Origin of the sequence: Micromonospora sonneratiae (genome assembly GCF_042679305.1) — a bacterium.
Classification (GTDB): Bacteria; Actinomycetota; Actinomycetes; order Mycobacteriales; family Micromonosporaceae; genus Micromonospora_H; species Micromonospora_H sonneratiae.
Genome location: NZ_JBHTMP010000053.1, coordinates 1 through 45098 on the forward strand (window position 1 = coordinate 1; position 45098 = coordinate 45098).

Below are 45098 nucleotides of genomic sequence, written 5' to 3' on the forward strand. Positions count from 1 at the left end.
CTGGCGCGGCGGCTGCGGGCTGCGGCCTGCCTTCCCGGGCCGTCCGCGGCACCGACCGCCTGGCCACCCGACGCGGCGCTAGTGGCCTGGCTGCGCCGGATGACCTACCCGGGGCTGTACACCTGGGCGGCCGAGGAGAACCTGGCGCGCCGCTGGATCGGTGGTGACATCTTCGGCTCCCGTCGGCTGCCGCAGGCACCGGACTTCCTCGCCGGTACCGACGTACGCCGTCTCGCGCCGCACCTGGTCGCGCCGCTGCTGCGGCGGGTGAGCATGACCCGTCCGGCCCCGAGCGCCGCCGAACTGTCGCCGGCGGCCCTTGCCGCGGACGCCGGCCGGGTCAGCACGTTCCGGCGCGACGGTGCCGCCCGGTGCTGGGGCCAACCGGAGCACACGCCACCGCTGCCGGGCACCATCACCATCCCGCACGTCGTGCACGGAATCTGGCTCGGCCGGCCGCTGCCGGAGACGAACGGCTTCTGGGTCAACTACGCTGCTGCGGCCGACAGCTACGCCGGCCAGGTCGACTTCGTACTTTGGACGGACATTCCGCGCGCCTGTTTCGACTCGGCCCGCACCACCCCGCCCACGCCCGACGGCCGGCCCGATCCGCTGACCCCGGTACGCGCTCTGCTGGCCTGGGCCACCGCCCACGGCATCCATCTGGTGAGTGTGGCCGAACTGTTCCACGCGAACGCACCGATGACCCTGCACACCCCGTACGCCCTGGAACTGAACCGTGGGCTGCCGCAGGGTTTCGCCGCAGCCAGCGACCACCTGCGGGTCGAGGTGGTGCACCGGTTCGGTGGCCTGTACGCCGACGGCGACCTGCACCTCTCCCCGGACGCCACGCCCCCACCCGGCGAGCGGGCCGCCGCACCATCCGGGGACCTGGCCGGCGATGGGTACCGGCTGTTCCGGGGCCGGTGGCACGGGCGGCCGGAGGCTGGCGGGCCGGCCCGGTTGCCGGAACTCCTCGACCGGGTCGCGGCGTCGACGTACGGGTTCACGCTGCATGCGCTCACCGACGAGATCGTCCTCAACGACGTGATCGCGGCACCTGCGGGGCATCCCGCGCTGGCCCTGTGGTTGGAGGGTGCACGGTACAACTACCTGCGCGACCCGCGCGACCTGTACGCCGTCCGCGCCCCTCAGGCGGATGGGTCCGGGTGGCAGGGGGAGCCGGTCGCCTGGACCTGGGCGGTCACCGCCATGCGTACCGGACGGGTGCACCAGTGGCTGCTGGCCCGGCTGGGCATCGGCGCGGCCGATCTGGTCAAGCCGGCGCCGGCGGTGTGCGGGTACAGCGAGCTGAGTTGGCTGCCGCCGGTCGACGGCCAGCCACCGGTTGCCTGCCCGGACCCGGACCCGCTGCCGACCCTGGTCGCCTGCGTGAACCTGCTGCGCTGGCAGCACCTGTCGCGCTCCGGGGACCTGTGTCTCACCGCGGTCGCCCCGCTGGTACGCGGGCTGTCCGACCCGGACACCGCGTGGACCGCACTGCTACTGGCATTCAGGGACCTGTCCGCCGACCTCGGCCCGGTCACGTCGGTCACGGACCGGCGACGTAACCAGGACCGGACCCTCGACGTGGTGGTACTGCCGCCCGACGCGGAGGCGCTGCTGGACCGTACCGCGACACCGACCACCTGGTTCGGTTCCGGCAGCACACCGGGGGCCACCGCCGTTCGGGAGTACTGGTTCCTGGGCGAGCGCACCGTGCCGGCCCGGCTGCTGCCCGCCCCCGCGCACGGGCCGCTGAACGGCAGGCGACAGTACGGCGGACAACAAGCCGTGAACTCCGGCGACACTGAAGGCGTGCTCGGAGTATGAGCACCGAGCGCGGGGAACTCTGCCGGCTGCTGGTTGTCGGGCCGACCAGCCAGGTCGACGTGAGCCTGCCCACCCACATCCCGTTGGCCGACATGATGCCGGCCCTGCTCAGCGCGCTCGGGCCGGACCTCGCGGACCGCGGTCTGGAGCACAGCGGCTGGATCGTGCAACGGCTGGGCGGGCCCGCACTCGACGAGTCGAGCACCGTCGACGACCTCGACCTGCTCGACGGCGAGGTCGTGCACGTACGACCCCGTACCGACCAGATTCCACCACTGGCCTACGACGACCTTGTCGACGGTATCTCGGCCGGCATCCGCAAGCGGTCCGGGCTGTGGCACCCGCAGACCACCCGGGTCACCGCCCTGCTGCTGTTCGCCGCCTGGCTGGCCGCCGGGCTGGCCGTCACGTGGACGTGGCCGGACGTGCTCCGGCGCCCGATGCTGCTTGCGGCGATGGCGCTCCTGTGTTTCGTCGCGGGCTTCGCGGTGGTACGCAAGCTGGCCGACCGGGTGACGGCCGGCATCCTGGGTGCCGCCTGCGTGGCCGCGACGGTGCTCGCCTTCCTGGCCGGCGCGGTCGGTACCCATCCCGCGCCCCGGCTGGTCTTCGCGGGTGCCACCGCCGGTACCGTCGCCGCGCTGCTGGTGGCCGTGTTCGTCTTCCCGCGCACCGGCTGGCGGCAGATCACCGTCGGCCTGCTGACGGCGTGGCTGCTGGTCGCCACCGCACTCGGGCTGCGCGTCCAGACCACGCTGGACTGGACCGCGATCGCCGCGATCGTGGTCACCGTCACCACGGCCCTGCGCCCGGCGGTGCCGGCGCTCGCCTTCAAACTCGCCGGATTCGCCCTACCGGAGATGCCCGCCGAACCTGCGGACCTGCAGAAGAACATCGACCCGGAACCGGCCGCCGAGGTGCTCACCCGGGCCGCCACGGCGGACCAGTTCATGACCGCCATGTATGCGGCACTCGGGCTGGTCTCCGGGGCTGCGGTCGTGTGGCTGGCGGCGGCACCCGGCTGGGCCGCACCACTGGCCGCCTGGCTGGCCGCTGTCGCCCAGATCCTGGTCACCCGCGCGATGACGAGCACCTGGCACCGGTTGGCGCTGGCCGGCCCGGGACTTCTCGCCATTGCGACCTGGTGCCTGACCGCGACCACGGTCCGGGGGCCGCTCGCCGCCCAACTGGCCGTCGGCTGCTGCCTGACCCTGGTGGTGGTGTGCGGGCTCGCCGCGCGGATCCCGGTCGGCCGGCGGTTCAGCCCGATCTGGGGCCGGCTGGGCGACTGGGTGCACACCGGGGCGGTGGCCGCGTTGGTGCCGATCGTGGTGGTCATCACCAACCTGATCGACGTGATCCGGGCGCGGGTGGGTTGACATGTCCTCACGTCGTGACCAGGTGGACGCCCAGCGGTACATGATGGCCCGGGTGACCGGTGCGCTGGTGCGGGCCGAGCCGGAGACCGCCGAACTGCCGACCCGCCGGGACCGTACCGGCACCGTCGTCGGCGTCGTGCTCGGGATCGTGCTGCTGGGCGTGGTCGCGGTCTGGGCGCTGATGCCGGGATCGGGCTCCACCCGTTGGCAGCAGCCACGGATGCTGGTGGTGGATTCCTCGACCGGGGCTCGGTACGTGCTGGTCAACGGTCGGCTGAGCCCGGTCGACGACGTGGCAACGGCCACCCTGCTGGCCGGTGGCCGGCTCACCCCGATCACCGTGTCCTCGTCCCAACTCGCCAAGGTGCCGCGGGGTGCCGCGGTGGGTACCCCGGCGGGACCACAGGTGCTGCCCGCGGCCAACCGGATCAACCGGGGCGTCTGGCGCGCCTGTGACCTGGGTGCCGGGCGGATCGTCCTGGACGTCAACGTGCCGGCGGCCCCCGAATCGCTCGGCGCCGGGCAGGCGTTGCCGGTCACCGCGGACGGCCGGACCTACCTGCTGTGGGGCGGGCGGCGCCTGCTGCTGACCCAGTCCTGGGTGGCCGACGTGCTGGGGTTGGGGCTGCTGGCTCCGGTGCCGGTGTCGGCCGCCTGGCTGGACCTGATCCCGTTGGACGGTACCGCCGGCCCACCGAGCGTGGCCGGGGCCGGCGGCGCCGGGCCGACGGTGGCCGGCCGGCCGACGTCGATCGGCCAGATGTTCGCCGTGGACATGGGCAACGGCACCGTCGGCCACTACCTGATGACCACCGGCGGACTGGCCCCGCTGACCGAGACCGAGTACCTGCTGAAGCGGGCCACGCCGGGCTCGGTCAGGGAGACCTCGATCACCGCGGCGGATCTGGCCGCCGCCGGCCAGCGCAGCCCGGTACGACCGCTGACCACGCTGCCGGCCACTCCGCCCGAGCCACCGCCCACACCGGAGGGTTTCGTCGTCTGCGTGGAGTACGCGGGGCGGGCCGATGAGAAACCCACGGTAGTCCTGGGAGCCGCCACCGGTACGCCGACCGGCCAAGGTGCTGGGAAGCCAGTAGCGACGGTGCGGGTGACGCCGGGTGGGGGAGCGCTGCTGATGCCCCCGGCGAGCGCGGGGGCCGACCCGTACCGGCAGCGGGGTCTGCTGGTCGACGAGCGGGGGATCGCGTACCCGATCAGTGGCAGCGACATCCCCACCCTGGGGTACTCCCTCGACCAGGCCGTGGTGGTGCCCACCGGGCTGGTCGCCATGTTGCCCCTCGGGCCGGTACTGGCCCGGCCGGGAGGGGGGTGAGACCGCCGGGGCACCGAACCGATTCGCCGCCGCAGCCAGGCCGACTGCGTGGACACGGCAGGCACGAGTACATCGCACACCTTCCGGCGACAGTGCGTCGGATGAGAGACAGGGAGTGTCATGTCAACCATCAACAACGGCGGGATCGTCGCCGACGAGGCGACCATCACCGCCATGGTCATGGCGTTCGGCGAGTGCCAGAGCGAGGCCAGGACCAGCGAGCAAACCGTGGTGAACGCCCGCAGCAGCCTGGCCACCCAGTGGCAGAGCGACTCGGCCGCGCCGCGGTTCCTCCAGGCCGTCGACCAGTGGCTGACCGGCTTCCAGCGGGTCCGGCAGGGCCTGGACATGCTCAACGGCAACATGCAGACCTACGCGCGACTGACCACCACGACCGAGGACGACACCGCCCTTCGGGCCGGTGGCTGGGCCACACCCTGACCGTCCAGCGTCCCACCCACCAAGACCCGGGTCGAGGAGATCCGGACCGACGAACGTGAAGGAGGCCGACAATGGCCAACTACAGCATCAATCCCGCTGCGGCACAGGAGGTTGCCGGCGAGATGGCCAGGGTGACCCGCCAGCTCGAACAATCGCTGGCAGCCCTCCAGGTCTCAGTGCAGCGGTTCATCGTGGCCAACAACGGTCAGGCACCGGACACCTACGCCGCCGCCCAGCGGTTGTGGGAGCAGGGACAGCTTGAGATGCGGCAAGCCCTGGCCATGGGGCAGCAGCGCCTCCAGGAAATCACCCAGACCTACATCCACGGCGACAACAGGGGCGCGGCCGTCTTCGGTGGCTAGGGGCGACGGCGTCCCCGCCGACGCCGTCCCCGTCGAGAGGAAGACCTGATGCAGAACATCGTCATCAACGAGAGCTACCTGCGGAAGCTGCAGGCCACCTACGCCGAGCTGGTCGACGACATCGACCGGATCTACGGGAAGATCTATCCGTACGGCGCGCTGCCGGAATCGAAGGTCGACTTCACGAAGCCGTTCACGCTGCACCTTGGCGGGGCGGGCTTCAGCGAGGCGGTGGCGCTGGTGGAGAGGATCGACAGCACCCGGGCGGGGCTGGCCGAGCGGTTCAAGAGCGCGCGGGGCGAACTCAACACGTTGGAGTTCGGCATCAAGTTCCTGCTGGCCGACTCCGAGGCCACCGAGGAGTTGGGCACGTTGAGTGCCGAGCAGTTCGAGTACTTCATGCCCCAGTCCGGGGGATCGTGATGACGAACACTGCGACGATCGAGGACATCCTGGCGAGCATCCTGGGGCTGGTTCTCGGCGGCACACCCGGACAGCACACGCTGGCCACCTCCGCATCCGGGGGTGGCCAGTCCGGGGACAAGACCTCGATCAACGACGGCTTCCGCCCGCGGACCATCAAGGGCCCGGGCTACTGGCTGATAGCCCAGTCGAGCACGCTCAGTCACACCGGCGGTTGGGCACCCGAGTACAACAAGGACGCGGTCACCTTCTACAAGTGGAGCCAGGACGGGGCGATCAAGCGGATCACCCGGCTGACGGTGTGGGTGGGGCTGACCAACCGGAACAACGATCAGGGGCAGGAGCGGAACACCAGCGATCCGACGAAGACGGTCAATCCAACGGCGAACCCGGTCATCGCACTCGGCTCCGCGTGGGAAACGATCCGCAACGAGATCCCGCTGGTGGCCGGGGTGGGTACGTCGTTCGACCCGAACTCGATCGCGGCGGTACGCCAGATTCTGGGCGTCCTGACCTCCCACGCGATGAAAATCTCGGGTCGCCTGACGGACCAGATGAACCTGGTGAACATCAAGAGCGACGACTTCAAGGGCTCCGCTGAATCGGCCTGGTACCGCCGGGTGCAGAGCGCAAACCGGTACGTCAGCGACATCCACGACCAGTTCAAGCGCTGGGACGGTGTGCTGTACCAGGCCGAGGAGGCAATGAAGAAGTTTGTCAAGGCGCTGCTGGACGCCAACAACAAGTGGTCCGAGATCACCCCGGCCGGTACCTGGCAGCACCCTTACCGGGTCATCGCCGCCATGTTCAACCAGAGCACGCTCCAGTACGGTGACCTGCACGATGGCCGGTCGAACGCCTGGGACCTGGGCAGCCAGTATGCCAACACCGGGAACAAGACAGGAAACAAGAACGGCCGAACCCCGATTCCAGGGAAAGACGTAGGGGCCGTCCTGTGGACACCGCCGAGTTGGCTGAAATACCACTCGTTCGATGCTTTCAATATTGGTGAATGGAACAAGCTGGACCAGCATCTGCGCCAGATGTGGGCCAACAACGTCATCAACACCTTTGCGCCGGTGCTGACCGCCGCGACGAGCCTGGTGACGGCGTTCGCGGACGCGCGCAACCCGATGTATCTTGCCGCCCCCGACCCGGTGCCGCCCCTGCCGATGCCCAACAACCTTGGGGCACCCAACTGGGACAACGCGTTTCCCAACTGGGACAATGCTTTCCCGAACTGGGATAACGCGTTTCCCAACTGGGACAATGCTTTCCCGAACTGGGACAACGCATTTCCGAACTGGGATAACGCGTTCCCGAACTGGGACAACGCATTTCCCAACTGGGACAACGCATTCCCCAACGGGGGCAGCATGTTCGCGTACGGCGGGGGTGTGGACGATCCGTTCGCGAACGGTGGTGGCGTGTTCGCAAACGGCGGCGGAATCGACAGCCCGTTCCCAAACGGCGGGGGCGTGGTCGCATACGGTGGCGGCCTGGGCAATCCGTTCGCCAACGGCCTGGACAACGGCTCCGTGTTCAGCAGCTCGGCCAATCCGTTCGCCAACGGCCCGACGCCCGGTCAGACGTACAACAACCTGACCGGGCCGCAGACGTTGGGTGACCTGACGCCGGACCAGTTGCAACAGTTGGACTCGGCCGGGTTGTTGGACGATGTGCCGCTTACTGCTGAGCAGGCCGCCTACCTGCGGGAGAATGGCCTGGCGGTGCCGAATGGCACGACGATGCTCGGTCAGCTCACTCCGAAGCAACTCGCGGCTCTGCAACAGGGCGGGCTACTGGACGAGACCCCGCTCACCGACGACCAGCGGGCAAAGCTCGGGCTGATCGAGCCGCAGACGTTGGGTGACCTGACGCCGGACCAGTTGCGGCAGTTGGACTCGGCCGGGTTGTTGGACGATGTGCCGCTTACTGCTGAGCAGGCCGCCTACCTGCGGGAGAATGGCCTGGCGGTGCCGAATGGCACGACGACGCTCGGTCAGCTCACTCCGAAGCAACTCACGGCTCTGCAACAGGGCGGGCTGCTGGACGAGGTTCCGCTCGACCCGGAAGGACGGGCGAACCTCGGGCTGACCAAACCGTCGGGGCAGTCCGGCGGGGTCACGTCCGTACCGGGCCTGATAGATCCGAGCAAGCTGCCGTGGTACCCCACCAGCCCCACGTCGCCGGTGGTCATCAACCCGTTCCCGACCACTGTCGACGGCCTGGAAGTGTCGCCCAATCCGGATAAGGACGACACCGTCAAACCCCCACCGTTCGGCGACATCTCCAAGCCCGGTGCTGCCACGTACCCGAACGTTCCCGGGGTGCAGGTCGGTACCGGCGGCCTGTCCTCGGTGCCCGGCGTGTCCGGCTCGGCCGGGGCGCTGAGCCAGGACAGGTTGGGTCTGCCCATCGGCGGCCCAGGTGGGGCCGGGTCGACTACCGGTGCCACGCAGACGAGCGGAGACAGTTCGTCGTTCGGCGGGATGCCGTACATGCCGGGGATGTTCGGGGGGATGCCGGGCATGCACGGCGGCGGACACCAACCCAGACAGGAGCCTGACCGTCAGCGCACCACCTGGCTGAAGGAGGACGAGAAGGTCTGGGGTACCGACCCCGACTGCGCACCCGCGGTGGTCGGCCGACGTGGCAGCAAGACCCGGGTGGGGGACGACGACTACGACGAGTACGACAAGTCTGTCGACGAGCGCACCGGCACGCAGGACGACCACCGCCCGTACTGGAGACGGTGAACCACCGTGGCGCCGGGATGAACCCGGCGCCACGCTTCAGCCGTGCGGTAGCACAGAGGAGGTAACGGCGATGACCATGTTGGGCGACGAGGAACTGCTGGCCGAGATGCGGTCGGCTCTGGACGGCGTACAGGCCACGGCCGACCGGGTACGCCGGCGCGTCAACCAGGCCAAGACCACCGTGGAGGACAAGAAGAAGCTGCTGTCGGTGACAGTGGGTGGGCACGGTGAGCTGACCCAGATCACCTTCAACGGGGACGCCTACCGGCAACTCGCGCCGGCCGAACTGGCCGACCTGATCGTGGCCACGGCGCGTACCGCCCGCGAAGGCGCCCAGCGCAAGGTGATGGCCGGTACGGCCGAGTTGACCGGTGACCTTTTCCGGCTCGGTGACACCGCACGGACGGCCGCGAGCATGGAGCAACTCATCGAGGGCATCGTCGGCTTGGCCTCCGCCGGCGACGACCGGCAGCGTGGACGGTCGGCGACATGAGTACGTCACGGATCGAGTTCTCCGGAGATGGCCTGGCCCGGCGGGTGCCGCTGCTGGGCCAGTTCCAGGGCCACCTGATGGATACGGTGAGCCTCCTGGTCGACATCGCCGCCTGTCGGTGGGCGGACGACGTTCCCGAGGACGACAAAGTCACCCTGCAGGCCCGCGAGGCCGTGCACGGCATGCTCATGAAGTACGTGCTCCCGGCGTACGGCGCACTCGGTGAGGTGGTCGGAATCCAGGGCGAGAAGCTGGGCATTGTCCATCGTATCGGGGAGAACACCGAGGCCAGCAACGCCGAGGCCGCCGGCGGCTGGGGTGGCGGACACCGCGGCTGACCGATCCGCACCGAGTACCCCTGATTCAGGGCGGGGAAGAAGCGTAGCGCGATGGCTTTCACCACCATTAGGACCCTTCAGACCAGCGAAAGCACGAAGCGGGCGCTGGAGGTGTTCACCGCCATGAAGCTACCCCGGGCGAAGCTGTCGCTGTTACTGCGCGACGCGAACATGCTCGACTCGCTGGCCGACCGGGTGCGTAATCTGCTCGGGCCGGAACTGGCCCAGACGATCAAGGCGGTTGGCAACTCGGTGGACGGCCAGACCGCCGCCCGGTTCGTGGCCCAGACCGCCCCGTTCGTCGCGATCCTGGCCGAGGTGGCCACTCTGCAGAACGAGGTGGCCGAGGCGATGCGCGGCTATCTCGTCGAAATGGACTACCTCGAACGCCAGGCCCTCATCATGTTCATCTTCATGATGATCGAGTTGGCCATCGCCGCCGCGGAGGCGTTCTTCGCCCCCGTGGACGCGGCGCAACGCGTCGCCACCACGCGGACCATCATCCAGACGGTCCTGCGCTCCTCGATCACCAAGGCGGCGGTGCGTAGTACGGCGATCCAGATGCTCTTCATGCCGGGCTCCTCGCTGCTGGCCCAGCTCTGGCAGATGGCCGACGGCCTCATCTCCGAGGTCAACTGGGCAGTGGTCGGCAAGCAGGCGTTGTACGGACTGGCGGTGGCGGCCATCAGCACGGTGGCCGGGCCGGCGCTGAATCGGGCTGTCCCTGTCGTGGCCACCGGCCTGGGCAAGATCGGCGTCAGGGAGTCCAGGCGTGACCCACTGGCCGGCATGGTGATGCGGCCCGGCATCGAGATCGTCATGGAGGTGGGCGGCGGCATCGGCGCCAGTTACATCGTCGATCATCACTACGACACCGGTAGCGCCGGCCCGGACGCCATCTCCGGGGCGGTGTCGGGAGGCACCGGCGTGGCCGCCACCGGAGCCGGGCTTGGCGGGCGTCGAGGTGCCATCGGGCTCGGGTACACCCCGCCTGCCCTGCCCCGGCTGCGGCTGCCCGGTGGCACCGGCTTCTCCGCGACGGGCAAGCCGGTGGTGGACCCGACGCCGGCACCGGTCGATCTGAAGACCTCGACGACGTACCAGCCGGGGGTCGACGATCTGGTGACCGATGCCGCCGGAAGGCAGGTCCCCCCGCCCCCGGTCGCGGTGTCCGGCCCGGACGGCCCGTCGCTGCCCGCACCGTCACTGTCGGTACCGCTGGTGCCGGTGCCCAACTGGGTTGCAACCACGGGCGTACTGATCGAGCAGTGGCAGCGGTTCCAGCGGGATCTCGTGGACCGCTACGGCGGGCTGCTGGCCGGGGTGGTGCAGGCGCGGCAGAGCCTGGCCGCACTCCCCGTGTCGGTCGAGCGCACCTTTGCCGGGTGGGTCGACGCCCGACTCGGTGACGCGGCCGTCACCACCCTCCTGTCCAGGTTCGGTCTGCCCGGCACCGCGCTGAGCGAGCAGTATCTGGCCGGTGTCCGGGACCGGGCCGTGGCGCGGATGACCGACGCGCTGACGCAGTCGGACACCACCCCCGAGCAGATCATGGCCGCCCTGCCGGCCGAGTTCGACCGGCAGGCACTGCGCTCCGTCGCTCACCTGGCCGCCGAGCACCACATCGACCAGTACTTCGCCGCCAGCCGCTCAGCAGCTGTCAGCGCGCCGGGGATCGTAGGTGCGCCAGGCGTTACCGGCACGCCGGGGGTTTCCGGGGCCCCGGCGCCGTCCGTCGCCGTGCGCGAGGCGGTGGAGCGCGAGGTACGGCTCCAGATCGACCGGGGCGTTGACGCGATCCTCGGTACCACCGCGCTGCCTACCGTGCCGGCCCGGCCGGGCGACGCGCAGGTGACGGCCGTAACGAACGTGGTCCGGCAGGCGACCAGCGACCTTCCCGCCCGCTTCGCGGCCGCCTCCACTCCGGTCGCCTCCGCTCCGGCTGTTTCTGCTCCGGCTGCCGCCGCTCCTGTCGACACCGCCTCCGCCCCGGTCGGCCTGGCAGACGCCCAGTTCACCGCGCTGGCCGAGCGGTACGGGACCGACCCGGCTGGCCACGAGGCACTGGCCACGTCGTTCCAGCAGGAGTGGCTGGCCGGGTACCACGAGATGTTCGGCGGGGCCGCGACCCCGCCGATGCCGTCCCCGGCCGTCGCACCGGGCACCGTCGAGATCGACGCGGAGCGGTGGCGGCGCACCGGAGAGGCCTTCGACTTCAGCGGCGACAGGGTGACCCGGCCGGCCGGTGGTGGCGAGCGGATCGCCGTGCGGTACGCGTTGACCCCGCGCCCGGACGCCTGGGTGTTCCAGGTCCGGCTGCACCTGACCGGCCAGCCGGGTGTCGACCTGGATGCGGTCAGGCAGGCCGCCCAGGAGGGGGTGACGCGGTACCTGAACGAGCCCGGATACCGGTTGCCGCAGGTGGATGTCCCGATGCGGGTCGAGGTCCAGTTCGTCGACGATCCCGGGCAGGCGCACGCCACGATCGCCGTCGGGTCTCCGGACAGCGCGACCGACCAGGTGCACTGGGCGTTCGGGCAACCACCGGCCACGTACGCGCACGAGATCCTGCACTTCCTCGGCGCAACCGACGCGATTCCGCCGCGACGACAGCCGCGGACCACTGACACCGGCCCGTCGCTGATGGGACACCACCACCCGGCCGGGGAACTGCCGGTGACCGACAGCGACCTGCGGCAGATCGTGGACACGCTGGCCCCGCACTACGCCGGGGTGGCCGGCAGTCCCGGCCCGGTACAGCGGCCGACCGGGGCCGCCAGCGCTGCCGAGGGGCAGACCAGCGTGGCCGCCTTCTGGGCCAGTGGTCAGGACACGCCACCCCGGATGGCCGATCAGCAGCCGCCCGGGCCGGACCCGATGTTCACCGTGCGGGGCGACGGCTACTGCATGCTGTACGCCTTCATCGCCACCAACCCGGACCTGGTCCGTACGGCGCTGGGGGAGCGGCTGTCTGCGGACCTGCAACTGTTCCTGTCCGATCCCGCGCGGGTACGGGACACCGTGGCCCGGACGGCTGACATGAGGGTGCCACGGGATCCCGAACTGACCCGGGTGAGCGAGGCGTTGCGGGACCACGTTCGGGACTACCTGGACCGTAACGCCGACCGGCTGCCGGCTGATGTGGTGAGGCAGCGGCCGGATCTGGGGCAGGGGGGCCAGTGGATACAGACGCTCAGTGACGAGGAGGTACTGGGGAAACTGGTGGAGCGTACCGGTGGCCATGTCACCGACGCTGGTTTCCTGGATCGGGCGGCACTTGAGTCGCGGTACTCCGAGGTGCATACCAACCTGATGGAGTCGGGGCGGGATCCCGGTCCGCTGACGACGGTGCCGCAGCAGCAGTTGGAGTTCGTCAACCAGCACGGGGGTTTCCCAGTGGCGGCGTTGGCGCCGCAGCAGGCCCGCGAGTATCTGGTCGACCTGGTGAACAGGTCCGATGGGCCACTCGAGTCCGCCGAGCTGACCGAGGTCCGCGCCACCGTGGAGGGCTGGGACAACAGGTGGTCCTCCACCCGGACCGGCCCGTTCCTGCTGCCGTTGCTGGCCCATGCCACCGGTAGCCGGATCACCGTCCTGCAGACCACCACCGGGCACGGAGTCCGCCCAGTCGAGCAGCAGTACGGGCCGCCCGCCGGCCAGCCGGTGACGCTGTACCACGTGGCCCTCGACCCGGCACAGCCCGACCACTACAACCACTACAACGCCGCTGTGCCGGAGGTCAGCGTCAAGACGTCGACCGGGGGGTCTGTGGTTCCGCCCAAGCCGCCTGCGCCCGAGCCGGAGACGATTGTGGCTGAGACGCCTGGGCCCAGGGCGCTCGAGGAGGTGTTCTCCGAGCTTGTTGATTTGAAGTCGGAACTGGAGGACCTCGAATTTCGGATTCGCCGCGACGAGTCCGCGGGGCGGGTGTCGGCTGAGGCTGACGAGGCCAGCGGAAGCGAGTCGGGGATCGAGCTGTCCGAGCGTGGTAAGGGGCCCGACCCCCTGAAGACGGCTCGTGACCAGGCACAGGCGAGGTTCGACGCGAATCTGAACCTGTTGGTTGGTGATGCCGTGTGGGGGCCGTTGGTTCATCACTGGCGGGACGGGGCATTCGATCCGGCGGTGAAGACGAGGGTGGATCAGCTTCGCGGAGCTCTTCGAGCATCTGGACGTGGTTCACTGGTTTCCTTGCTGGACGATTCTTGGCTTGCCACAGTGGTGGCGATGGAAGCCCGAGCGAAACGGAAGCTGAGTTTCGAGGTTCCGCCGGTCAGCGCCTATTTGCCGTTGGTTCGCGAGTACGTCGACGGTGGGGCCGAGACGGTTACGGCCGATCACGTCGCGGTGCTCGACAGCCATGTGAGTCGGCTGGGAGCCGCGAAGTGGACGGTGGATCGTGACGGGCTGTTGTGGGCGGCCGGCTTCCGTACTCTCAGGAAGGTTCTGGGGCCTGTGACGTCGGTGGACGGGAAGGTGGCCGGTCCGGCCACCGGAAAGGTGGAAAAGTCCGCTCCGACCGTGAAGACTCCCGACCAGTTGATTGACGAGCACGTTTCGAGTTTGCGTAATCCGAAGTCGGACACGGTGGTGAAGTCGTCGTACGTGCCGTGGGCGGAGCGGGCGTTGGAGGTGCGTTGGCTGGCACGGCAGGCGGGGTTGACGGTTTCGGATCCTGGTGATGCGAGTGTCCTGGACACGGTCGTTCAGATGGCCCATCGGCAGTATCGGAAGGACCACCGGGGGGCGCGGCCGTTGGGTCCGTTGAGTGTGCCTGTTCTGCGGCGTGTGGTGGAGGTCAAGTTAGGGGTCGATGACTCTGCGCCGTTGTCGATGGACATGTTGAAGCTGGTTGCGGACAAGTCGGTGGCGCGGCAGAAATGGGAACAGTCGCACGCGTTTCAGGCGTGGGCGCGTCGTCAGCTTCAGCGTACGTTTGGAAATTCGCAGTTCGACGGTGGTGGCGCACGTTGGCATGTGCTTGATGGTGGTTACCGTCGGGTGGTGACCCGGTTCCAGCATCGTGCCGAGAAGTGGGACGGCATGCCTGACGCGCCGGCAGCCCGGCGAACGGAGGAAGCGCAGGTCCGGAAGCTGGTCGACACCACCGATACTGGTCGGAGTGTTTCTGACGCCCAGATCAAGAAACTGGTGAGTGTGCGCCGCAAGTACTACGCGCACCAGCGGAACAGATCGTTCGCCGAAAATGCTGGCTTCGCCGACTACCGGTGGATGACACAGCAGTTCCTGAACGACAGCCAGACCAATGCTGCGAACATCGAAAAGTTGGCGACGATATTGTCCGAGGCGGCTACCCCGTCGCTTCCTCCGCCGCCGTCGCCAGAAGCGGACGGGTCGCGGCCCGACTCGGGCCAACCGGACCCAGCGGCCGGCTCGTCCCGCCCGACGGCTCGGGCCAGGATGGACGCCGTCATCAAGACGGTCGGGGCCAGGGCCGATGCTGTTTACAAGGCCGGCCGTGCCAAGGTGGACTACGGGCGGAAGTTGATTCAGTTGGCGACGGCGGACTGGAAATCGCCCGATGATCATCAGGGGGCGGAGTCGTACCGACCGTCCTTGCCCGGTCACACCGCTGAGGAGATCGCGGAACGCGGGAAGCTCATCACGTCGTTCCACAACGTGCTCGACATTTCGTCGTTCGTGCCGGACGTGGCTGGTTGGTTGAACCGGATCACGCCGGGTTCGAAGGGGTCTGTCAGTGCTGCCGCGCTGGAGCAGAAGCTGAAGTCGTCGCTGGGCAAGGCGGTCGACGATGGGGTCGCTTTCGAGACGGCAGACCGCTCCTTCGATATCCGGTTGTGGGCTGTGCCGGTTGCCAAGCCGGTCAGCGGTGAGGGGAACTGGATCAGTCGGGGTAGCGATGGGAGCATTCTTCAGGCGGGCAAGGCGGAGTTGCGCTGGTTCTCGTATCGTGAGGCCGCTGGCTCTCGGTTCGACGGGAGTCTGTGGGGTGGCGAGCTCATGGGGACCTATCAGGGTGGCATCTGGCTGAAGGGCGAGATCGGCGGGCTCGTCCAGCATTCGCGTCAGTTCGGCTCCCGGGCGTTGGTCTCCAACAATCCGGCCCAGTACCAGTTCCTGCGGATGAAGGAGGACGGCGGCCGGGTCGAGGTGGAGCTTGCGTGGGTGGCCCGGGTGCAGGACCGTGAGACCGGCAAGTGGCAGGACTTCACCTTGACCACCGATGACGGGAGTATCCGTCACGACAGGTTGCCGTATCTGGTCGCGAAGTCGTTGCTGCCGCACGACGAGAAGATGCGGAACAACGGAAAGCCGTCAGACCTGACGGTCGCCAAACCGGGCTTCCGCGCTGACATGTACCGGATCGACCCGGACTACCTGGTGACCAAGCAGATCAACGACCCTTCGGAGTTTCCGCTCTCGGATCTCGACTTCGGGATAACCAGGCTGGACTTCGTCGCGCGGGTAATGACCATGTTACGGCAGCGGTTGTCTGTGGACGATTTCACGTTCTGGCAGCGATCCTTGGAGGGCGACCTCAGTAACAGCGATCTCTCCATAGATTTTCGCAAACTGCTGTACTCGGGTGACGACATCCAGGAGATGTTCCGCATCAACAAGGTGCGGGGCGAACGCACCCTGAATCTCACGTTGACCGCTGCCGAGATAATGTCGGTGATCAAGCGTAGCGAGGTTGACATAAGCAACGAGCTGCGGTTTGACGATATCCGGGGAAACGTGGCGCGGAGCATGAACGGCCGGGATCGGCAGCGGCGGGGCGGTGGCGGGTTCATCGGTCAGATCAAGCTAGGTGGTGGTCCCCGCTTCGGTGGTCGGGCACGTGTCCGGTTCGTACGAGGCAGTGAGATCGGCCGTAATCACCGTGCCCTGATCACCCGCTCGAAACGGCTCGGCGGTCTGCTGCAGAACATCGGTTTCGACTTCACCTTGAAGCTCAACGTCGTGGCGACCAACAAAGGTGAGGTCACCTCCAACATCGAAGACGCGTCGGTGGAGGGCGGCTCCGCCGACGCGCTGATGGCCGCCGTGGACGTGTATACACTCCGTCGCGTCGATGGGGAGCGACTGTTCGTTCCGAACCCGAAACTGATCGAGTACATGCAAGGGGAGGTGGCAAAGGCTGACGCAGGTAGCGAGAAGAAGGTGATCCTCAGTCGACGGATGGCCTTGCTGCTGGACGCCATGGGCGAGTCCGCACCCAACATCGCGGATGGGGTCGTGGAACCGCCGAAGGATCGTAGCAACCAGAAATGGTGGCGTCCCGGTTCCGGTCTCGGTATCGATTTCGTCGAGAAGATCAGGGGTAATGGGACGGTCTACAACACGGTAGTTCCAGGCCTGGTGGAAATGGGCTATATCCCGGCTGCCGCGACTGGAGCCGACGGACAGACCCCGTTGCAGGCACTGGCGGCGGCAGCCGGCCCGACCGGGGCCGGCATCAACAAACCGGATCAGGCTCATCAGAACTGGTTGAAGTTGGTCAACGAGCTGTCCACCTCCAATCTGGGCAAGCGTAGCGATGACCTGTTCGGCGCGGGCAGAAGCCGGCCCGGCCTGACTGCCGAACTGCCGCACCCGGACGCGCCGACAGACCCCGACCGGGTCCTGACCATCGGGTTGTCTGCCACCGTGAGGTCGAGCCGGTTCAAGGGGATGACGCCGTACGAGATCCAGGTCGGCGTGACGGACATGGACATCATCTTTGCGAGGAAGGTCACCGGTTACCTGGCGGACGTCGAAGGCTCCGGGCGAGATCCAGCGATTCCCAACGATCCGATCACCGGCGATGTGCGTCTGGTGAGGACCAGGTTCCCGTTGTCGAAGCAGGGCCGCAACCTTTCCAGCTACCTGACGGCCGACACCGACGGGCAGAAGTTGCCGGCGGCGCGATACGGGGTGGGCATCGACTTCCACCTGCACGCGGTCGTCGGGAACGGCGCGCCCAACCGGTTGGGGAGCGTCAGGGGCTCGATCGACGTGCTGCAACCGGACGTGCTGGGGGTCGACCCGGCGGTGATCTGGCCACCCATCGTTCCGCTGGGCGGTACGGCTCCGAGTGTCCGTACGCCCTCCGTCCTTACTGCCGCGGGCATTCAGATCTATGCCCTTGTCGACGCTACGGGGCTGGACAGCCTGTCGACTGGCCTGATCGAGACGAACCAGGTACGGCGGGCTGACGTGTGGCGTGCCTTTACTCCAACGCCGTTCAAGTCAGTGCTGCTGCGCTCCCTGTTCGGGGCCGGCACGCTGCCTGTCGGTCCGGTGACGACGGGGTTCGGGACGGTGTTGTTTGGCAGGCCGCGTGTCGAGCGTGTCTGGTTCCCGTACAACCAGCAGGTCCAGGAAGGCCAGGACGGTATCGAGCAGGGCAGTACCGTCCTCACCTACAACGACCGCATCGTCAGAGGCGGCGTCAGTCTCGACAGTACGGCCAGTTGGCTCCCGGACCACGACGGGTGGAGCGCCGGTGGTAGCGGCGCCGGCCGGTGGACCAAGGGTTCCGGACAGGAGTCGGCCCGTATCGACACGCTCGGTAAGTATCGAGGGGGATACCAGGACACGCAGTTCGCGATCGTCCGCTCCGAGGCGCAGTATGCCGTCACCGTGCCGGGCGCGGCACCGGTCGTCCGGAAGGGTGCGGTCTGGGTCAACGTGCTGCTCAGTGACGTGCAGCAGCACCGGGCTGAGTTCGATGACCCACAGGGTCTGGTTCCTGCCGGGAAGCCAGTGGCGCGGTCGGCGCCGCTGTGGGCCAAGGATCCGCTTCCGCCGGCCAGCCTCACGGACAACCACAGCTTCTCCGTGATGTGGATGGGGCTCTACACCAGGGAAGGCAGCACATTCGGCCACGGCCCGCTCATTGCCGACCTGACCGCGAAGGCGACCCAGTTCGGCGGTGCAGACCTGGCCAACAAGGTGGCCTCCCTGCCCACCTGGTCCGAAGCCAGCGTCGCGCAGCTTGGCGATGGCGGTAAGGGCTGGCCGTTCGAAAGCGGCAGCCGTCGCTTCTTCCTGGTTCTCGAGGCCCAGCAGATCGGGAAGGCTACCGACCCGCGGGCGGGTGCCACGGGCGTGAAGGCATACGAACGCTACAACACGACGATCCAGAAGTTTGACCGGGAGCTGGACGGGGCCGGCTGGACCGTCACCTTCAACGGGGGCGGCCGCGGTGAGGTGCCTGACGACGTGTTCCTTCGCGGGGAACTGTCGAAGGGTAAGTACCGGCGGACCGACACCATCGAGGGAAAGGGCGAGAACCAGCTCAGGATGGCCGGAGCCCGACTCAACACGCTGGCCGAATACGACAAGAAGGTCATCTACCGCTACAGCTTGCGGGAGGTCAAGTCCGACCGGGGAGGCACCTTCGGGCTGATCCGCGGCTCCGACGAGGTCACCGGTGAAGTCGTCCAGACCAAGACGGTGGACATGCCACTCGAGGGGCTGCGACTACGGGACCAGGCGCCGATCGGCCTCAACACCCCGCTGACCACCCGTCCCCTGGACAACTTCGACCGGGTGCCCGGCGCTAAAGGCGTAAAAGCAATCTTCGACGCTGTGGACTCATCCGGCCTGCTGAGCAAACAGGACGCCTACTACGTCCAGCCGGCCGACGGCCAGCTCACCGTCGACAACATAGCGAGCCAACTCGGCGGGATGATGAACGAGCACGGGGCGCAGTTCACCTCCCTGGTGGTGGGACACTATGCCTACCAGGACGCCGACATCACCGTCCGTGCCGAACTCAACCCGAGCCGGCAGATCTCCACCGTGTCAAAGGCCGAGTTGGAGAAGTACGACCACGAGACCGCTCTCATGCAGCAGTCAAGCCAGGTGGCCGAACGAAAGACCCACTCCGCCACCTTCGGCGCGAAAATTCCCGCCGATCCCACCCTGCTCACCAGCGGCAACATCCAGGGAACCGGGATCCATCAAAACGTCCAGATCACCCGCGCCGACGCCGTCCCCTCCGGTGAGATCCGCAACTGGAACCGAGGTGACGCGCGTGTCTACAAAATCTACGCGCCTGTCACCTACCACATCACCATCCGCAAGGGTGGACAAGTACAGACCGTCGTCGCACGCGGTGCAGCCGAAATCATCACCGTAAAGGACAATGCCCTCAAGTTCGGCATTCCTGAAACAGTCCTTGACGCCGCCGAGAAGCACGGTGAACTCCTCCTCAAACTCGCCAAGCCGGCACCCAAGGAGGAGTCGAAAGAAATCGAAGACAAGAAAAAGTCTCCCGAAGACAAGAAAGAGTCTTCCGAAGATAATAAAGAGTCTCCCGAAGATAAGGCGAAAGTAACCGAAGGGCAGGCAAAGAAAACCGAGGGTGAGAGCAGCGGGCCCGACGACACGAAGGGCAATCGCGACGACGAGTCCTCGCCCGCCAAGGAGCAGAAGTCGGCCGCCGACCATGCACTCGACGGGAACCCCAAGAACGACAAAGACCCGAACCTGACCGAACAACACCCACCAGAAATCAACCCGCTGGACGAGAAACCGGAAGACAAGAAATCCGACGCAGAAAAGAGGATTTCGGATCGGGCGGAATCCGGCGGGCAGGTCGAACAGGCCGAGGGCGACCCACCCGGCCCGGGGGACAGCTTGTGGGGCGCGCCGAAGGGTAAGTTGTCCAAGGCCATTTTCTCGGACAGCAGCCAGGACACCCCGACACAGATGTCCGACCACCAGCCGACCGTCCCGGACCCGATGCTCACCGTGCCGCCCGAGAGCACGCCCCAGAGTGAGGCACCCGCACAGCTCGGCCCGGAGTTGGCGGAGCACGCCCGGCAGGCGCGCGACAGCGCCGACGACCGCGCGCGGGAGTGGATCGCCCAGGGCCTGCCCGGCGGACCCGCGAACCCGGCCACAGCCCACGCCGCCCGGCACGACACCGATCCCCCGGGGGCGCGGGCCGGTCGTGCGCGGCGACTGTTGGCCCCTGCCCTGCCCCCCGGATGGACCAGCACCGGACCGCTGACCCAGGCCCCGGACACACTACGGCCGGGTACCCGACTGTGGATCGCCCGCCCCCAGGGCGCCGCCGCAGCGCGACTCGACATCGACGGCACGTACCGGCTCCTCGACCCGCTTACCCCCGGGACAGCAGAGCGGACCCTCGACGCCGACCAGTTCCACGACGTACTCGCCGGGGCTCAGGCTGTCACGCTGGTCGAGCCCGACGTGCTGACCAGTTGGCTGCTACACGACGGCAACTGGACGGCGTCACGGCAGTTCGCGCAGGACAACCTCGCGACGCTGCAGGCCGACCCGACCGCAGCGCGGCTGGCGCAGGTTCAGCAGCAGGCCCGGCAGACGCCGCCCCCGGGCCAGCAGGCCGAGCTCGACACGACTTCGGCACTACCCGACGCCGGCGACCCGGCGCTCAACCTGCACCACGCCCTGCTCGACGCGATCCGTGCCGGGCAACTGATGGCGGCCTTCGCGTACCTCGACGCCATCGATGCGACGGCCCGGCACGGCGTACTCGCCGCAGTGGTGGCGGCGGTGACGCCGACCGACCCGAGCGCTCCGGCCGGCCTGCGGGCGCTGGCGGATCTGATCGACGCCGACCTGCGGGGGACGGGACCCAGACCGGAGCGGGAGGCCATCTCCGATGCGGGCATCCTGCGGGCCGTGGCGGACATTCTCGACCCGGCGGTCGGACCGCTGGCCACCTTCCGGGCCATCGCCTCAGCCGCCTGGACCGTCGACCCCCGTCAGGGCTGGCCGGAGACCCTGCAAGCCCTGGCCGCCCGGCTGCCCACGGCGCCGAGCCAAGACGTGGCTACGCTGAGCGCCACACTCGACATCAACGAGCGGATCCTCAGCCACGGCACCGACAATCTGCTTGCCACCCTGACTCTGGCCGACGCCGACCGGCTCGGCGCCGCAGTGACCGCCTCCCAGGCGACTGCGACCGACCTTGCCCGCGTCTGGCGGGACGTCCCCGCCGCCGCCGGCCTGATTCCGGCGCTACCCCGACCGCCCGCCACCTGGGCCGGGACGGCCACCCCACCGCCGGCCACCTCACCGCCGCCGGCCCAGGTCGTACACCATCCGCTGCCGCCAGCCCCCGACGCCCTCGACCGGTGGCTCGCCATCGACAACTGGGACACGTCCCGTACCTTCCTCGACACCCACCGGGCCGATCTACTCTCCGACCGGGTACACAGTGAACTCCAACTCCGGCGGGCGGGGCTGCCACACGACCCCGACCTCGCTGCCCGCGACGCACTGCTCACCCTGGCCCGGTACGGCCGGGTCGAGGACGGGTACCGGTACCTTCATGGCCCCACCCCACCGGCACCCGCAGCGGCCGGGGCACCGGCCCCGGCGTCGGGTCCGCTGACCGGGCGGCAGGAGATCCTGATGGATCTGCTGGCCCGGCCGGATCTGGCAGAACCGGCCGCCGTGTCGGCCCTCGCGTATCTGGCTGCCTCCCTGCCTGGCCCGGTCGACGCCGTGGACGCGGCGATCCTTCACCTGACCGCCGACACGCTCGCCGGCCGGAACGTTTCCGATGCCGTCGTTACGACGCTGGTACAGGACGCGGGCCAGACCCTCTCGACGCAGCAGCGGCAACGGTGGGCCGAGGCGATCCGCAACCTTGGTGACAACGCCACCGTTGCCCACAGGCCGGCACTGCGCCACCTCGCCGACCGCCTGCACACCACGACGCCCGCTCCCGCCCCGGCCCCGGACGCCATGGTGCGGCAGGGCACGCGACAGAGCCCTCAGCCGGCCACACCGGAACTCCAGCGCACCGTCGACGCCTCCGGGCAGGAGCAACGGGAGCCGAGTATGGCCCAGGCGGCGGTTGTGCCGGCGGGGAACGATCTTCGGGACGCCGGGCAGGACCCCGGCCGGGTCGGCTCGGACCTGCGGGACCGGGACCGCCACTTCGAGGACGTGGGGGAGGGCTACCACATCCGCGAACTCTCGTCGCAGGCACACACCAGCACGTTCCGGGTGCTCGACGCGGCCACGACGGCCGGTGAGGCGGGACAACTCCAGGTCGACCGTACGGTGTCCCCGGTCTCCTTCGATGTTCCGATCCTGGACGTGGACGCTGCACTGACCGACATTGCCGGCTCCGGCCACGGTCGGTCCGTCGTCCAGGAACTGGACCGCCGGGTGCGCGCGAGCAACGGTGGTACGCCCCCGGCACGGGTGGTGCTGCGCACCGACGCGACCGGGCAGGTGGGCAACGCCACGGTCGCACTGACGGACGAGACGGCCGTACCCACCCTGGACCGGGTACAGCTCGCCCGGGACCTCGCCGCGAGCCTGGGCACCCCGGTCGAACTGCGGGTCGGCAGCGGCACCACCGTGCAGCCGCCGTTCCTTGCCTACCCCAGTGGGGAGGTGGTGCGGCTGGACGTCACCGGCCGCCCGGAAACCCTGGACGGCGCCGTACGACGGCTGCCACCGCGTGTCCAGGAGGATCTGGCCCCGCACCGGGGCCGGCCCGAGGTGGAGTCGCAGCTGAAGATCCTGCACGAGGCGGAGATCGAGTCGCTGCACGACTTCGGCACGGGCGTGGTCGCCCTGGTGGAGAACCTGAACCGGCACCAGGGGTACCTGGCCTACCAGTGGGTCGTCCAGGCCACTCCGCCGGTGGACGCCACCGGCCTCCAGGGGGTGACCGCCGGCCTGAACACCGAAGCCCGGCCGGCACCCGCCGGCACCCCGCCGGCCGGCCCGGTAGACGCCGGTCGCCCCGACGGGATGGCCGCCGCCTGGTTGGCGTACACCCCGCAGCAGCGCGCCGACATGATGGCCGACCTGCTGGCGACTGCCTCCGGCCCCGCGTTCACCGTGGGCCGGCCGACCCGGAACCGACCGGACGATCCGCCAGTCGGCAGCCGGGTGCTGGTCGTGGCCGGGTCTGCGGTCGCCGCCGGGGTGGTCCTGCCCGGCACGCAACTGCGCTGGTACGACCCCGTCCGCAACCAGATCAGCACGGGCAGCGTGCTGGTGTTCGACGCCTGGGCCACGGACCGGGCAGGCGACGGCGCGGGACCGAACGACATCTGGTACGTCGTGCTGCTGCCCGCCCCGACGCCGGCCTGGGCGACCAGTTGACCGTCGAGCACCACGTGGACGAACCAGCGCTGGCCGCTGCCCTGCTCTGACCGCGACCCCGATCGTACGGGTGTACTGGCACGTACCTTCGCCCTGCCACGGCGCCTCTTTCCAACCAGGCGACCATGGTTTCGCCGAAGGTGTGTGGATTGAGGCTTAAGTCCGGAAGAGTGGATTAGGTTCAGCACGTGACGTCCGTCCTCGGGACCCAGCCACGAGCGGTCTCGTTGCGGGTGGCCCTGCCCCGGTTGGTGGTGCGCGCAGCGCTGCGCGACCACCCGCATCTCCCAGCGATCCGCCGGTTCGGAAGGAATTAGATGAGCGACCCTCAGGACAACGCCCCCGTCAGCGCGCAGGGCGTGGACAAGAAGGAGGCGGCCGGCTGCCCGGTCGCGTACGACTCGGTGACCGCGCACGGAAGCGAGAGCGAGAACCCGGCGATCGACTCGCCGAGGCCGAAGACCGGGGGTCGTCCGCGTACCAACCGGGACTGGTGGCCCAACCAGATCGACCTCTCGGTGTTGCATGCCCAATCGTCCAAGGTCAGCCCGCTGGGGGAGAGCTTCAGCTACGCCAGGGAGTTCGCCAAGCTCGACGTCGAGGCCCTCAAACAGGACGTCATCGAGGTTCTCACCACGTCTCAGGACTGGTGGCCGGCCGACTTCGGCCACTACGGCGGTCTGATGATCCGGATGAGCTGGCACTCCGCAGGCACCTACCGCATCCACGACGGCCGGGGCGGTGCCGGCGACGGCGGTCAGCGGTTCGCCCCGCTCAACAGCTGGCCGGACAATGCCAACCTCGACAAGGCCCGCCGGCTGCTGTGGCCGGTGAAACAGAAGTACGGACAGCAGATCTCCTGGGCCGACCTGCTCGTGTTTGCCGGCAACGTCTCGCTGGAGTCGATGGGCTTCAAGACCTTCGGCTTCGGCTTCGGCCGGGAGGACGTCTGGGAGCCCGAGGAGATCTTCTGGGGTCCGGAGGACGCCTGGCTCGGTGACGAGCGCTACGTCTCCGAGAAGGAGATGGTGGCCGGTGTCGGCGCGACCGAGATGGGTCTGATCTACGTCAACCCGGAGGGCCCCCTCGGCAACCCGGACCCGGCCGCAGCGGCGCACTTCATCCGTGAGACCTTCGCCCGGATGGCGATGGACGACGAGGAGACCGTCGCTCTCATCGCCGGTGGCCACACCTTCGGCAAGACCCACGGCGCGGCCGTCGCCGACGACCACGTGGGCCCCGAGCCCGAGGCTGCTCCGCTGGAGGCGCAGGGCTTGGGCTGGCTGAGCACGTACGGCACCGGCAAGGGCGGCGATACGATCACCAGCGGTCTCGAGGTGACCTGGACCGACGTGCCGACGCAGTGGAGCAACCGCTTCTTCGAGATCCTCTTCGGCTACGAGTGGGAACTCACCACGAGCCCCGGCGGCGCGAAGCAGTGGGTCGCCAAGGACGCTGAGGCGATCATCCCGGACGCCCACGACCCGACGAAGAAGCACAAGCCGACGATGCTCACCACCGACCTGGCGCTGCGCGTCGACCCGGTCTATGAGCAGATCTCGCGGCGGTTCCTGGAGAACCCCGACGAGTTCGCGCTGGCCTTCGCCAAGGCCTGGTACAAACTGCTGCACCGCGACATGGGCCCGGTCAGCCGCTTCCTCGGACCGTGGGTCCCGGAGCCCCAGCTGTGGCAGGACCCCGTGCCGGCCGTCGACCACGAGCTTGTGGGTGACACCGACGTCGCCACCCTCAAGGCGAAGGTCCTGGAGTCCGGTCTCACGACCGCCCAGTTGGTCTACACCGCCTGGGCCTCGGCCGCCAGCTTCCGGTCGACCGACAAGCGTGGCGGCGCCAACGGCGCCCGGATCCGCCTCGATCCGCAACGCAGCTGGGAGGTCAACCAGCCCGAGCAACTCGCGACGGTCCTGGACACCCTTGAGGGCATCCAACGGGAGTTCAACTCCGCCGGCGGTGCGAAGATCTCGCTGGCGGACCTCATCGTGCTGGCTGGTTCGGCCGCCGTCGAGAAGGCGGCGCGGGATGCCGGCGTCGCGGTGACGGTGCCGTTCCATCCGGGCCGCACCGACGCCACCCAGGAGCAGACCGATGTCGAGTCCTTCCGGGTCCTCGAACCGCGCGCCGACGGCTTCCGTAACTATCTGCGTCCAGGGGAGAAGACCCAGCCGGAGGTACTGCTCCTCGACCGCGCCTACATGCTCAACCTGACCGCGCCCGAGATGACCGTCCTCGTCGGCGGCCTGCGCTCCCTCGGGGTTACCTTCGGCGGTACGCGGCACGGCGTCCTCACCGACCGGCCCGGCGTGCTCACCAACGACTTCTTCGTCAACCTGCTCTCCCCGGGCACGCGGTGGAAGGCATCGGAGTCCGACGAGCACGTGTACGAGATTCGTGACCTGGTTACCGACGAGGTGAAGTGGACCGCCACCGCGGTCGACCTCATCTTCGGCTCCAACTCCCAGCTACGGGCTCTCGCGGAGGTGTACGCCAGCCAGGACGCGCGCGACAAGTTCGTGGTGGACTTCGTGGCCGCCTGGACCAGGGTCATGGAACTCGACCGGTTCGACCTCGCCTGATCCGCTGATCAACGACGAGCCCCGGTCGATCGCGGTTGGATCGACCGGGGCTCGACTGCCGATTGGCCGGGACGCGGTGAGCGGCCCGGCCAACGCTCGTCAGGCTCGGACCGGCAGCGTCCAGGTGCTACCCGAGCAGGAGCCCAGGTAGAGGCCGGACAGGCCGTTCGGGCTGGGCGCGGTCAGGCACAGGCCGGACGCGGTGTTCCTCAGCGTGTTGCCGGCTTCGACGGTCCAGACCTGGGTTGCGTCCGTGGTGCTGCACGTGCCGGTGCCGACCTGTGTGCCGGACGCCGTGCCGCCACCCAGCGGCATCATGCAGGTGTTCTGTACCTCGAGGCGGCCGTCGGCGCGGATCGTGAACATCTGCGCGCCGCTGTAGTTGCACCCGAACAGCCACAGGCTGCTGTTCGGGCCACCACGGTCGACGCAGTTGCCGGCCGGGTGGATGATCAGCCCGGCCGCACCCGGCGCGATGACCAGCCAGACGAACGACGCGGTGGACACGCCGGACGTTGACTGCGCGCGCACCGACACCGGGTACCTGCCCGTGGTGGTGGGCGTACCGGAGATCGTGGTGCCGGAGATGGTCAGGCCGGCCGGCAGCCCGGTCGCGGTGACGGTGGGCGTCGGGCCGCCGTTGTACGTGACACCGAGCACCAGCGACACGGCCGTGCCGGTGACAGACTGCTGCGGGACCGGCGTGATGATTCGCGGTGCGGTCGGCAGCGCCCAGATCTGCAGGGCCGTCGCCGCACAGTCCGCGAGCGTGAACTGCACGTCGTAGGCCAGCGACGGCGCGGTCAGGCACTTGCCGGAGGCCGGGTTGCGCAGTTCACCGTTCTCGGTCGCCTGCCACACCTTGTTCGCGGCACCGTCGCAGCTGCCCCATGTGACGAGCGCAGCCGCGACCATGCAGCCGCCCTGCACCTCCAGCGCGCCGTCCGGGCGGACGATCCACTGCTGAGTGCCGCTGTCGCTGCAGCCCCAGACCAGGATCGGGTTGCCATCCTCGGTCCTGCCGCGCGAGTTGTCCAGGCACCAGCCACTTGCGTTGCGGATCTGACCGTGGAGGACGGTCCACTGGAACGACGTGGCACCGATGCCGCCGGCCGAGTCGGTGACCGTGACGATCGCCTCACCGGATCCGATGGCGGTGGGCGTGCCGGACAGTACGCCGGTCGACGCGTTCAGGGTCACGCCGGACGGTAGGCCAGTGGCCGCGTACCGGCTGATGGGCTTGACCGACTGCACGGCGACGGTCAGCGTCGGAGCGGTGGAGGTCGTCCACGACTGCTTCGTGACGGCATCGAGCCTGACCGGGGCGGTCGGCAGGTTCCAGACCTGGCCGGCGCGGGTGGCGCAGACGTCGATCGTGAGCTTTGCGTAGGTGTCCCCGGTCGGCGCCGTGAGGCACTTCCCGGTCGCGGTGTGCCGCAGCGTGCTGCCGGACACGGCCCAGACCTGCGCCGCCGCGGTGCCGCAGTCGCTCAACACGACGGAGACACCGTCGTCGGCCACGGTAATGCACTTGGCGAACACCTCGAGGCGGCCGTCGGACCGGACCGTCCACATCTGCGCGGCGGTGCCGTTGCAGGGGTGAAGCTGGATCGGGTTGCCGTTCTGGCTGCTGGCGTTGGCCGAGTCGGCGCAGTAGCCGTTGATACCGAGGATCCGGCCGTCGCCGACCTGCCAGGTGAAGGACGCGGTACCGGTCTGGCCCGCCTCGTTCGCCACAGTGAGTGTCACGGCGGACGTCGTGATCGTGGTGGCCGTACCGCTGATCATCCCGGTCGAGGCGTTGATCGACAGGCCGGTCGGCAGTCCGGTCGCGGACCAGGTGAGCCGCTGCGTGGTGTCCAGGTTCGAGGCGAACACCGCCTTGCGGACCACAGTGCCCTTGACCATGCCCTGGAAGCCCGGATTCTCCACCGAGATCACGTCCTGGCCCAGGCCGGACGGCGCCCTGAACGTCTGGAGGGTCCCCGCCGCGCAGGTCGCAAGCGACAGCCGCGCACTCCAGTTCGTGGACGCGGCGGTCAGGCACTGGCCGGTGGCTGGGTTGACCACCTCGCCGCTGCTCCGCGCGGTCCAGACCTGAGCGGAGGAGCCGTCACAGGTACGCAGCACCACCTGAGACCCCGCGGTCATGCACTTGCCCTGCACCTCGAACCGGCCGTCGGCGTGCGCGGTGAACAGTTGCGCGCCGTTGCCGCTCGAGCATGGCCAGAGTTGGAGCGGGTTGCCGTCCGTGGTGTTGCTGCTGTTGTTGTCCACGCACAGCGAGCCCGGCCCGCTGAACGCGCCACGGCCCAGGATCACATTCCAGCGGAACGACGTGGTGGTGCTGGCGCCGGCTGCGTCGGTCGCGGTGACCTGCGCGATGCTGGTGCCCCCCGTGGTTCCGGTGCCGCTGATCACGCCGGTCGTGGTGTTGATCGACAGCCCGGCGGGCAGGCCGGTGGCGGCGAAGCGGACCGCAGTCGGCGCGGTGATCTTCCTCAGCGTCACGACCTGGCCGACCGCCGTGTACTGCGCGCCCGGGTTCGTCACGGCGGGGCCGCTGCCGCAGCGCGTGTTCAGCAGCCGGTCCGGCGATCCGACGCCTGGGTCGGAGATCAGGCCGGTGGTGGCGCAGCCGACCAGCGCGTCGCGGACCTGCGCGGACGTGGCCGACGGGTGCGCGGCCAGGTAGACGGCGGCGGCACCGGCCACGATCGGCGCGGACAGCGACGTGCCGCCGGACGTCACGGTTGCGTCGTCCGCGGTCCAGGCACCAGTCTTGATGTCGGTGCCGGGCGCGAAGATGTCGACACACGAGCCGTAGTTCGAAAAGCCGGCGCGACGGTCCCGGTCATCGGTGGCACCGACCACGATCGCCTCGGAGACGCGCTGCGGCGAGGTGGCGCAGGCACCGTTGTTGGAGTTGCCGGCGGCGATGACGTAGGTGACGCCGGACGCGGTCGAGGCGCGGATCGCGTTGTCCAGCGCATCCTGCGGGCCGGTAGACCAGCTCATGTTCACCACGGCCGGGCGCGGCGCGGTGCTGGTGACCCAGTCGATCGCGGTCAGCGCGTCGGCGGCGGCACCCGCGCCGTCGCAGCCGAGCACGCGTACCGGATGCACGGTTGCCTTCTTCGCCACGCCGTAGACCGTGCCGGCCGCCGCGCTGGCCACGGCGGTGCCGTGCCCGCCGCAGTCGTTGTGGTCGGTGCCGGGGGTGCTGTCACCGATCCGGCCAGCGAACTCGGAGTGCGTGGCACGTACGCCGGTGTCGAACACGTAGATGTGCGCGCCGGAGCCGTCATTGTCGTAGTCGTAGGTGCCGCTGGGGGTGCGGCCGGTCTGGTCGACCCGGTCCAGGCTCCAGGAAGGATCGGTCTGGGTGCCGGCGGCGGTGACCACCAGGTCCGGCCGTACGGACGCGACGCGCGTGTCGCGGGCGAGCCGCTCGGCATCGGCTGCGGACATGCGTACCGAGAAGCCGTGCAGCGCCGTAGTCCAGACGTTGCCGAGCTTGCCCGAGTAGTCGGCGGCCAGGTCACGCGCGTGCGAGCGGATCCGCGCCGCTTCCTTCGCCTTGACGGTGACGATGTAGCTGCCGGGAATCGCCGTTCCGGCTTGCGGGGCGGCACCCTGCGCGGCCGTGGGCGGGGCGGTGGCCGGAGTGACCGCTGGGGCGACCGTGGGTGTGGCAGCGGCTGGAGCGACCGTGGTGCTTGCCGGAGCGGCAGAAGTCGGCCGGGTCGCGGCCTGGCCGGCGGGTGTGCTGTCAACCAGCGTGGCAGCAGAGGTACCGAAGTCGGCGAAGCGCGGCGGGACCGCCGAAGCGGTCAGGGCCAGGATCGGGAGCACCAGCAGTGCACCAGCCGCCGGCAGGAGACGGTGCCGGGGCGCGGTACCCGGCTTTCGGAGATGATTCATACAGACGCTTTTCTCCCAGTTGAGGGCTGTCATCACTTGCCGGTACGAAGTGGTGATACCGGCTGCATTCAGGCGCGTCATGCTATACCGGCCGTCCATCATGGACTTCGACGGACGTCACAACACCTCCTCTGGGGGGTCCCCCTTGGCCCCGCCGACTCCGGCTGATCGGCACGATAGGTACTTAAACCGGTATCCGTACATAAGGGACTGTCTCCGGTGCCGCTGGCAGTCGGTGGTCCAAATAGATCAGCTGACCGTCGATGGGCGGGCGTCAGATGTCCCTCATGGAGCGTTCTGGGGTCTGCCGCCAACACCCGAATGGCACTGGTCTCGCTGTCGGTCTACGTTGTACGGTCGTGCGTTCGCGTGACCGAGAGGCCGACAGCGCGGACCGGCAATTCAGATAGCGCGACGCCGTGAGGGGGCGGGATGACGCTGAGCAGCATCGGCGGCTTTGAGTTGATCAAGCCAATCGGCTCGGGCGGCATGGGCGAGGTGTACTTCGCGGTGTCCCCGACCGCCGACCGGGTCGCACTCAAGGTGATCAAACAGTATTTGATTGATGAGCCGGCCATCCGCGAACGCTTTGCCGCCGAGGTCGACAGCCTCAAGCTGGTCTTCGGCTCCCGGGTGGCTCGCCTCGAGGACGCCGACGCGTACGCCGATCCGGCCTGGCTGGCGATGGAATACGTGCCCGGTGCCACGCTGCGGCAGCACGTCGACGCCTGTGGGCCACTGCCACTACCGCTGGCTGCCATGGTCGGGGCGATGCTCGCCGACGGTTTGGCCAAGGTGCACCAGGCGGGCCTGCTGCATCGCGACCTCAAACCGCACAACATCATTCTCGGCCCGGACGGCCCGAAGCTCATCGACTTCGGCTTGGCCGTGCTTATCGACCGTCACGACTACCTGACCGAGCCCGGCGCCCTGGTCGGCACACCGGCCTACATGTCGCCGGAGCAGGTACGGGGCGAGCGGCACCTAACCCCTGCCGTCGACATCTACGGTCTGGCCGCGACGCTGGTCTTCGCCCTCACCGGCCACGGGCTCTATCCGCTGACCAACTCGTGGAACCTGCTGCTGCGGATCACCGAGCCGACCGATCTGCCCGACCTGTGCTGCCCACTGGAAGATGCTCCGCGCCATGGTCGCCCCCGGCCTGGACGACATGTTCCTCACTGGCGACACCCACCAGCGCATCTACGACAACCACGTCACCCTGAGCAGTCTCGGCATCAACATTCGTGGCCGCTCGTCCCGTCTCACCCTGAGCTATCGCACCACCCGCGAGATCCTTGCCGATGCCCTGCAGATCATGACCGGCGAGGTGTACGACGATCTCGACGGCGGCGAGGAGGACCTCGCTGGCTATCGCTCCCTCCTGCGTGGTAGCCGACCGGTGTTTCGAGGCGTGACGACCTGGACTCAGGAACGGGACCTTATAGCCGAGCAACTACGAGCCTGGGGCAGCCCGACCGATGGCTCAGTGGCCATCTGCGTGCCGACGAGGGATCTTGCGACCGACGTGATCAGCAGGTTGATGGTCGATGGACTGCCGGCTGTGGAGATCGGCCCGGACGGCCCGAAGCAGCCGGACGGCATCCACGTCGGCACCATGCACCGGTTCAAGGGCCTCGAGTATCAGCGTGTAATCATCGCTGCGGTCAGCGACGGGCTTGTGCCCCGTCAGATGATCAATCGATACCGGGACGCCGACCCCAAGCGCTACCAGCGCGAGCGTCAGCGTGACCGCTCTCTGCTCTTCGTCGCCGCCACCCGGCCCCGCGACGAGTTGGCCGTGTTCTGGCACGGCACACCTAGCCCGTTCCTGACCAGCCGCCTCGTACAGCGGCAGCTACCGTAAAGCGCCGGCCATCTCGCTGGAGTTCGACCTGCGGGCGATCGGCAACAATACGCGGTTGCTTGTGGCGTCACTCGGCGGCGCGAAGGATTGCACCCTTCGCCTCCACCCGCCCGGGACCTTCGGCCCTGCGGGCCGCAGCCTCTTCTGAGCAGCATGGAAGGGGAGGCTCCCGCAGAGACAGGGGCGGATGAGTCCGCCGTAGGGGCCGGGACGGAGAATGGATCATGAGCGAGCAGCGCTTCGCCGAACAGGTCGCGGTCGTGACCGGAGCCGGATCGGGTATCGGTCAGGCGGTCGCCCGCCAGCTGGCGGTGGAGGGAGCCACGGTCATCGGCTGTGATGTCGATGCCGAGGGTCTCGCCACGACCGCGAAGCTGGTGGAGGAGGACGGACACACCGCGACGATGATCGTCGTCGACATCACGGCACAGGCCGACATCGACCGGATCGTCGCCGCGCTGCCCGACCAGCGCGTCGACCTGCTGGCCAACGTCGCTGGGGTCATGGACCACTTCCTCCCCGTCACGGAGTTGGACGACGCCACCTGGGACCGCGTCCTGGCGGTCAACCTCACTGGTCCGATGCGGCTGTGTCGGGCGGTGCTGCCGCTGATGATTGCGCGGGGTCGGGGTTCGATCGTGAACGTCTCGTCCATCGGCGGGCTCACCGGAGCGGTTGCCGGCAGCGCGTACGTCTCCTCGAAGCACGGGGTGGTCGGCCTGACCCGCTCGATTGCCAACCTGTACGCCGAGGACGGCATCCGGGCCAACGCGGTCTGCCCGGGCGGCGTCCAGACCAACATCGGCCGCAGCGCCGCGCCGAAGGTCCCGTGGGCCTACCAGCGTCTGGAGCGGTCGTTCGGTCGGGTCACCCGGACGGCCACACCCGCCGAGGTCGCCACCCTGATCTGCTGGTTGGGCTCCGACGAGGCGGTCAACGTAAACGGGGCCGTCGTCACCTCCGACGGAGGTTGGACCTCCTGACGCGCCCGCCGGTCAACAGCATGGCGTTTCCTTTCCGGGCCGAACGCTGGGCTGCCGCCCTGGCCTGACCACGGCCGACCCGGTCGGGCGTTCTGGTCATCCGCGGAAAGTGCGGTGATCCGGCACCGCCCGAGGAGCCCCGGTCGATCCACCCGTGATCGACCGGGGCTCCCGCTGTTGCCGCTGCCGACCGGCGCATCGGGCACCAAGCAGGTGGAACACAGAGGATGTCGTCGAGCGTTCCGCGAACGGTCAAGGAGATCGACACCCCCCGGAGTTGCTGCGCCTGGACGATGAGACGCGTGCGTGCGGATTCAGCCGCCACCACGGGGCCGGCTGGCTTGCCGCAGGTGTGGATCCGTCGGCGGTTCATCACCTACGGCCCGTGATGGTGCATGTCGCCGGCCGCTGTCCCGAGTGCTCACCTCACTGGCGTTGTCTGCCGCTTCTGCGGATGTGCGACGGCCAGGACGTGTTCTCGCTGTTGGACGTCTGGCCAGCATCGTTCGAACAGCTCTCGGAGTCCCTCGACGCGGCAACCAAGTCAGTCATCTGTTACCGGTTGGAGTCCGGGAACCTGCTGCCGATACCGGCAGTGGGCGGACTCCGAGGCATCTGCAGCAGCGCCACGCCGAAGCCGATGAGCGCTGCTCCGAGCAGGACGAGTCGCCGACCCGCCGCCGACGAATGAACCTCAAGATCCTTCGCGTACCGCTGGCTCACCGCGCCCGGTTCCAGCTACCCGATAGCAAGCCGGGCCATGCTCAGAGTTTGCAGCGAGCGCCGCGGATCGGGATCGGCTCGGTGGTGTAGATGTGGCGGCCGTCGGTGGCTCGTACCTGGAAGCAGTACTTTCGCGTGGGGTCGACCGGCACCCGCATGGTGCGCTGGCGGTTGGCTACCAGCACCATCGTGTCGATCCGCTCACCTGCTACGACGACGGCGAAGTCGAGGTCGCCATCGGCGCGCCAGGTCAGCTCGACGTGGCTGTTCCGGTCGACCGGCGGGGCCAGTTCGAGGTTCACCTGCGGAGGCTGGGCCGCTGCCGGTGCCTGCGCTGGCCCCTCGGTGACAGTCGGCGGAGCGGCCGGTTGCTTCGGGCCGTCCTGCCGCAGGAGCATCGGTACGACGGTCAGCCCCACGACGATCGCACCGAGGCCGAACAGCAGGGCCGGCCGCCAGCGGGTACGCACCTGTTTGGACCGGCCGGCCGGGTCGCTCCCACCGGTGGTGTAGACGAGGACCCGGCTGGCCGGTGCAGGCGCGGCGGCATCGGGCAGCGCGGCATCAGGCACGGCCGGGCTGGCCGCCACGGTGGGCGTAGGTGGCACATCGGGTGCATCTGACGCGTTCGGCTGGGAGGACCTGTCAGGCTCTGGGCCCGAAGGCTGGCTTCCAGCAAGACCGGCGAAGTCGTCGAAGTCGAAGTCGTCCAGGTCGACGCTGCCGTCCACGTCGCCCTGCTTGTCGCCGGGCAGGTCGCCCGCGTCGTCGGAACTGGTGGGCTCATCACGGTCAGGGCCGGTCGGGGCTGTCGCCGGAACCTGGCCGGGCAGCGCCTGCTGATCAGCCTGCGGGGCGCTCATCGCCCGGTGCAACTCTTCGAACAACGTCGCCACGCCCACCGCGTCCGGCGGCCGGTCCGCTGGGTCCTTGGCCAACAGCCGCCCGATCACGTCGGACAGTTCGGCTGGAACGCCCGCCCGGTGGATCGGTGGCACCTGCTCCCGCAGCACCCGCAGAATCCGTTCGCCCGGTGCCTGGCCGAGGCGGCGGGGGAACGGCGGCGCACCCGTCAACGCGGCGTACAGCACCGCACCCAACCCGTACAGGTCGGACGCCGTGGACCGGGTGTCGTCACGCAGTGTCTCCGGTGCGGTGTACTCCAGTGCGTGCATCGGATCGCGGGGAAACCGTTCGCGCAGGGCCAGGCCGAAGTCGGCGAGGACGAACTCGCCGGATCGTCGGTACAGCACGTTGTGCGGCGTCACCCCGCCGTGCACCACACCCACCCGGTGTGCCGCAGCGAGGGCGGTCGCGACCGTCAATCCGATGCTGAGCACCTCACTCACAGCCAGCGCGGCGTCACCGGCGTTCAACAATCCGGCCAGCGACCCCGGGCACAGCTCCATCCGTACGCCTGACCGGCCGTCAGGATGGTCGACGAGGCCGTCGACGAGCAGGATCGAGTGCACCGACCGTACGCTGTTCAGTGCCTGGCGCTCGCGGTCGAGCCGTGCGGTGGTGTCGCGGTCGAACCTGTCGGCGAACATCTTGACCGCGACCTCGGTGTCGGTGTTCGCCAGGTGCCCCGCGTGGACCGTGGCGACAGGACCGTTCGCAAGCACCTTCGGGCCGATGACGACACCGCCTGCCGTAATGTCCACAGATCCACACCCTCCGGCGTCACCGTCGGCGCTAGCCGGAATCCAGCGTAGGAATGCCGAACAGCCGCCAGTACGGTACGGCAGGTTCCTGCCTACGCCAACCGCTGTCGGCTGCCACGGTCGAAGCTGCTCACATGCAGACTACCGGCCTGGTCAGGGTTACCGTCGCCACTGCGCATCGGCGAATCGACATGGCGTTGCCGGAGCACGCCGCCATCGCCGAGATCCTCCCCGGTCTCCTGGCCCGAGCCGGCGAGGGGCTGGCCGACGAGGGGGTCACCAACGGTGGCTGGCTGCTGCGCAGGACCGACGGTACGGCGTTCGATCTGGATCGGACGCTGGCCTCGCATCGGGTGCGGGACGGGGAGATCCTGCACCTGGCGGAACGGCGGATCAACTGGCCGGAGTTGGAGTACGACGACCTGGTCGATGCCATCGCCACCGGTTCGGGTCGCACCGGGGCAGCGTGGGGACCGCGGCACACCCGGCAGGTCGGCCTGGCGGCCGGGGTCGCGGCGCTGCTGCTCGGCCTGGTCGCGGTGCTGCGGGCCGGACCGCCGTGGACGCCACCGGCGCTGTGGGCCCTGGGCGTGTCCGCGTTGCTCCTGATCGCCGCCGTGGTGATGGCCCGCGCGGTCGGTGACGCCGGCGTGGGGGCGGCGCTCGGGGCGACTGCGTTGCCGTACGCCTTCACCGGCGGCGGGCTGCTACTGGCCGACGACAAACCGGTGCTCGGACTCTCCGCGGGCCATCTGGTGGTCGCCGGAGCGTTGTTGCTGATGGCGGCGCTGGTGGGCCAGGTCGGGGTGACCACCGCCCCGGCGCTGTTCGCCGGGGCAGCCATGGTCGGCCTGCTCGGCGTGGTCGGTGGCTGGTTGACCACCACCGACGAGCTGGAGTCCTACGAGGCGGCGGCCGTGGTCGGCGGCGGTCTTCTGGCGCTCTCCACCGCGTTCGCTCCGCTGGCGTTACGGCTCGGCCGAGTACCGATGCCGGTGCTGCCGCGATCCGCTGCCGACCTGGTCCGGGACGATCCGCAGCCACGCCTCGAACTGGTACACGCCGCAGTGGTCAGGGCGGAAGCCTTGCTCACCGGGATGCTGGCCGGGTCGTGTGTGGCGGTGATGTGCTGCCAGGTGGTGCTGATCCGTAGCGACAGCAAGGCCGCCGTGGTGTTGGTAGCCGTGCTGGCCGTCGGTTTCCTGCTGCGCGCACGGCTCTATCCGATTCTGCGTCAGCGGGTGCCGCTGCTGGTCACCGGGATGTTCGGGGTCGGCTGCCTATTCGCCGGCCCGGCCATGGCCGATCGCGCGGTGCTACTGGTGTCCACCGGGCCGCTGCTGATCGCCCTGGCCGCAGGCGTGATCGTGGCCGGCGTCCTATACAGCACCCGCGCTCCCAACCTCTATCTCGGGCGGCTGGCCGAGTACTCCGAGATGCTGACCATGGCTGCCATCGTGCCGGTGGCCTGCTCGGTGCTCGGCCTGTTCGGCTACGTGCGCGGGCTCGGGGGCTGAGCCGATGGCATCCAAACGCGACCAACTCCAGGCGTACCAGTTTCTCGTGCAGCGGGCGACCTCGGCACTGGTCACCAGGGAAACCGACCCGGAGCAGCCACCGTTTCGCCGGCCGGCGGGCGCGTCACTCGCCGGTGTCGCCCTGGCCATCGTGGCCCTGGCGTGCGTCGGCCTGTACGGGATGATCGTGCCGGGCGGCAACAACGCCTGGCGCAAGGACAACGTGGTGATCGTGGAGAAGGAGACCGGTAGCCGGTATGTCTACCTGAACGGGCGGCTGCACCCGGTCGCCAACTACGCCTCCGCGCTGCTGCTGATCGGCACTCACGGCAGCACCGAGCGGGTGTCCAGGAACTCCCTGGTCGGTGTCCCGCGCGGTCCCCGGATCGGTATTCCGGATGCGCCTGACGCGCTACCCGGCAAGGACCGGCTGCTGCCCGGGTCGTGGTCACTGTGTTCGGCGGCGGCCAGCGATGTGGCCGGCAGTCGGATCGAGGAGTCTGTGCTGCTGGTGGGTACCGCGCCCGCTGGTGGCCTCGGTCTGGGGGAGCAGGCCCTGCTGGTGGAGTTGGTGCCGACCGGCGACCGGTTCCTGGTCTGGCGCGGCCACCGGCACAAGATCAACGACTATGGTGCGGTCGGTACCGGGCTTGCGCTGACCACGCAACCGTGGGCGAGAGTGGGTCGGTCATGGCTGGACGTGCTGCCGGAAGGGGCGCCGATCGGGCCGATCGCGGTGTCCCAGGCCGGGATCCCGTCCACCGCGGTGCCCGGCCGAACCGACATCCGCGTCGGGACGCTGCTGGTGGTGCAGACCTCCGGCGGAGGGCAGCAGTACTACCTGGCCGAGCGGGATACGCTGCGACCGATCACCGAACTGCAGTACGACATCCAGCGGGCGTTCTCGCCGATCCTGGCTGCCTACCCCGGCAGTGAGCCGAAAGCGGTTCCGCTGGCCCCGTCGCTGGCTGCCGCGGCGCGTCAACTCCCGCCGGTCGATGGCGACGCGGGTGCGGCGCCCGCCACGCGGCCGGCGATAGTCCGGTCGTCGGATGACGAGGCCACGGTCTGCGCCACTTTCGACCCGGGGGAGGCCGTGCCCCGGTTGAGCATCGACTCCACGTTGCCGCCGGCGGACCCGTTGACGACGACCACCCGCCGGAACGGGGACGGAACGCCGCTTGCGGACCGCGTCCACGTACCGCCGGGACGGGCCGCCGTGATCGAGGTGATGCCGTCGGCGCTTGCACCGGTCGGCACCCTGACGGTGGTGACCGACATGGGCCGGCGCTACCCGGTGGCCACGCCCGAGGTGTTGGCGATGCTCGGTTACTCGGCTGTCCGCCCGGTGCGGCTGCCAGCGAGCCTGGTCGCGCGCCTTCCGGAAGGTCCCAGCCTCGACCCGAACGACGCCGCGCGCCAGACGCTCGGCGGATGAGCCTGCCACGATGTGGATACGGCGTCCATGAAAATGAGACGGCCCCGAGAACGACGACACCAACGTCCATGCGTCAGGGCGGCGGAGCCGAGGTTGTCGCTGGCACCCGGCCACGACGCTGGAGCCGGACTCAACGCTCTCGGGTCGAACCGGACCGGCTGACCCGGGAAGTGCGTCTTCCACGGCCCACCAGCGGCAACAGGGTGCGCGGATCCAGTGCCGCTCGCAGCCGGATGGAGAAGCGTTGCCCGGCCAGGCCCCGGCGGATCGAGCGCACCTCATCCCAGGCCCGCGTGACGGTGCCGTCGGGCACCTGCTCACCGGACCACAGTGCCATGTCCAGCATGCGTCCCAGCCTGACGATCGACTGGGTGGTCGGCTCGCCCGCCATCGGGGCCGCCGCCCTGGCCAGATCTCGCGGCGTCATCCCGATCCGGTACGACACCCCGTGCGCCACCAGCCGCTCGCACACCTCGGCCCAGGCGCCGATCATGCCATCGGTGCCGCTCCGGCGACGTCGCCGTCCAGCGCGTACCGACCTCGCCAGCGGCACCCCGAACAGCCAGCTGACCAGCAGCGCGGACAGCGCAACCGCAGTCATCATCCCGGCCTGGCGGAGACCGAGGCCGGTAGCCTGATCGTCCACGACCTGCTGCGGTGGCTGTGACAGCTCCGGCGGACGCAGCTCCTGCTCCGGTGGGAGCTGGGCCCTGGCCTGAGCGGCCGCCCTGGCGAGGCTGGACGGTACCTTGTCCGGCCCGGTGGCCCTGGTCCCGGCCGCGGTCGGGTTGAGCGGTACCCACCCGACTCCGGCCACTGCCACCTCCGGCCAGGCCAGCACGTCGCGGTTGCGTACGACGTAGGTGTCACCATCAGTCTCGGTCGACCCGCGATAGCCGACGACCAACCGGGCCGGGATGCCGTTCAACCGTGCCAGGACCACGTACGCGGCGGCGAACTGCTCGCTGGTTCCGCGTCTGCTCTCGGTCAGGAAGTGCCGCAGTTGCGGCCAGCCGTGCCCGGTCGACAGATTGCCGCCGAGCACCACCTGGTAGTTGTCGCTGAGGAACCGATCCAGTTGCAGGGCCGACTGGAAGCTGGGGGGCAGGCCCTGCACCGCGTCCCTGGCCAGTTGGGCGATCTCGGCCGGCACGGTGCCGAGGTCGCCGAGGCCACCCACCGCCTCGGTGTCGACCGAGCCGACGCCGAGAGTGGCAGCGTCGACCTCGGGCTCGGACCAGGTCAGCCGGTAACGTCTGTCCCCGTCGGTAACGGTCGGCTGATCCAGCAGCAGCGTACCGGCGGACTGGTCCACCAGTGGTGCGAGTCCGTTCACGGCCAACGGGATCGACTGACTCGGCAGCCACGGTCCGGCCAGGTCCCGTACGTGCACCTCGGCCGACCGGGTGATGCTGCCCGGTGCCCCTTCCAGGCGGGCTCCCATCCGGTACAGCCGCGTGTCGGCGGACCAGTTGACGCCGTCGAATCCATCCAGCACGACCAGGCTCCACCGGTCGACCGGCCCGTCGCTGCGGTAGCGGAAGACCTCCCGGTCCGGGTCGGCCAGCCGCTGCGCGATCTCCTGCAACGGGTTGCTGAGCCGGGTTTGCCGCAGTGGCGCCGTGTGGTCGTCCTTCAGGCGGTACGGCTCCCGCCCCGCCGGATCGAGGCTACCGATGACGACGGCACCGGCCACCATCGCAAGCACGGTCGGCACCGCCAGCCGGAAGTCCATACCGGACAGTCGCCGGCCCGGCCGGCGACCACCGTTACGCGGGCGGGACCGGCTCGAACGATCGGACCACAACAACAGGGCAACCGGGGCCGCGTAGCCCGCCACGGCCAGGACCGCCGTGACACCGGTCAGCGCCTGGTACGCCTGGGCAAGCCCGGCCACCGCCAGGCCGGGCAGTAACGCCGCCACCGGCTGACGCAGCCGGAGCAGGAGTTCGATGCCGAGCAGCGCCGCCAGCAGCACGGCCAGCGGGACGAACAGCAGTTGATCGGCATCCGGTTTCGCCGGCCAGGTGGACTGGAGGGTGAGTAGCCAGCCCTCGGTGAACCCACGCAGCAGCGCCCGTAGCGACGCCACGGTGGGCAGACCGGCGACGGTGGTCGAGAACAGCACGGATTCGATCAGCCCGAGCACACCGGTGACCAGCACGAGCAACGGCCGTACCGACGCCAGGCGCGGTCGGCGCGCGGTCAGTTCGACGCAGCCGTAGCCCGCCAGGACGACCACGAGTACCGGCGGCAGCAGCGCGGGCAGGCCGAAAACCGGCCAGAACAGCAGACCGGCCACCGCTGTCGCACCGAGCAGCCCGATGACCGCGAGCCGGTCGAGGTCGGTGGCCGGCCGGACGGGTTCGTTCATGGGGAGCCTGCCCGCGATCGCGATCCGTTCCACCTGGCCATGACGTCTGCCGCGTCCACCGCGCTGATCAACCCGGTGCCGCTGTGGGCCGCCGGCGGTGGGACGCCGAGCCGGATCACGGTGTCCGGCCGCCACCGACGGGCCGAGCCGAGGTCGACATGCGGCCCGGTGATCACGACAACGGCACCGCCCGGCCGGGACGTGGCCAGCGCTGGGGGCACCAGCGACGCTTCGCCCGACGCGTCCTGGCTGACCAGGCACAGCTCGTCCAGCAAGATCCGTGCCACGCGCAGGCCGCTGTCGACCGGGGTGTTGGTACCGGCTGGTGTGATCAGCCGGCACTGCTGTCCGGTAGCCGCCGACGCGTACAACAGCGAGGTTGCCACCTCCACGGCCTCCTCGAACACCGAGGGGCTCATCACGTCCGCTCTGGTGTCGAGCACGACGGTGAACCTCATCCGGGCCGGGTCGGCGTACTCACGCACCATGAGCTGACCGGTCCGGGCGGTCGCTTTCCAGTACAGGTGACGCACCTCGTCGCCGGGCACGTACTCCCGGACCGAGCGTAGGTCCGTCGAACCGCGCAACGGCGGATCGGTGATCGGCCCGGCGTAGTGGTGCTGAGGATGCGCCGCCTGTGCCGGACGTGCCTGATGCCGACGTGGGTACACCCACAGAACGGTGGTGCCACCGACGGTCTGCTCGGTGCGGACGAGGCCGAACGGATCAAGCCGGGTCAGCGCGAGCGGGCCCACCTGGAGCTTGCCGCGTACGCCGGTGGGGAGTTCGTAGTGGTAGGTGGCCTCCGCGCCGGGAGAGAGCGGCCTGACCTGGATCCGGTGTATCTCGGGCCCGACGCGGTCGCCCGCAGCGAAGCCGCCATGCCGACGTGCGGTCGTGTTGCGTACGACCAGGGTCGCCAGTGCGGGCCTGCCACGCTCGATGCGGTCCGGGTACACGGTCCGGTCAACCTCGACCCTCGGTCGGAACTTCGCGGTGCCCATGGCGGCCAGGAGAGCCCCCACCGCGACGCCGCCCAGCAGACGGAAGAAGGCATAGCCGGCCAGTTCGCCGATGGCGTAGCAGCCGACGGCTCCAGCGAGTACGGCGACGCCGCGGCGAGTGAGCCGCACGCCTACCGCCCGGTTACGACCGTGGGCGCGGCGGTATCGGACAGCAACTCGTCCACCACCTGGTCGGCCTGCCGCTGGTTCAACTCCGCGTCCGGGGTGAGTACGAGGCGATGGCACAGCACCGGATGGGCCACGTCCTTCACGTCGTCCGGGATCACGTAGTTGCGGCCGTCGGTGGCGGCAAACGCCTGGGCGGCCCGGATCAGGGCGATGCTGCCGCGCGGGCTGGCACCGTACCGGACCGCCGGGTGCGCCCGGCTTGCCGCAGCCAGCCGGACCGCGTAGGAGACGATCTCCGGGGCGACCCGGGACCTGCGTACCTCGCCGATCACCCGTTGCACGTCGGCAATGTCCAGCACCGGCTCCAGCTCGTCCGGGTTCACCCCGGCACAGTCCCCCATCACCACCCGCATCTCGGCATCGTGATCGGGGTAGCCGACCGACAGCCGCATCAGGAACCGGTCCAACTGCGCCTCGGGAAGCCGGTAGGTGCCCTCCAACTCGATCGGGTTCTGTGTGGCCACGACCAGGAACGGCCGTGGTACGTCGTGGCCGACCGAGTCGACGGTCACCCGGCGCTCGGCCATGACCTCCAGCAGCGCGGCCTGGGTCTTGGGCGTACCCCGGTTGATCTCGTCGGCCAACACCACGTTGGCGAAGATCCCGCCGGGGTGGAACTGGAATCGCTCGGTGCTCTGCTGGTACACCGTCACGCCGGTGATGTCGCCGGGCAGCAGGTCGGGAGTGAACTGGATGCGATGCCACCGGCCGCCGACGCTGGCCGCGATGCACCGCGCCAACGTCGTCTTACCGACGCCGGGCACGTCCTCGATCAGCAGGTGTCCCTCGGCGAACAGGGCTGCCACGGCCAGCCGGACGATGTCCGGCTTGCCGCGCACGACCAGTTGGACGTTGTCGGCGATGAGCTGGTAGGCCGCCCCCGGTGTTGGTGCCACGACGCTTTACCTCTCGTTGACGCTTCACTCAATGTCCCGCTGCCCTAGCAGCAGGTCCGAGCCAGGGGGACGGTGTCCCCGAACCCGCCTCTGGGTCATCCAACTACCTGCGGCACACCCGTCCAGGTGTCCGTGCGGCTGCCTGCCGCGGTTGTGATGGTGGCCGTGACCGAGATGCTCCCGAACCAGACGACGTTCGTGATGGTGAGGTCCGTGACGCCGCTGCAGGAGACCGAGGCGGATTTGATCTGGAGGAAGCTCGCCTGGCAGGTCGCCGCCGAGCCCTTGCCGTCGGCCCTGACGGTCACGCGCAGGCCGGTCGACACGCTCCGTACGCTGAGGATCTCCACGGTCGGTGGCCCGGTAGGGACAGGGACCTTCGCGGAGCCGGCGGCCCCACGGACCGTCGGCGAGCCGGACGGGCCGAACCGGGTCACCGCGCGGACCGTGACGGTACCGGAAATGCCGGTGTACTGGGTGCTTCGGCTCGTCACCCGGCGGTCGGCCTGGCCCTGCGCACTCACCAGGTAGTGCACGAGCGTGCCGCCGCCGAGGTCGGGCTGGTTCCACGTCACGGTGTACGTACCGGAGGCGGCCTTCACCGTGACCCTCGGTGCGGCGGCCCGGCGCTGCGGGACGACCGACCCGGTGCTCGCACCGGGCCCCCGGCCCACCGAGTTCTCCGCGACCACAGTGATCACGTAGGACGTGCCGTTGGTCAGCCCGGACACGGTCGTACGCAGCGTCGTTCCGCTGACCCTGGTCGACCCGCCGGACCAGGACAGGTGGTACGAGGTGACCTTCGCCCCGTTCGGGGCGGCAGCCGCCCAGGTGACGGTGGCCGAGCCGTCGCCAGCGACCGCGTTGACCCTGCCCGGGGCGCCCGGAGGAGTCGCCGGCACACCCGGAGGAGTCGGCGTCGCACCGGTAGCCTGGGGCGTCGGCTCCTCCGGATCCTCGCCGTCGACCGGCACGTTCGCGACCGAGCCGCTCTCGCCGTCGACGACCAGTACGTGGGAGCCATCCGGGCTGTCGACGTAGATCCGGTTGTCCTCACCCCGGGCCAGCCTGGGCGATCCACCGTTGCCGGGAATCTGTGTGCGGGCCTTGGGAGCGCCGCTGCCGTCGTAGGTCATCAGTACGTTGCGGGTCTGGTCGACCACCGCGACGACGTTCGAGGTGGTGACCGGCTCGGAGAACCGGCCGTCCTTGGGGAGTTCGACCACGACCGGTTGGGCCACCGGACGCTTGTGCAGCCCGGCGGTGTCGACCAGGAGCAGCCGGTTGCGTTCCGGATCGACAACGGCCAGCCGACCGGCCACGGCGCTGTTCGCGACCTGGGCCGACGCGGGCAGGTCGATTCCGATGGCGGCTGGCTCGCCCAGCCCTCCCTCACCGACCGTGCTCAGTGTGTCCGATGTGGTGTCGACCACGACGGGCTGATCGTCGACGACGGTGAGCGAGCCGCTGTGGCCCTGGGTCAGCCGTGCGTGGCAGACCAGCCGGGTGGCGGCCCGGGTCAGGCCGCACAGCGAGCCGGTGTCGGTCCGGTGCAGCCAGACGGTTCCGTCGCTGGTCGCCGTGGGCCTGGACAGCGGTCCGCCCGCCGGTACCGTCGCGGCCGGATCACCGAGTCGGACCACCTGACCCGCGTTGCGGTAGACCAGGTACGGGCCGCCCGCGACCTCCAGCACGACCGGCTGCTCGGTGGCCGGAGGCGTGCGGGTGTCCTCGACGCTCAGCGTGGACTTGCTGAACACCGAAACCCGCGACCGGCCGACCACATAGCCGGCCCGCTCGCCCTGCACGACCTGGCTACCCTGCTCGGCACCGGGCACCATGGCCCGCGCGTCGACCCGACCCGTCGACCCGTCGACATGGAACGCCGACTGGAACTCGTCGTTGTACACCCAATGGCCCACCTGGATGAACTGCAGATCAGGAGAGGCCGGGGACCGGCCTGCCACGGCCATGCCGACAAGCCCCACGCAACTCGCGACCAGGGCCGCCATCGTCACGCGGGTCCGCGTCGTAGCGCTGAGCTTGCGGCGGCCGGGAACTCTCGGGCGCCTCGAGTCCATGGACACACCGCGACCCTATCTCGGGCGGATTCACCCGCGATACATCGCTGAGCAGAGCCGGAACGGGATGGAGACCGTTCCATGTATCGTCCGCAACCGCTGAGGTCGAAGTGTCATCGAAACCTCATGTCCATCGAGCATGCTCGGGCGGTGCCCAGTTTCGGTGTGACCCAGACCGGCGAGCAGGCCGGCGTGCCGGCGCCGCAACCAACCGCACCGCCGGTGGCCACCACCTCCGGCGCCACCGTCCGGGTGACGGCCGAGGTCACGGCGGAGTCGCGAGACGCGGCGCGGGAGGCCGCCCTCGCCGCCCTGCCCGCCGCCAGATCCGCGGCCCGTCGGCGTCGAGCCGATCGCGATCGTCGGACTGGCCGCGCGTGTGCCCGGGG

Annotated in this window: 21 protein-coding genes and 2 pseudogenes; 17 read left to right on the forward strand and 6 right to left on the reverse strand. The window is 69.2% G+C overall.

Annotated elements, in window-relative coordinates; translation table 11 throughout:
- The 11 genes from ACFQ4H_RS26310 to katG all read left to right on the forward strand — a co-directional run.
- The coding region (locus ACFQ4H_RS26310; protein ID WP_377575506.1) for a hypothetical protein at nucleotides 1-1833 on the forward strand (1833 nt) is incomplete at its 5' end.
- Nucleotides 1830-3212, forward strand: coding sequence for a type VII secretion integral membrane protein EccD (gene eccD, locus ACFQ4H_RS26315; RefSeq protein WP_377575508.1), 1383 nt, complete (start codon nucleotides 1830-1832; stop codon nucleotides 3210-3212). The genes ACFQ4H_RS26310 and eccD (ACFQ4H_RS26315), both read left to right, overlap by 4 nt.
- Nucleotide 3213: 1 nt before the next feature.
- On the forward strand, nucleotides 3214-4545 hold the full coding sequence (eccB, locus tag ACFQ4H_RS26320; RefSeq protein ID WP_377575511.1) for a type VII secretion protein EccB: 1332 nt from the start codon (nucleotides 3214-3216) through the stop codon (nucleotides 4543-4545).
- Between the two features lie 120 nt (nucleotides 4546-4665).
- A complete protein-coding gene (locus ACFQ4H_RS26325; RefSeq protein ID WP_377575514.1) occupies nucleotides 4666-4986 on the forward strand; it encodes a hypothetical protein in 321 nt (106 codons plus the stop codon).
- 71 nt (nucleotides 4987-5057) lie between these two features.
- Nucleotides 5058-5348 (forward strand): WXG100 family type VII secretion target, encoded by a 291-nt coding sequence (locus ACFQ4H_RS26330; protein ID WP_377575516.1) that lies wholly within the window; start codon nucleotides 5058-5060, stop codon nucleotides 5346-5348.
- A 48-nt stretch (nucleotides 5349-5396) separates the two neighbouring features.
- A complete protein-coding gene (locus ACFQ4H_RS26335) occupies nucleotides 5397-5771 on the forward strand; it encodes a hypothetical protein (RefSeq protein ID WP_377575519.1) in 375 nt (124 codons plus the stop codon).
- Nucleotides 5771-8530, forward strand: coding sequence for a hypothetical protein (locus tag ACFQ4H_RS26340; RefSeq protein ID WP_377575521.1), 2760 nt, complete (start codon nucleotides 5771-5773; stop codon nucleotides 8528-8530). The genes ACFQ4H_RS26335 and ACFQ4H_RS26340 overlap by 1 nt, the downstream gene beginning before the upstream one ends.
- A gap of 70 nt (nucleotides 8531-8600) precedes the next feature.
- Nucleotides 8601-9023: a YbaB/EbfC family nucleoid-associated protein gene (locus ACFQ4H_RS26345; protein WP_377575524.1), complete on the forward strand. Its 423-nt coding sequence runs from the start codon at nucleotides 8601-8603 to the stop codon at nucleotides 9021-9023.
- Nucleotides 9020-9361 carry a hypothetical protein gene (locus tag ACFQ4H_RS26350; RefSeq protein WP_377575528.1) on the forward strand — a complete coding sequence of 114 codons (342 nt, stop codon included), beginning with the start codon at nucleotides 9020-9022 and terminating at the stop codon, nucleotides 9359-9361. The genes ACFQ4H_RS26345 and ACFQ4H_RS26350 overlap by 4 nt, the downstream gene beginning before the upstream one ends.
- A 51-nt stretch (nucleotides 9362-9412) precedes the next feature.
- Nucleotides 9413-23455, forward strand: coding sequence for a hypothetical protein (locus tag ACFQ4H_RS26355; protein WP_377575531.1), 14043 nt, complete (start codon nucleotides 9413-9415; stop codon nucleotides 23453-23455).
- Between the two features lie 317 nt (nucleotides 23456-23772).
- The gene (gene katG, locus ACFQ4H_RS26360) at nucleotides 23773-26049 is read left to right on the forward strand and encodes a catalase/peroxidase HPI (protein ID WP_377575534.1); all 2277 of its coding nucleotides are present in this window, start codon (nucleotides 23773-23775) and stop codon (nucleotides 26047-26049) included.
- Between the two features lie 99 nt (nucleotides 26050-26148).
- Here katG and ACFQ4H_RS26365 read toward each other — a convergent pair whose 3' ends face one another.
- The gene (locus tag ACFQ4H_RS26365) at nucleotides 26149-29973 is read right to left on the reverse strand and encodes a ricin-type beta-trefoil lectin domain protein (RefSeq protein ID WP_377575536.1); all 3825 of its coding nucleotides are present in this window, start codon (nucleotides 29971-29973) and stop codon (nucleotides 26149-26151) included.
- Nucleotides 29974-30405: 432 nt separating this feature from the next.
- Between ACFQ4H_RS26365 and ACFQ4H_RS26370 the strand changes: the two are divergent.
- The 3 genes and pseudogenes from ACFQ4H_RS26370 to ACFQ4H_RS26380 all read left to right on the forward strand — a co-directional run.
- A pseudogene (locus tag ACFQ4H_RS26370) lies at nucleotides 30406-31029 on the forward strand (serine/threonine-protein kinase); the annotation flags it as partial.
- Nucleotides 31030-31093: 64 nt separating this feature from the next.
- Nucleotides 31094-31834 (forward strand): annotated as a pseudogene (locus ACFQ4H_RS26375) (3'-5' exonuclease); the annotation flags it as partial.
- 230 nt (nucleotides 31835-32064) lie between these two features.
- Nucleotides 32065-32823: an SDR family NAD(P)-dependent oxidoreductase gene (locus tag ACFQ4H_RS26380; RefSeq protein ID WP_377575538.1), complete on the forward strand. Its 759-nt coding sequence runs from the start codon at nucleotides 32065-32067 to the stop codon at nucleotides 32821-32823.
- A 764-nt stretch (nucleotides 32824-33587) separates the two neighbouring features.
- On the opposite strand, the gene ACFQ4H_RS26385 is transcribed toward ACFQ4H_RS26380, so the two are convergent.
- On the reverse strand, nucleotides 33588-35210 hold the full coding sequence (locus ACFQ4H_RS26385) for a serine/threonine protein kinase (protein WP_377575541.1): 1623 nt from the start codon (nucleotides 35208-35210) through the stop codon (nucleotides 33588-33590).
- Between the two features lie 134 nt (nucleotides 35211-35344).
- On the opposite strand from ACFQ4H_RS26385, the gene eccD (ACFQ4H_RS26390) reads away from it, so the two are divergent.
- On the forward strand, nucleotides 35345-36727 hold the full coding sequence (gene eccD / locus ACFQ4H_RS26390; RefSeq protein WP_377575544.1) for a type VII secretion integral membrane protein EccD: 1383 nt from the start codon (nucleotides 35345-35347) through the stop codon (nucleotides 36725-36727).
- A gap of 4 nt (nucleotides 36728-36731) precedes the next feature.
- A complete protein-coding gene (eccB, locus tag ACFQ4H_RS26395; RefSeq protein ID WP_377575546.1) occupies nucleotides 36732-38165 on the forward strand; it encodes a type VII secretion protein EccB in 1434 nt (477 codons plus the stop codon).
- Nucleotides 38166-38295: 130 nt separating this feature from the next.
- Here the strand turns inward: eccB (ACFQ4H_RS26395) and ACFQ4H_RS26400 are convergent, their stop codons facing one another.
- The 4 genes from ACFQ4H_RS26400 to ACFQ4H_RS26415 all read right to left on the reverse strand — a co-directional run bounded on the left by ACFQ4H_RS26400 (nucleotide 38296) and on the right by ACFQ4H_RS26415 (nucleotide 44538).
- Nucleotides 38296-40539 carry a transglutaminase TgpA family protein gene (locus tag ACFQ4H_RS26400; RefSeq protein ID WP_377575549.1) on the reverse strand — a complete coding sequence of 748 codons (2244 nt, stop codon included), beginning with the start codon at nucleotides 40537-40539 and terminating at the stop codon, nucleotides 38296-38298.
- Entirely contained in the window at nucleotides 40536-41672 is a 1137-nt protein-coding gene (locus ACFQ4H_RS26405; protein WP_377575551.1) for a DUF58 domain-containing protein, read from the reverse strand. The genes ACFQ4H_RS26400 and ACFQ4H_RS26405 overlap by 4 nt, the downstream gene beginning before the upstream one ends.
- Before the next feature lie 2 nt (nucleotides 41673-41674).
- A complete protein-coding gene (locus ACFQ4H_RS26410) occupies nucleotides 41675-42628 on the reverse strand; it encodes an AAA family ATPase (RefSeq protein WP_377575555.1) in 954 nt (317 codons plus the stop codon).
- Between the two features lie 95 nt (nucleotides 42629-42723).
- Nucleotides 42724-44538: a fibronectin type III domain-containing protein gene (locus tag ACFQ4H_RS26415; protein ID WP_377575558.1), complete on the reverse strand. Its 1815-nt coding sequence runs from the start codon at nucleotides 44536-44538 to the stop codon at nucleotides 42724-42726.
- Nucleotides 44539-44835: 297 nt separating this feature from the next.
- Between ACFQ4H_RS26415 and ACFQ4H_RS26420 the strand changes: the two genes are divergently transcribed.
- On the forward strand, nucleotides 44836-45098 hold a 263-nt coding region (locus tag ACFQ4H_RS26420; protein WP_377575561.1), incomplete at its 3' end, for a hypothetical protein.

What these genes read in the sequence shown, in the direction of transcription:
- ACFQ4H_RS26365 (WP_377575536.1), bottom strand. Translation starts at nt 29,973, where the DNA reads ATGAATCATCTCCGAAAGCCGGGTACCGCGCCCCGGCACCGTCTCCTG.
- ACFQ4H_RS26345 (WP_377575524.1), top strand. Translation starts at nt 8,601, where the DNA reads ATGACCATGTTGGGCGACGAGGAACTGCTGGCCGAGATGCGGTCGGCT.
- eccD (WP_377575544.1), top strand. Translation starts at nt 35,345, where the DNA reads ATGCAGACTACCGGCCTGGTCAGGGTTACCGTCGCCACTGCGCATCGG.
- eccB (WP_377575511.1), top strand. Translation starts at nt 3,214, where the DNA reads ATGTCCTCACGTCGTGACCAGGTGGACGCCCAGCGGTACATGATGGCC.
- eccD (WP_377575508.1), top strand. Translation starts at nt 1,830, where the DNA reads ATGAGCACCGAGCGCGGGGAACTCTGCCGGCTGCTGGTTGTCGGGCCG.
- ACFQ4H_RS26355 (WP_377575531.1), top strand. Translation starts at nt 9,413, where the DNA reads ATGGCTTTCACCACCATTAGGACCCTTCAGACCAGCGAAAGCACGAAG.
- ACFQ4H_RS26400 (WP_377575549.1), bottom strand. Translation starts at nt 40,539, where the DNA reads ATGAACGAACCCGTCCGGCCGGCCACCGACCTCGACCGGCTCGCGGTC.
- ACFQ4H_RS26330 (WP_377575516.1), top strand. Translation starts at nt 5,058, where the DNA reads ATGGCCAACTACAGCATCAATCCCGCTGCGGCACAGGAGGTTGCCGGC.
- ACFQ4H_RS26350 (WP_377575528.1), top strand. Translation starts at nt 9,020, where the DNA reads ATGAGTACGTCACGGATCGAGTTCTCCGGAGATGGCCTGGCCCGGCGG.
- eccB (WP_377575546.1), top strand. Translation starts at nt 36,732, where the DNA reads ATGGCATCCAAACGCGACCAACTCCAGGCGTACCAGTTTCTCGTGCAG.
- ACFQ4H_RS26325 (WP_377575514.1), top strand. Translation starts at nt 4,666, where the DNA reads ATGTCAACCATCAACAACGGCGGGATCGTCGCCGACGAGGCGACCATC.
- katG (WP_377575534.1), top strand. Translation starts at nt 23,773, where the DNA reads ATGAGCGACCCTCAGGACAACGCCCCCGTCAGCGCGCAGGGCGTGGAC.
- ACFQ4H_RS26340 (WP_377575521.1), top strand. Translation starts at nt 5,771, where the DNA reads ATGACGAACACTGCGACGATCGAGGACATCCTGGCGAGCATCCTGGGG.
- ACFQ4H_RS26335 (WP_377575519.1), top strand. Translation starts at nt 5,397, where the DNA reads ATGCAGAACATCGTCATCAACGAGAGCTACCTGCGGAAGCTGCAGGCC.
- ACFQ4H_RS26380 (WP_377575538.1), top strand. Translation starts at nt 32,065, where the DNA reads ATGAGCGAGCAGCGCTTCGCCGAACAGGTCGCGGTCGTGACCGGAGCC.